A 55,109-nucleotide genomic window follows, 5' to 3' on the forward strand; every position below is an offset into this window, starting at 1 on the left:
ACCAGCACCTCGGTCTCATGAACCACGCCGGTGGCACGTGCGGGTTCGCTGATCGTTCGCATGAGTCTTCGCTTGCAGGAGGCTTCGGTCAAGATCGACCACTAGGCGCCGACCATGGCCTTTGCGAGTGCTTCAGGCCATAAACCTCGCAAAAGCAATGAAGACTCCGCTATTGCGACAACGAGAAGCGCGTTGCCGGCCGGCAAGAGGCGGCTCGCGGTGCGATGACGGCGAGGCGGTTCAAGAGTACCGCACCGAGGGCATCGCGGCAGTCGCATGCCCGCGAGGCCGGTTCGAACCGGTCATCGCCGCAGCACCTCGATCAGATCCACTGGTCCGCCAGCCCGATCATCGTCGAAGACGCCAACCACAAGTCGGCCCGTCTTCCAGGCGAGAGTGTCCAGATTGATGGAATTGCCATCCCGGACCGGACCTTGCGGGTGCGGCGTGTGGCCATGAACCACGAACCGGTCGCCGTGCCCCAGGGCATTTCCGGTGCGGGACCACATCAACGCGTGTTCGTCCTGTGCATCGAGGGGACGCGTCGGATCGACGGCCGCATGGACGAAGACGCGATGCTGGTCGGCATGCAGCAACGGAAGGCTCTCGACCCAAGCGAGATGGCTATCAGGAACCTGCCCGGGCAGCCAATCGTCCGAATAGGACATCAAGGTCGCCTCGCCGCCGTTCTCGATCCACAGTTCCTCGTCGAGCGGATCCCTCAAGGCCTCGATCATCATCGCCTCATGGTTTCCCTTGAGGCACACCCACCGCCAGCCGTCCCTCGGGCCTGCCATCAGTCTTTCGATGATCTCCCGGCTCCGTGAGCCGCGATCGATGTAGTCGCCGAGGAATATGAGTGTGCGGCTCCCGGCCGAGGCGGCCTCCGCGTGGCGCTCGATCTGCGCCATCGCGAGTTCGATCAGGTCGAAGGCACCGTGCAGGTCTGCGATGGCATAGGTGACGTTCGTCATGGATGGCTCCTCATTTACGGGGCCTCTCAACCGGAGCCTTCGTGCCAAACGCTATCGACCTCCGCCAAGTCGTTTCGTTCTACAAGCCGCCGGCGCTGATGCTGCCCTGGGAATGGATCGTAGCGAGGATCTCGGACCAACCATAGAATTCGAAACGCACCACTTCAGATCGCCGCGCTTCGACAAATCGAGATGAGACCGTGCCTCGCCGCTTCAAGCCTGTGTGGTTGCGGCTCCGAGCGCGGCATGGATCTGGGCCACCACCCCCGCCCCATCGCCGACGGCGGCCGCCACGCGCTTGGTCGAGCCCGTACGGACGTCACCGATGGCAAAGACGCGACGGCGGCTGGTCTCTAAACTGGGGACGGGATGACCCCCACGAGGCGCGCCGGTTCGGACGAAGCCTTTCTCATCAAGGTCGACGCACCCATCGAGCCAGCCGGTGTTCGGTTCGGCGCCGATGAACAGGAAGACATGGCGGAGGGGACACGTGTGCGTGCTGCCCGTATCGCGATGACGGAACTGAGCGCCGGACAAACCCTGTGCGATGTCCCCATCGAGGCCCACGATCTCGGTTCGTGTATGCAGTTCGACGTTCGGCAGTGCTTCGATACGGTCGACGAGGTAGCGCGACATCGAACTCCGCAGGTCCGTGCCGCGGATCACGAGGTGCAAGGTCTTGACAAAGGGCGCGAGAAAGACCGCTGCCTGGCCGGCCGAATTGCCGGCGCCGACCAGACCGATCTCCTCGCCCTTGCACAGGCGCGCCTCGATCGGCGACGCCCAATACGAGATGCCGTTGCCCTCGAACCCATCGAGATTGGCAATATCCGGCCTTCGGTAGCGCGCGCCCGAAGCGATCACCAGCGTCCGGCTGTGCAAGACACTGCCGGAGCCGAGGTGCAGGCGCAGCGGCTCGTCGCCATCCGGACAGTCCAGGCGGACCACATCGAGCGGCAACGCGATCTCGGCGCCAAACTTCATGGCCTGGGTAAAGGCGCGACCGGCCAGTGCCTGACCTGAGATTCCGGTTGGAAAGCCGAGATAATTCTCGATCCGGGCCGAAGCGCCGGCCTGTCCGCCCACCGCGCGACTGTCGATCACCATCACGGACAGACCTTCGGAGGCCGCATAGACGGCGGCGGCGAGGCCGGCCGGTCCCGCACCGACGATCGCCACATCGTAAAGTTTGTCGGGATCGAGCTCGGGGGTGAGGCCGAGGCACAACCCGATCTCGGCATCGGTCGGGTTCTTGAGCACCTGGCCGCCCGGACAGATCACGAGCGGAAGATCCTGGTGGCCAAGCCCGATCCGATGCAGCAACTCCTGCCCCTCCGGTCCATCGACATCGACGAGATGGTTCGGAAACCCGTTGCGGGTCAGCAGGCCCTGAAGACGCACGATGGTCGGGGCGCCAGCGACGCCAAGGAGAAGCGGGCCGGCGCCTGCCTCGATCAGGCCGACACGGCGCAGGATCAGCGCCCGCATGACGATCTCGCCGACCTCGGCGCTGCCGATCAGGAGCGCTCGCAGATGAGCGGAATCGAAGCAGACGGCGGTGCAGCCTTCCGGGCCGGCACGGCCGAACGCCAAGGCGGCGGCGCCAGTGAGTTGGCCGACCTCGCCGCTGAACTGGCCCCGCGTGAGTATGGCGATCATGACCTCCTCGCCAAGCGGCTCGCGGCGCATGATCGCGAGGGTACCCTCAAGGACCAGCCAGGCCGCGACGTGCCGGGAGCCGAGATCGAACACCCCTTCGCCCGGTGCGAATACCCGCGGCTCGCCCACAGCGAAGCGGCGCGCCTGGTCGATTTGGAAATCCGAGAGCGTGGGAAACATCTGGGCGCGACGTGTGTCGAGGAGGCTCATCCGCATCTCACTTTCTGTTCGACGGCCCCAGGCACAACGGGTTGCGCGTGCCATGCGCCGGTGTCGGATGCGATTGAAAGCGCATCCCAGGGATGCGGGTATCGAGCTAGAAGACGGGCGTCGGGAACGAAATACTGCGTGGCAAAAGGGTTCTCGTGGCGTGCTACCGAGGTGTGAGCCATACGGTCATGCCGGGTTCGAGCCCTTTGACATCCTCGACGGGGTCGAACCGGACACGAAAGCTGTTCAGATCGTGATCCCCAACGGCCCGGGCGGCGCGCCAGGTCGCGAACTCGCCGAGCGGTCTGAGTTCGACCACGCGCGCCTCCAGGCGTCGACCATCATCGGCCGTCAGCGGCGCCGTCGTTCCGATTGTCAGCCCGCGCAGCCTGTCCTCACGCATCGTGAAGGAAAACCAGCGTTTGTCGTCTACATCGAGCGTCAGGACCGCCTTGCCGGGCGCCATGATCTCGCCCAGCTCGGCAACGCGGACGCCCACTGTCCCGTCGGCCGGCGCCAGCAGCGTCGTCTTGGCGACTTGCGCCTCGAGGCTCGCGGTCGCGGCTTCCGCCAGCGCCACCCTTGCATCGGCCAATCGGCGCTCTTCGGCGGTCGGACCGGCCTGTTCGGCCGCATATTGCGCGCGTTTGCCGTCGAGATCGGCCTGCGCCTTGGCCAAGGAAGCCTTGCTTTCGTCGAGTTGCTGCTGGCTCAAAAAACTTTTGGAATTCAGGGTCACGGCCCGATCGTTCTGCTGTTGGGCGAGCAGCAGATTGGCCTGGGCCGTCCGCACGGCCTCGGCCGCGATCGACACCTGCTCGGGCCGGGTGCCGGAATAGGTTCGGGCACGATCCGCGGCGGCGCTGGCCGTCGCCGCCTTCGTTTCGGCGAGGGCGGCGGTCAGGTCGGGATTGTCGATCACGGCCAGCACATCGCCGCGCTTGACGTGTTGACCCGCCGCGACCGCGACTGAAGCCAATCGTCCGCCGATCTCGGGGGCGACGCGAATTTCGGTTTGCCGCACCATGCCCAGGATGGGCAGTGTCTCCTGGCCACCCCGGCGACCGTAGATGAACGCCCCACTCACTCCCGCAACGGCCAGCAGCGCCAGCACCACCGTTCTAGCCGACATGGGCGGCCTCCTCCCGACTTGCGAGGCGACCCACGGCGATCGCCAGCACGGCATAGATGCCCACCAACACCCACAGCCGGGCCCAATCTCGAAACACGTCCCCGAAGGAGGCGCCCATCTGGTTGACTCGGACCAATCCGTCGATACCGAGGGTGCTTGGAAAGATCATGCTGAGAACGCGCAGAACGCGCGGGATGGCCTCGGGCGGCCAGGCGACACCAACCAGGAAGAAGATCGGCAAGCTCACCGCGATCAGAAGCAGGACCGCAGTCTCGCGGCGCTTGAACAACGAGCCGACGAGTTGGCCCATGAAGCTGATCGCAAGAATGTAGGGGATCACCAGCACGAGGATGTCGAGCACCCGTTCACTATAGGAGAAGCCGTAGATGCGGGGCAGCACGATCAGATAGAGCGCGCATCCAGGCAGCGCGAGGAGAAGGTGAGCCAACGCCTGCCCAATGACGGCAGCGGCACTGCTGCGGCGGCGCCTCGCAGTCGCACCGCCCTGTTCGAAGGAGACGCCGCCGAGGGTCGCGACGCCCATCAGCAGCGTCTGCTGCAAGATCAGCAGGAAGGCGGCAGGAACGATGTAACTGGCATAGCCACCGGTCGGGTTGAACAGCGGCTGGTTGAGGATCTCGACTTGCGAACTCCTGGCCAGTGCCGCCCGGTACAGGCTGCCATCGCTTCGCGCGCCGCCGCCCGCGATGTCGGCCGAGACCGTGCCGGTGGCTTCCATCATCCCCTGGAGCGTGCGGCTGTAAAGCAGGAAGTAGGCCGAATCGACGAAGGCCGGCAAGCGCGCCCTGTCGCCTTTCAGCACCTCCCGTTCGGTGCCGGCCGGAATGCTGAGGATGCCGAACACCTCGCGGCGCGCCAAGGCGGCCTGGGCCTCCGCCAGTGTCGTGGGGCGCGCCGCCACGGCGATGGCCTCGTCGGCATTAAGGGTCTCGACCAGGGTTCGGCTCAAATCCGTGCCGTCGTCGTCGACCACCGCGATCGGAACGCCGCGGATCAGCTGTCCGAGGTAGGGCTGCGGATAGAAGACCCCGTAGATGAGGGGTCCGATCACGATCAGCCCGAAGGCGCCGCGATCCCGCAGCACGCGGCCATATTCTGCGGCGAAGAAACCGACGATGCCGCGACGCGGGACATCGGGCTCCCGCGCCGTTTGTACGGCCGGAAGCGGATGCCGCGCGATCGAACGTAACCGCAGCCAGGCGACGCCGAAGAACCCGACGGCAAGCAGGCCCAGCATGGCGAAAGGCGCAGCCGAGTCCCGCACCGGCACCCCACGCGCCGCCTGATCGAAGAGGATCTGTATGTACCACCGCAATGGCAGCAGCGCCCCCCATCCCCGCGCGAAGGCGCCCATCGCAAGAACCGGAAAGCCGACCCCCGCGAAGCCGAAGGCCGGGGAGCAAACGATGCCGGTGAGTGTCAGGCCAGTGGCGAGGTTCTTGACGAGGAGCTGGAACAGCGCACCGAGCGACAGATAGGCCACGATCAGCAGACAGGCCGCGACGCCGATCATCACCTCATCGCCGCGGAACGGAATCTGGTAGAGGCCGTGAATGATGACGAGACCGACGGTCATCATGATGGCGAAGATGCCGAAATAGGGCGCAAGCTTACCGACAAGAGCGGTGAGTGGGGCGCCCCCCGCCGTCTCGAGCCAGTCGGGGACCGACCGCCCCGTGAACTCCGACCCCACCGCGAAGCCCCCCGCGATGGCGACCATGACATGCAGCACGGTCGGCAGGATCGCGCGCAGCAGGAACTGCGCATAGTTCAGGGCCGGGTTGGTCAGAACATATTGTTCGACAACCAGCGGCCCAGGCGTGAAGCCGGCCGCCTTCGGGCCTTTCGGAAGGTCTGCGACAGCGGCCGAGATGGCCGCCTGAAGCGCGCCGGATGCGACGTTGCCCGGCGTGAAGAACTGCTTGTTGTAGAAGATGACGACCTGGGGACGGCGCCCTGCCAACAGATCGTGCTCGAAATCCTGCGGGATGTAGGTGGCCGCGATCACGCCCCCCGACCGGACGGCGTGCATGGCGCCGTTGAGATCCGCCGAGCGAAGCGCGATGGTCACCCCGGGTGCGGCGTCGATCGCCCGCACGAGCGCCTGGGATGCCTGCGAGCGATCCTGATCGACGACATCGACCTTCAGCTGACGAATGACGGCATTGCTGAACGTCATGGCGAGGAGCGCGAAGGCGACCAGCGGCACCACCAGCACCATCAGTCGCGCGACCCGGTCCCGCCGGATCCAGGCCACCTCACGGAGCGCGACGGCAAGCAGACCGGGGCGGAGCGGCTCGCTCATGTGCGCCCAACGGACCAGGTTGCGTAGGCGCTCATGCCCGGCCGGAGTTCCGGGATCTTCTCGACCGGATAGGCCCGGACCTCGAAGGTACGCAGATCGAAGTCGCCGGTCGCACGGGTCGCACGCCAGCCGGCATATTCGCCACGTGTCGCAATCGTCCGGACCGCGACCTCGATGGAACGGTCGCCCAAGGCCGGCACCTTCACGGTAAACCGGTCGCCGACCTTGAGACCCTTCACGAGATCCTCCCGCAGATCGAACCGCAGCCAGACGTCGCCGAGATCGACGAGCGACAGGAGCGGCACGCCCGGTGACACGTATTCACCGATCTCGCTGCCGATCTGATAGACCTGCGAGGCGACGGGGACCTTGACGGTCAATTCATCGACCTGCGCCTGCAAGGTCGCGATCGAGGCCTCGGCCTTGGCGACACTTGCTTTCGCCACTCCACGCTCCTCCGGCGTGTAGCCCGCAACGGCCTCGTCGTAAGCGAATTTCGCCTGCTCGACACCTCTCCGGGCGACGTCGAGCGCGCGCGTGGTCTCATCGAGTTTCTGCACCGGCGCAAAGTCGCGGGCGGTCAATTGCTTCGTGCGGTCGAAGGTCTGCTGCGCAAGTGTGGCATCGGCCTCGCTGGCCGCCAAAGCTGCCTTCCGGGCTGCAACGACTTCCGCCCGCGTCCCGACTTCGATCCGGGTGAGGTCGGCCTGTGCCACGGCCTCGGCGGCCTGCGCCTCACGCAATTTCGTCAGCAATTGGGGGTTGTCGATCGTGACCAGGATCGCACCCGCCGCGACATTGTCCCCACGCTCGACCGGCCGTCCAGCCACCCGTCCGTCCACCCGGGCCGCGATGTCGATGCGCGTGGCATCCGCCTCTCCCTGTACAAGCAGAGGCTGCGGTTGCAGCAGATACCAAAGCGACAAGCCGATGATCACCACAACCGTGACGATGACGATGGCGGCCGCCATTCGCGGCGCCTTTGCGGCGGGCTGAACGTCAGCGCCGGGATCCGTCATGGGGTCAGCTCCAGAGTGTCTGCGAAGACCGTCGGGTCGAACTTACGTGCAAGTCTGCCGCATCCGCCCCGAGACGGCTAGAGCTTGAGTGTTTGGATCGACCGACGGGGTCCCCCGAGCTGGCGTCCGTTCCGAGTGTCGTCGAAACGTTGGGGTGGGGCAACATCGATGTGCTACCTCTGAACGGCTCACATCTAGCGTCCTGGCGAGTAACTTTGATGACGATCTGGATCACGACAGCATGGACGACGATCGTCTTGATGATCGTCGTCTCGTTGTCGGCCCGTCGGCGGCCGATCTGGCTGCGGATCGGTCTCAGCCTCTTCGCCATCATCCTCTTGTCCCTGGCGATGGCGCCGCTCGTCGGCTCCCCGCTTCAGCCGCAGTTTCCGGCCGATGTCGGGGCTTTCGTGGCCTTCTCGGAACGTGCCTTCGTGGCGAGCTGGTGGCTCCTTGTCGCGCGCATCGTCATCGCTACGGGACAGCTCGCTCTCGGCATCAATCATCAGCGACATGCGGCGCGGCTGCTCTCAGATCTGGCCGCTGGGGCGATCTATCTCGGCGCCTTGCTGGCCGTGATCGACCTTGGCTTCGGCGTGTCCATCGCGGGTCTGCTGGCCACCTCGGGGATCATCGCCATCGTGCTGGGCCTCGCGCTTCAAAGCACCCTGAGCGACCTCTTTTCGGGCGTGGCGATCGGGATCGATCGCCCCTTCGGGGTCGGCGACCTTGTCCTCATCGAAGGTGCCGCCGAAGGGCGGGTGATCGAGACGAACTGGCGCTCGACCCGCATCGCGACCACGACGAACGATGTCGCCACCGTGCCCAACAGCGTCGTGGCGAAAGCCCGTATCACCAACCGCAGCATTCCGTCGGAGGCCCACCTCGCGACGATCAAGATCGTCATCGATGCGAGCGTGCCGCCGAAGGACGCCATGGCGATGCTCCGGGCCAGCGCCCTCAATGCGGCGCTGGTGCCGCCATCGCCACCTCCGTCGATCGTCTGCGTGGATCTGCGTGGCGAGGGCGCCACCTATGAAATGCAGTTTTCGATCCCGATCACCGAATTCGGCGCGGCCCGCTCGGACCTCCTCGCGCAGATCGCGCGACACGCCCGTTACAACGGCATTCCATTGGCCCGCCAGGATGGGGCCAGATTGCCGTCCGCCACCGTGCCCGACCTTCTCCACTTGTTGGACGACGTGCCAATCCTGAAGGCGCTTGGCGAGGACGAGCGTGGCCAGCTCGCCTCCCGGCTGGTCCGCCATGCGGGCGACGCCGGCTATACCCTCTTCACACAGGGCGGTTCGGTGGCATCCATGTTCGTGATCGCCCAGGGGGCCTTCGACGTGTCGCGTGACATCGACGGCCATCGCCGCCGCCTTGGGACGATCGGCCCCGGCGATTATTTCGGCGAACTGGCCCTGCTGACCGGAAGCCCGAATGCGGCGACCGTCACGGCGCTCACGCCCTTCGTGGCCTACGAGGTCGGCAAGGCCATGATCGCGCCCGCGCTCCAATCGAACCCCGAGGTGCTGCACGCGCTGGAGCGCGCCGCCTCGAACGCCCGTGCGCTACTCGACCGCACGGTCGCGGCACAGGCCTGTCCCGAACCGGCCGCCACGGTCCATCTGATCGACCGCATTCGAAGTTTCTTCAGCGTGTCCGGCCTTCGCGACATTCACTTGAAGCCGACCGATCCCGTTTAAGAACGGCCCGGTCATCTTAAAGAAATCCCGGCGTCGGCGGCGTGGCGTCATCGAACTGGGTGTCCTCGCACTTTTGATCGCCGTCCTGGTCGGTTCGACCCGACTGGCGCGCCAGCAGGAACGTGGTCAGCAATGATCGCTTCCGCAGGGGAAAAGGCCGATCATCATGAAGGGACGTACGAGCAGGCCACCTCCCGTTGCGATCGACACTCTTGCGCCTTCAATGCGGCCTTATGCAGGAATGGCACCAGAGCGTGACCGGATGTGATGCTGGTTGCCTCGAAAAGGCTGATGTTTGAGGCAATCCTACCTAAGCCCCTCACGTTGAAAGGTTCGAGAGGTGATTTGTTGTGCTATGAGGCGGCATGAAGCTGCGCTCTGGTTTCTTTGGGATCGTCGGAAGCGGGGTGACGGTTGTCGTCCTCAAAGTCCTCTACGAGGGCGCCCTCGCCATCTATGGCGCATATGCCAGCAAGTTCTTCGACGACAAGCTGACCCCGTATGTGACCGATCATGTGTGGCCGCGAGCACGGCCCATGGTCGAGTGGCTGAACAACTTTTGGGGCGGAGCCGCTATCGCTCTGATCGTAGCGCTGATTCTGGAGCGGCTTTGGGCATGGCGTTATCCGCTTGCCAAAGACGAGAAACCTGTTCCCGGCCGTGCGGAGCTTATTGAGCTTGGCCGCGAGTGCGTTGTGATGGCGGACGAGACGTTACGGACGCAGCAACAGATCGAAGACGCCGCGCCGCGCCCGCCTCGTCCCGAAGGCGGCTACAAGGATCAGGACCATTGGTCGCGCGTGCAATTCAATCACTCGCTTGAGGCGCACGAATACCATCGGCGCGCCATTATGCAGCGCGACCGCGCTCATGGTGCAGACCTTATGGACGCGATCTTCCGTCTTCGCGACTTAGGACTGACAATCCCAGTTTTTGCCGACGACGTTCCCGGCGCAACAGATGAGGTGCGAGGAATGTTGTTGCCCCACTATCTGTCAGGTTACGCACGTTTTGTTGGAACTATGGGACGGATACTCAAGCGCGGTGATCTTGAGGCTGCAAGACGATCTTCACGCGACTGGAGGCCTGTGACGGAGCAGGGTGCAACAGCGCGTCCTTAAACATCACGGCGCCTGTAATCTGGTTTCCTTCAGTTTGGCCAGGAACGAACCACGATCCTTTACAGGGTGGTAGAGCTTTCCTCTTTCCTGATGAAAGTCAGCCTGTTTTGGAGGGCACACGAACGTTCCAGGTCCTAGCCCTTCAAGAGTCGGTGTGTTGGTGTACCATTGCCTCGATGAGCTTGGTCCAACAAATTCCCCAATTCCCCCAAGGTCTTCTATCATCAAGCCCTCATGATGCAGGATTGTGGGAACAGAGACCTCGTCGTGACCCGCCCAACCGCTGCGATAGGCATGACTCAGAACCTCGCAAGCTTCACCAGACAACCGCGCAAGCGGCATGAACGAGCGGATTGGCTCAACGGAGCGCCGCAGCGTCTCAGGACTTTTGAGCGTCTCCCACCAAACCCAACCGGGTCGAGTTTCGGGCCGCACAAGCGTCGTTGTAAGCAGGCCCGATTTGTTGCCCTTGAATGCAGCGATCAGATCGCACCACTGCGCATCTAGGAAAACGTCAAATTCAACCCGCCAATAGAACTGGTAACCTGGATTGTCCTTCCAGAAGTTGAGTATGACAAATATGATATTTCCCTGGTCCAGAGGTCGAGCCGCATCCCATGCCTTGAATGGCCAATGTTGCGCGAGATGTGAAAAGGAGAATAAATAGATTTCAGAATCTTTTATATTTGGGTGATCAGAAAAATCCGAACGCGTGTTGTCGTATAGGAAAAATGGTTTTGTATCTGTAGCGATGCAATCTTCCTTTAATTGATTCCAACCCGCCAAAGCATCTTTATCTAGCCGATGTGAAAGATATAAGATCGCATTACGTCTACTGCGTCGCAAAATGTTGAACATCTAGGCCTCAGATTGATGACCATTTTTGCTCAAGGAGCAGAAAATCCTGTGGCTAAAGAGATTTTTTTCATATCCTGATCTGAGTCGCTCCAATCGCCGCCATGCACTGAACGAAGAAGACAGCAGTAAAACTCCCGCGACCAATCTTGTTGCGGATGTTCCGCTCGTTCTCTGTGACACCTACCGTCGCGAGCTTCTCCGCAAGCTGGGCATAAGTGACGCCACGCCGCTTCAACTCGGATTTCAGGATGCCTTTGACGCGGGCGTCCCATTTCTCTTCGACGGCTTCGGCCGGTTCTGACATCGCGCATTTACCCTCGCTGACGAATGACATTATATTTGATGCTATTGTCATTGAAAATAAGCCCACAATGAGATCAGATACGATGAATAGGCACCGGATACGATGTCATAGCCTCCCACTTCCTTCTCTCTGCCGAGGCACGCACCCTCAGCCTTAAGGCCATCTACAAGGCCGGTGAAGAGAAGGCCTATGCCCCATCTATGGCGCCTCTGCGGAAGAGGTCATGTGAGGCCTGGAGATCGACCAGATCGCGACGAACCACTTCTGTACGGGCTTCCACGTCGCGGATGTAGACCTTACCCTTTTTCATCTTGCGGAGAGGACTACAAGGATTGTGGTATCTGTCATTTTGGCTTCATGTGAGATGAAAGACGCCACCGTAAATGATGCTTCTTGCTGCATTTTCTACATAAGGCCGCCTTCAATGCCGGGCCTTTCCGTCCGCAGGCTCCTGGCTCGGAAAGTCGGGTGGAAACTCGGAATGCAGCACTGCTTTGTCAGGGCTGTCGTCCTGGATGGTGACGACAGAGCCAAGTTCAGGATGATGCCCCATGGTGACCCAGACTGACCCTTCGTGAATCGTGCCTGTGTATTGAAGCTCCTCAAAGACTTCGGACATCTGCGGAGCGGTGATCACCCGCTGGTACATGGTGCTTCTCCAAGGCTAGACCTGGAGGCAAAGAGCCGCTCCGACCTTCTGGTTTCAGGCCATCGTCGGAGATCTTTAATAATGGGTTCCCGCTTTGAAGCGCTTTCGACACGAGCGGGATCAACTGGTCGTGCAAAGGCTTGACTCTAGGTCAGCCGCCCGAAGGGGTGGCTGCGGCACTCCCACCTGAGACAGCGAACCCGCAGGGCGTCGCCAAGGCGCTCAGGGATCGCTTCGGCGAGACTTCGCCATTCCGGAGCCAGTCTGGATCGGTGCATCCAAGACATTCATCGGGTAGACGTTGTACGTCTTCCGCGTGCGTGACCGGCGTTGCAAGGGGAGATCGGAAAGGTTTGTCCATGGCTATGTTGCGTCACTCCCCGTATCACCACCGGTTCGTGCAACTGGGCGCCCAGTTCGTCGAGCGCATCGGGTTCGCCGCGCCTTCGGTCTTTTCCACGACCGAAGACGAGCATCGCGCGACCCGAGAGCGAGTGGGACTGTTCGACGTCTACTATCAGGTTCCGATCGAGGTGGCCGGCGCGGATGCAGAGGCGGTCCTCAATCAGGTTCTGGTGGCCGACATCAGCCGACAGCCCGTGGGTCGCGTCGTCTATGCGGCGCCGTGCAATGCGGAAGGCGGGATGATCGATGATCTCACCTGCTACCGACTTGAACCCGACCGGTTCTGGCTCGTGCCGACACCCAGCCGTGTCGATGCCGTGCTGGCGACGCTGCGACGGGCGGCGGAGGGCCGTCATGCGGTCGTGACGGCCTTGGGCTACAAGAACGCTTACCTGTCCGTTCAGGGACCCAACTCGCGCGAACTTCTACAGGGCTTGACCGAAAGCGACCTGTCGACGACCGCCTTGGCCTACTTTTCCCTGAAGCTCATGACGCTTGCCGACGTCCCCATGCTGGTCTCCCGGACCGGCTATTCCGGAGAACTCGGCTACGAATTGTTTTACCCCAGCGAATATGCCGAGCATGTCCTCGACACGCTGCTTGCAGCGGGACGACCGCTGGGCGTCCTGCCTTGCGGCCTCGGTGCGTTGCGCAGCCTGCGGATCGAGAAGCGCTATCCGCTGTACGGACTTGATCTCGATGAATCCACGACGCCGATCGAGGCCGGGCTCGGCTGGACCGTGAAGCTGACAAAGCCGGCCTTCCAAGGACGCGAGGTTTTGGCCCGGCAGAAAGCGAAGGGGACGGAGCGACAACTTGTGCTGCTACTGATGGCGCCGGACGCCCCGTTGCCGCCGGTCGGTACGGCTGTCGGCCATTCCGGTGAAGCCGTCGGACGGGTGACCTCCGCAGATCGCGGCCATACTGTCGGTCGCACACTTGCGATGGCCTACGTCCCACCCGCTCTTGCGGTCGACGGGCAAGAGGTCTCGATTGCGGGCGGCGCAACCGAATGGGCAGCGGTCGTCTCGACCCGACCGGCCTACGATCCTGAGGGACTCCGGCTCCGTGGTTAGACGGGGTCCGTTCAGACCCGGTGAAGATTGAGTTGGCGTCGCAGGCTCTCGCCTCAAGCTTCGGCTTTCCTGCCGACGCCGCTCACGCGGCGGCGACAAAGCTCGCCGCATTCGCAGGTCGTTTGAAACGGCGCACTGTGATCACGGAGCCGCTCGCCTTCATATCGAGGGATCGGTCAACACCGTGAGCCGCGGAAAGCATAGCGGGCGCGCGCAGGTCGCGTGAGGATCTCGACGGCCAGTCGGATCCTGATAGCCGGCGGCGCTCAACGAGCTACTTCAACTTGTGCTGCGACCAGCATCTTGTGCTGCGACCAGCGTGGGAAGAGGAGGTCTCGATCGTGACGGTAAATGCCATCAAGGAACACAAGGCGCCGATGACTCCGGCGACGACGCAGATCCTGTTCGTCGATATTCAGCCGGAGATCATCGGCAGCAGCCGGACGAACCCGCCGGACAAGCTCATCCCATCGGCCGTCGCCATCGCCCAAATCGGCAAGCTGTTCGAACTGCCGATGACCGTCAGCGTGGTGCCGGCCGGTGACGCCGAATCGAGACTCATTCCCGAACTGGCGGCGCTACCGTCCGACGCCAAACCCCTCGTCCGGACCATGGCTCCCGTGTTCGACGACAAGCCGACCGCTTCCGCCATCGCCGCCACGAAACGGCACGATCTCGTTATCTGCGGCGTGGTGACGGAGGTCGCCATTTGGCGCACCAGGCGCCGAGATGCGCGGGAGCCGTCGCAAGGGATGTGGTCAGCGCCGCATAGCCGTCCGGCCTGACCAGGGTCGCGCTGCCGCGGCCGAGTATTCCGTCAAGCGCGTCCCGCGCGCCATCGGTCGAAGCGGTGATGAGCCACGAGACGATGCTGTCAGGCGGGAACGCGCTCCTATCGACGCGATGGTTACCATCATCGAGAGCATGGACCAGCAGCGTGAAACGCGACGGATCGAGCGCCTCGTGCAACGTCGCCTCGCGCCAACCATCGCCCTGCCCCAGGCGGACCGGCACGTCCGGCACGCGGTCGCCGGCCCGCAGCGAGCCGCCGGTGTGGTGGCTGTCCGACAGAGGGCTGTCGCGATAATCGAGCGCGATCTGGCTCATGCCCGCCGTCGCGCTGGCCTGCACGATGCCGGTGCCCACCACCCAGGGTCCGAGATGGTTGAACAGCGTGCGCACGACAGGGTTCTCGGTGCCGATGGTCGTGGTCAGGCTGTCGGTCTGCGACAGGACGTTGCGCATCGCCGGCAGCCGGTCCTCGCCATAGGTGTCAAGCAAAGCCGGCGGGGCCTGCCCCTTCAGCACGAGGGCCAGCTTCCAGCAAAGGTTGATCATGTCCTGGATGCCGGTGTTCATGCCTTGCGCGCCCGCTGGCGAGTGGATGTGTGCGGCGTCGCCACCCAGGAAGATACGGCCCGCCTTCACCCGCGAAACCATGCGGCTGTTGATGCGGAACCATGAACTCCAGACGCAGTCGTGGAAGCGCGCCGGGATGTGCGAGCGCATGTCGTAGATCCTCTGGATCTCTTCCAGCGACGGCGCCGGGTCCTTTTCGGGCGTGCTCAAGGGATTGCTGGCGATCAGGCGGAAGTGGTCGCCGCCCATCGGAAACAGGCCCATGAAGCCGTGCTCCGACGAGAAGATGTGGAAATCGGTGTCGGCCAGGTCGCCGTCGATGCGGATGTCGCCGAGAGCGTATTGCTCCTCGCGTGTATGGCCTTCAAACGGGAGGTCGAGCGTCGTGCGCGCGATGCTGCGCGTGCCCTCGGCGCTGATCATCCAGGGTGCGGCGACCTCTCCAAGTCGGCCGTCGCGATGCCGCAGCACGGCATGGAAAGGCGATGGGTCGTGCGACAGGGCGTCTTGCCGGAAGGCGACGAGTTCGACGCTCCACTCGGGCTTGATGCCCTCGCGGGCACAGGCGTCCCTGAGGATACGCTCCGTTTCCGCCTGCGAGATGAACAAGAGGTAGGGAAACGGGCTCTCGACATGGGCGAAGTCGAGGTGAAACACCCGCTTGCCACCGCCATAGACGCTGCCGAAGCGGCCCTTGTTGCCGAGCCGGACCATCTCGTCGGCGAGCCCGCGCTGCCGAAAGAGTTCGAGCGTGCGGGCTTGGACGCCGATCGCGCGCGAGGTCGTGGCGGGCGCCGCTCGTTTGTCGATCAACCGGACCGGCACGCCCATTCGGGACAATTCGAGCGCCGCCGTCAGGCCGGTAGGCCCGGCGCCGGTGATCAAAATGGGATCGGTCATCTGGGTCTCCTCGATGAGATAGCGGATCAACCCTGGAGCCAGGGATCGTCCTCGTCGGGCATCAGGTCACGGCCGTGGATCTCGCGCGTGTAAAGGCGGAAGCGGTGCCCCTCCGGGTCCTCGACCACCATGACCCAGGCCTGGATCGCGGTGAGGATCGGCGAATGCGGCACGGCAAGTCCATCAAGGAAGGTCGCCCAGCGCTCCAGGGTGCCGCGGTCGGGGACCGCGATGGTGAAAGGGTCGAAGCCTCGCTGACCCTGCGCCTGTTCGGGGTTCAGGCGCAGTTCCAGGAGCGCACCGAACCCCGGAACTTTCAAAATCAGCGCATAGAGCGAGCCGTCGTCCTCGCGGTGGTGATCGGCCTCGGACAGACGCTCGGCGCCGAGCACCAGCTCATAGAAGCCCAGCGCGCGTTCAAGGTCGGCAACGGGCAGTTTGAGGTGGTGCAGGCCATCGATGGCGGGCCTCGCGGCCGTAATGGTGCCGACCCTCCGTCGTCGTGCAAACTGACGTCAAGACCGCCGATCCGCGGGAGCCAGCAGCGAATGCGGACATCATGCCATGGACTGCCTTGGTGACCGATCCCCATCGAATGCCCCAATCGACGCCGAAACATACGGGAGCGCGCGAGCGCTCGAGGGTAAGGATAGTTCGCGTGTCGCTTCGGCCTTCCACGATCCGTCGCTTTATCGGATTCCGCTCGGAAATTGTTTGCGCCATTCGCCTGGAGAGGCCCCGGTTCTGCGCCGAAAGGCTTCGCTGAAGTGGCTTTGACTGCAGAAGCCGACGCTTAGGGCGACATCCGGGTCTTCGAGCAGCGCTTTGGCGCGGTCGACGCGCCGGTTCAGGAACCAGGTGTAGGGCGCCACGTGCATGGTTTGCTGGAAGCGGCGGACGAACTCGCTCAGTGACAAGCCGAGCGCCGCCGCCCAGGAGGCGAGATCGAGCTTGTCGCAGAGGTTCGCCTCGGCGAAGTCGATGCAGCGGGTGAGATCCGCCTTGCTCAGGCCCGGGCGGCGCCGCGTGCCCCCACGCTCGTGACATGGCGCGAAGGCGAGGGCTAACAGGGCCAGGGTTATGCCTTCGAGGAACATTGGCTGCAGGTTCGCGTCGACCTCCTTGAGACCGAGGAGCGACGACGTCAGACGTTCGACGTGAGGGTTCGGGTCGACGATGGGGGCCACGAAGGTGAGCCCGGAAGGCGCGGCCAGATAACCTCGCTCCTCCGCGATGCGCCGGAAAAGCGGTCCCGGCACGGAGACGACGACGGCCTCGGCGCGAGAGCGACGCTCCACCCTCAGCCGTTCCCCCGGAGACATGATCCGCAACATTCCTGGCCGTACGTCGCCGTCATAGATCGTGCCGCCCTCGCATTCGAGCTTGACGCTGCCCCCGACAGGTCGGAAGCGACACGATGAAGCGGTCGTCACTCCGCTCGATCGTTTCGACGCGCGGAAAGACGGGCTGCGAGAACCTGCGTAGCGTAATCGGGGACTTGGAGTGAGCGGAGTTCGTCAATCGATGCTCCTCTTCTAAACAACACTGCGGAGAGTGTTGAGGACCTTTTGGCGGAGTGTAGCGCTCAACAGCCGCGCAACCCGCCGTGGCCCCCGATTGAGATAGGGCTGATGACGGCGGAGGCGATCACGACTTGCAGGAGATCAGGTGCCTCTTCGAGGCTCGGCTGCGAGCCGATGGCAATGGCGCTCCCGCCGATACAGCGGCGCCTCCCGAAGCAGGCCTAGGGAATCATGCCGTTGGCCCGGTAGGTCGCGACGATGTCTTCATAAACCGAGACGTCGCCGCGGCTGTGAGCGATCAACTGCGCACCCTGCACGGCCGCGTAGATGGCACGCGCACGCCGCCGGATCTCGTCGGGCTCAGCGGTTTCATGCATGGCGAGCACCCGTTCGAGCCAACGTTCGTTCATCTCGCCATACTTGACGACCTCGGCTCGTACCTCTTCAGGAAGTTCGTTCCGCTCGGCCGACAGGATCCCGGCGAGGCACATGCGGTTGCCGTGGCGCAAGGTGTCGCCAAAGATGTCGACATAACGTGTCATGCAGGTTTTGACGTCGAGCCCCTCGGCCAGCAGACCGTCCAGAACCTCGGCGTAATGTGCGGTGTAACGGGCGGCCAGCGCCGCCCCCAAGGCACCCTTGGTCTCGAAGTAGTAATGGATGCTGGCGCTCTTGATGCCGACATCCTTGGCCAGTTCGCGGAAGCTAAGGCCGCTGTAGCCGAGGTCCTGCACAGTGAGCCGCGCCGCCTCCATGATCCGCTCCTTCGTGTCGGCCGCCATCATCCCCTCCGTTTTACCTGACGATAGATAGACGTTGACATCCCGGAATGGAAGGGCTAACCACCTCGTAGCAAGTACCTACCTGACGTCCGGTAGCTCCGTTTAGTACACGTTGAAAGGATCACCGCATGACCGCGAAGCTCCGCCTCTTCACCTCACCTTCGGCCTTCCCGAACCCGCAGCGCCTGCGCCTCTTCATGCATGAGAAGGGAATTGCCGATCGGCTCGACGAGCAGATCTACGATATGAGCCCCGTTGGCGAGCAGCGGCAGTGGCGGCATCTCAAGATGAACCCGTGGGGTGAGACGCCGACACTTCAGTTGGCGGACGGCAGCTCTCTCGCGGAGACCGACGCCATCGCCAGGTATCTCGACCAGTCCATGCCGGGGCGGAAGATCATGGGTGAGGACGCGCTGCAGCAGGGCCTCGACACCATGTGGAACAACCGCATCTGGGTGCACATCCTCTACCGGATCGTCACGGCGTTCCATGTCCTGCACCAAGGGCTCGGACCGAAACTCGAACTGACCACCAACCACGCCTGGGGCGAACATTGCCGCAAGGAAGCGCTGGCCCACGCGGGCCTCATCAATCAGCACCTGTCGGACGGACGCGACTGGATCCTTGGCGGGGATGCGCCGACCTTCGCGGACATGACGATGGCGGTCGCCATCGCGTTCTCGAAGTTTCCGCTCAACGCGACCCCGCTCGACGAACGTTTCGAGCACGTGGATGCGTTCTGGCGCCGGTGGCAGCTTCGTCCGAGCTTCGGGGTCGCCTACGCCGATCGCAGCAGCGGCGTGCCGGAGATCGATGATCGCTGACAAAGCGGCCCCGTCGTCGCCCTCTGCCTTTTTGCCGAAGCGACCCCATAGCCTGGATCGAGCGCAACCCGAACAAGCGATGGAGAACCCCATGCCCTTCGCCCGTATCGATCTGATCCAGGGAAAGACCCGGAGTACCGCGCCGCCGTGGCCGACATCGTCTACCGGGGCATCGTTGACGTCCTGAAGGCGCCCTCCTAAGCCAGCAATGCTGTACGTGGCCCGCCGTCTCGAAAACGGCTGAGAGCTTGATCCAAAAGGCTGTTGCGCCCGCCTGAGTTGAGTGATTCAGAGCGCCTGGACGCTTTCGGCAGGAGCGCGATGACATGGACGGTGGAGCACAGGGCGACCTACAGGCGTGAAGGCCCGGGCTCCCTTAGCAATGGGCGGTGCCGATGCGGCTGATCCCGCAGGCGACGCCCGGCGGCCATCCTCACAAGACCGACATGTGCGCAGCCATGACTGCGATCTTTTATTTGCAGAGGACCGGCGGTCCCTGGCGGTCTCTGCCGCGCGACAACTTTCCGCCGCACGCGCACTCACGGCGGTGCGCAACGGGGATCACCCTTCGGGAAAGGTAGGTTGCCGCTTCGATGGGTCCATGCAGCACCTTTAAGACAGGAAGAATTGGACTGTCCGGTCGACGAATACAGCCTCAGCTCGTCTGCCGATCCACGATCGCTGCAATGTCAAGGCTCGTGGGCAGAACACCGAACGACCGTGCACCCTCGGCGCCGAGACGGGTCGCGCAGAAGGCGTCGGCGACGGCGGCGGGCGCGTTCCTCACGAGCAGGGCACCTTGCAGTGTGAGCGCCATTCGTTCGGCGATGAGGCGGCCGCGTGTTTCGGCCGGTACGCCGCGCCCGAGTTCATCGAACAGCGCGTCAGCGGCGGCGTCGAGCGTGGTGTTACCCCCGCGCGACGTCGCGACCTCGGCGCGGTACGCTTCGAGTGCGCGTGGCTCGCACGCGAGCGTACGCAAGACGTCGAGCGCGATGACGTTGCCCGACCCTTCCCAGATCGCGTTGAGCGGCGATTCGCGGAACAGCCTCGGCATCGGCGTCTCCTCGACGTATCCCACCCCACCGTGGCATTCCATGCACTCGTAAATGAAATTGGGATTGCGTTTCGTCAGCCAGTATTTCGCCAAAGCGACGCTCAACCGTGCGAAGGCGCGCTCATGCTCCTCGCGCTTGTCGAAGGCGCGCGCGACCCGCGCCGCCAGCACCACCGCCGCCTCATATTCCACCGCCAGGTCAGCGATCACCGCCCGCATCAACGGCTGGTCGATCAGTTTGCGCTGGAACGCGCGCCGTTCCGAGACGTGGTGGACCGCCTGCGCCAACGCCATCCGCATCGTGCCGATGGTCCCGGCCACCGTGCCGAGCCGGGTGTGATGCACCATCTCCAGGATGACGTTGACACCGCGCCCTTCTTCACCAAGCAGCATCGCGTGAGCGCCGTGATACTCGATCTCGCTGGAAGCGTTGGACCTGTTGCCGAGCTTGTCCTTCAGCCGCATCACGTGGATCGCATTGCGTTCTCCCTCGGGGGTGATGCGTGGCGCCAGGAAGCAGCTCAGACCACCCTTCGCCTGCGCCAGCGTCAGAAAGCCGTCGCTCGTCGGCGCCGAACAGAACCATTTGTGTCCGACGAGGCGATAGCTGCCGTCGTCGGTCCGCTCCGCCCGCGTGGTGTTGGCGCGCACATCGCTGCCGCCCTGCTTTTCGGTCATCGCCATGCCGATGGTGATCCCGGTCTTGTCGGCGATCGGGCGCAGCGGGGCATCGTACCGGCCGCCGATCAGCCTATCGAGCCAGGGCTGTGCGACGCTGCGATGCGCTTGCAGCGCCGGGACCGCCGCGTATGTCATGTTGATCGGGCACATCGTGCCCGCCTCGATCTGCGTGAACAGGGCGAGAAGCGCCGCATGGGCGACACGCGCGCCAGGCCGACCGATTGTCCAGGCCACGTCGTGAATCTCGTGCCGTGTCGCCATCGCCATGAGCTCGTGATAGGCGGGATGGAACCGGACTTCGTCGATGCGGCGGCCGTAACGGTCGAAGGCCACCAGTTCCGGCGCAAACCGGTTGGCCAGGTCACCGAGCTCCATCACGCGGTCGGCGCCCAGTTCAGCGCCAAGGGCCCCCATGCGCGCGTCGAGCCACTCGCCGGCTTCACGAAGCACCGCCTCGCGCAGCGGCCGGTCCGTGGAGTAGAGGTTGCGGCCGGCGAACTCGGAGGGCTGGTTCGTCACCTCGTGCGTTTCGAGGATGGTGGTGGGGGCGAAACGGGACATAGCTGGACCTTTCAAAGTCAGGCGTCGTTGGCCCTGCCGGCCACAAGGGCGCGCGGTTCGCCCTTCAAGACCTTGCCGGTCTGGTTGCGGGGCAAAGCGTGTAGGCGCATGAACCGGCGCGGTACCTGGAAGGATGCGATGTGCCCGCGGAACGCCGTCCGCAACTCGTCCGGGTCAAAATTCGCGTCAGGCCCGAGCAGGATCCCCGCGACGACTATCTCGCCCCATTCCGGGTGCGGTAAGCCTATCATGGCGCAATCGGTGACTAGGCCGGTCGCTTGAAGCGCATCCTTCACTCCTTCGAGGAGACGTTCTCGCCGCCGGTCAGGATCATGTCCTTAGCCGGTCGACGATGGTGAGAAAGCCGTCGACGTGACGCCAGGCGACGTCGCCCGCCGGATGGCGATCATCGACCGCCCGCGTCGCGGCCAGATCGTCGAGATAGGCCTGCATCATCGATGGCGAACGCAGCCAAATCTCGGCGACCTCATCGGCCCGCCTCCTGACCATCCGATTTGACGACGTGAATGTCCACGCCCGACTGCGCTGCCTCGGTCCCGATTTTGGTCGTGCCGTATTCGTGGTAGAAACGGTCGGTCCGGTAGAGCGGCGCGATTGAGGTCGCTGTGCGGGCAGCTTTCGCGGCGTCATGCATGCCGCGGTCTTGGTGGAGCTTCGTGCGCTCAGAACGACGAAAGCCCCCGAGCTTTCTGGCTCAGGGGCTTCTTTGTCGTTGGTTGCGGGCGAGTGCATCTTAAGCGTGAGACACGCGCGGTGCTGAACCCATCGGGCGCTCCTAGGACGGGTCAGGTTGCACCAAGAGCTTCCGTTGACGGGCCGCCACCTTACGGACGTTAGTCCTCGATGGTGCGACGGCCGCCTACGCATTTGACCCGGAACATTCTTGAACCAAGCAAAAGCTTCGCTGACAAGGCTGGTGGTCTCGCGGCCGGCTGGTCTACGGTGGCTGCGGGTTTGACATGTTGGGGGGGGAAATTGACAACACTGGCTGGAGCGCCGTCGCGCCGATCGTTTGTGGCTGCCACCAGCCTTTCGGCGCTTGCCACCGCCATGGCGTCGCCAGCCTCGGCGCAATCGGCACCGGGCAAGACCTTCGTGTTCGCGCACGGATCTTGGCACGGCGGTTGGTCGTGGCAGCGCGTGGCAGACCGTTTGCGCGCGCTAGGCCACAGGGCCTTCACGCCAAGTTTCACCGGCATGGGAGATCGCGAACACCTGCTCACGAAGGCGATCACGATCGACACCTTCATTGAGGACCTGAGCGAGGTCATCAAGACGGAGGAACTGTCCGACGTAATCCTGGTGGCTCACAGCTTCGGCGGTGTACCGATCACCGGGGTCGCCGATCGCTTGCCCGAGAAACTGCGCCACCTCGTCTACCTCGACTCGATCGTGCTCGAAAATGGGCAAACGGGCTTCTCGGTCTACCCACCCAAGGAAGCTGAAGATCGGATCGCAGCCGCCACTAAGGCGAATGGCGGGGTGGCGGTTCCGATACCCAAGGCGTTGCCGGCTGCGTGGGGCTTCACAGAGGGCACGCCGGACTACGCCTGGGTCCTGCGGCGGATCACGCCCACGCCGCTCAACGCATATCTCACGCCGCTCACCCTGCACGCTCCATTCGGCAACGGCGTCCCGAAGACCTACATCCATTGCGTCAAGCCCGAGAACCCGGTCATCGAGGGGTCTCGGGCTTTGGTTCGATCCCAGCCCGGCTGGAATTGGATCGATTTTCCCGGCCCGCACGACTCGATGATCACCGATCCTGACGGAATCGTGAACCTGCTTCTGAAGATCTGAACCGCGAAGACTTTGGGGAAGCCCGGCATGCCGCGAATGTCGCCTTTAATATGCTGCGGGGTCCTGGCGCTCATGGCTCTCCACGGTCAAAACGGTCGCGCGGAGGCAAAATCTCAGGAGGCGGTGGCAATCTCCGCCACTGTCACCGGCAATGACCAAGGCGTCGGCTTCCGGGCGATGGTGATGAAACAGGCAATCGCGTACAATCTCGCCGGTACCGCGAAGAACGATGCCAACAATATCGTCGAGTTCACGCTTCAGGGGCACCAAAAACGGATCGACAAGGCGGTGGAGACGATCCGCAGCGGTACCCGTAAATCTTCCGGCATCGAAATTGAGACCACTCCTATCGCAGCCGACCCTAAGCTCAACACGTTTACGGTCATTGACTGGACTTCAACCTCCCGGCAGATCACGACGCCTTATACGCTGATCTTTAGGCTCAGAGGCACGGACGAAACCATCTCACAGCCCGAGGCCAAGCACATTTGGCACGAGATCTTAAAGCTGACCGTCAAAGGAGATGATCTGAAAAAACTCGGCGATGAATGATTCGTATGATGCATCCGGCCGGGATGCGCCCAAGAGTTGCCGTTGGCCGATCGCCACCTCCCGGTCGTTCAACGAGGTGAAAGCTCAGGTCCATGCCCTCGCGAGGGCTGCACATCTGCAACGTCCGACGCTGTTCAATTCGGCGGTTGGGATCTGTTCATATGTCGCAGTCGCGCCGCCAGCTCGTCGGCTCGCGCGAGGAACTTGGCGAGTATCGGCGACTTGTTGCCGGCGCGAAACCCAAGCATGAGGTCGATGGTAGGCTGCTCACCGGACAGAGGGCGGCTGACCATCGCAGGCGGCAAATAGACCTCGATCGAAGCCGGCAACAGGGCAACACCATCGTTGGCTTGAACAAGCGACATCGCCATAGCGAAGTTGTCGATCTCAAAACTCGGTACGACGGACACCCCGACGCGCTCCAGATAGCCGTAGACCACCTCGCGCAAAATTCGCGGTACGGGTGAAATCCCGATGAAGGTTTCCGCCGCCAAGTCCCGTGGATCGACCGATGCTCGTGCCGCGAGGGGGTGGCCGGCATTCAGGACGGCGACCAGTGGCTCGCTGAGCACATGCCGGAACTCGAGATCGCTCGTTGGCTCGCGCCGCAGGAACGCCACGTCGAGCCGACCGCGCAGAAGATCCTCGGCGAGATCGACGGAGAAGCCGCTGAACACCCGGACCTCCAGCCCTGGAAGATCATTGCGAAGGAGGCTCGTTGTCGGGGGAATGCAGTCACCCTCGTGCCCAACGAGGAAGCCGATTGCGAAGACGGGCTTGGCGGGCTGCGCGATCCGCCGGGCAGCCTCGACCGCGGCGTGAGCCTGCGCGATCGCCAGGCGGGCATGGTCGAGAAAGACGCGACCGGCATCGGTCATTTCGACGCCGCGTGCGCTACGCCGCAAGAGCTGTGTTCCGACCTCGTGTTCAAGATTCCGGATTTGGCGGCTCAAGGAAGGCTGCGCCGTGTGCAGCCGCCTTTCGGCCGCGAGCTTGACGCTGCCTTCCTCAGCGACGGCCACGAAGTAGCGTAGATGCCGAAGCTCCATGACGAAGACCTATCTCTCCGAGGCATAGCCGCAACTTACAAAGTCTTATCTTACGAACGTGGCAGCGCCTAGATGTGCGCCGCTGCCCCGCGACGGGCTGCGTCGCCATGGAGGGATGAATGACTGCGAAGCTCGAAGGCAAGACCGCTCTGGTCACTGGTGCGTCGCGTGGCATTGGGGCTGCGATTGCGAAGCGGTTGGCCGCAGACGGGGCTCGGGTGGCGATCACCTACACGCGCGGCGCGGACGCGGCCGCCGAGGTCGTCAGAGCGATCGAGGGCGCGGGCGGACGAGCCATCGCGGTCCGGGCCGACGCAGCCGACGCCGCTGCCGTCCGGGCAGCGATCGATCGAACCGTCACGACATTCGGCGGCCTTGATATCCTGGTCAACAATGCCGGTACCGCCATCCCCAAGCCGTTCGAGGAGACGACGCTCGAGGAGATAGACCGGGTGGTCGACATTAACCTGCGGGGGGTGTTCATCGCGACGCATGCCGCGCTCAGGCACATACCACAGGGAGGCCGCATCATCACGATCGGTTCCTGCGTCGGCGAGCGTATGGGCACGCCCGGTCTTGTTGCCTATTCAGCAACCAAGGGCGCCGTAAAGATGTTCACGCAAGGGTTAGCACGCGAGGTGGGTCCGCGTGGCATCACGGTCAACAACGTCCAGCCTGGCCCGATCGATACCGACCTCAACCCGGCTGCGGGAAGCTGGGCCGATCCGCAGATCGCCAATACCGCGCTCAAGCGTTATGGCCATGTCGACGACATCGCTGCCATGGTTGCCTTCGTGGCCGGGCCGGAAGCGGGCTACATCACCGGCGCAAGCCTGACGGTCGACGGCGGCACCAACGCGTAACGAAGACCTGCCGAACGCTTCAGCTCCGGTGAGTTCGGGCCCGCGTCAAAAAGTTGGTCCGACCGAGGCCGGCGCCGATGACGGACAAGCCGATGGAAATTCCTTCAACAACGCTGAATCGAGCAATGCATCAGCTTAACCCTGTGCGCTCCTATGAAAAGCCCGCTCACACGCTTTTGGGCTCATCAACCGGCCGTTTGGTGGCGCCGCGCCCATGTTCGCCATTCAGCTGAAGACCCGCACCCGACGGCGCGGCTTTCTCACGTTGCGCGGCAACTGCGCTCAGCGGGAATCTCGCGCCACACCGCCGCGTCAAAGCATAAGATTCTGAACAACACCAGTATGGTACAAGCGAGCACGATAATCCACTCGGGATCCCCTACCCGAGCGCCGCCACGACGCCAACGCCGCCGACCAATGCGACAAGCGCCGTTCGGACCCAGGCGGCATAGGTGAGCTCCGTAGCGAAAACGGTGCGGTTCTCCGATAGGATCGTGCGCCGATCGACACTGCTCTCAACGCGCCCAGCCTTCGCGTCGGTCCACTCTTCGCTATCCATGGAGATTCCCGGCCGTTCGAACCTCAGACGGCGGTCACCCGGATGCGATGCCAGGCAGCACTCAGGTAGCCTTTGAAGTTCCAGACTTCGTCCGGCTGGGCTGGCTGAGTCTGCCCGGCCGCGTCCCAGGCGCGCACGACAAGTTCATGCTGGCCGGCGGGAATGTCGATTGTCGTGTGCCAGAACGTCCAGCTCCAGCGCGCGTTGCCGTGGTCCTCGATCGTCGCCTGCCGCCACTCCCGGCCGCCGTTCATCGAAACATCGACGCGAGTGATCGCGCGATCGGTCGCGATGGCGTAACCCTTGATCTTCGTCTTGCCGGCGCTCAACTCGGCCCCGGCGACCGGTTCGCAGATAGCGGCGTTCAGCGGCATTTCGTAAATGGTCGTTCCGCGCGCGGGATCCTGGGTCTCCTTGTGCATGTCGGGTGGAAACAGAAGATAGTCCTTCGCCTGCTGGAAGGCGTCGGACGGTTCGTCCTGTACCCGGATCTCGCCAACCCACTTGGCGCTGCGCACCCCGGCGTAGCCCGGCACGACGATCCGCAGAGGCGCTCCATGCTCCACGTTGAGCGGCTCTCCATTCATCGCCCAGGCCAGCAGGACCTCGCCCGACCTTGCTTTGGTCATGGGGATCGAGACGCCATAAGGCGCATCCTCGGCTCCCTCATTTTCGGCGATGTCGACCGCGTCGAAGGCGACATGCAGGTCATCCCCTTCGGCCGCGTCCGCGGCCCGCAGGATGTCGGCCAAGGGCACGCCCGTCCATTCGGCGTTGCCGATCGCCCCGGGAGCCCAGGGATCGCCGGTGGTCTTCTCCACCTGCTGCAGGTCGGCCCGGCGGTTGCCGGCACATTGCATGACGGCCGTAACCGTCTTCGGCGTGAAGCGGCGTCGCAGGTCGTCGACCGTGAGATCGAGCCGCTGACCTACTTTGCCCCTCACCCGCACCTTGTGGGTCTCAACATCGAGGTCAGGCAAGTTGCCGTGCGAGCGAATGTAAAAATCAGCCGTCTTCGTGACGAAGCCACTCCGCAGCCGATCAAGCGGCGGCTCGGCGTTCAGCGGCTCCTCGCTATGCACGATAAGGTCGGGCTTGGCGCGAGACAGGCCGAACATGAGGCAACTCCGAATGATCTGCCTCAACGCGCCAGAGGCGTTTGCGTCGTCGGCATCAACGCGTAAGCGGCCAGAAATATGCAATGAGAGGCGTCCCAGCGACGACCACCAGGATGGAGAGCGGGAAGCCAAGGCGGGCGTAATCGCCGAAGCGATAGCCGCCGGGGCCCATGACCAGCGTGTTGCACTGATGGCCGATGGGAGTCAGGAAGTCGCAGCCTGCGCCAAGCGCCACCGCCATCAGAAACGGGTCCGGGTTGAGCCCGAGCTTGGTCGCGAGGGTCCCGGCGATGGGACCCATCACCAGCACGGTCGGGGCGTTGTGAAAGAACGGTGTGACCGCCATTGCGATCACCATGATGACGCCGATCGTCAGGTTTGGACTCATGCCATGGATGACGGTCTCGAGCGATCGGGCCAGAAGGTCTGTGCCACCCGTCTCGCGCACCGCGTGGCTCAGCGGGATCAACGCGCCGAGCAAGAACAAGATGTGCCACTCCACCGTCCGGTAGGCCTCGTGCATGGTCATCGTGCGCAACAGCAGGAGTACCACCGCGGCACCGAAGAACGCCACCGCCACCCCGACCAGATGGAAGGCCACAAGTGCCATCGCGACCGCGAGCACGCCGATCGGCAGCCAGGACCGTCGCGACAGACCCAGCGAGAGGGCACGCTCTGCAAGCGGCAGGATTCGCAATTCGCCAAGGCTCTCGGGTAGTGTCGCGGATAACGATCGCATCACCACCACGTCGCCGACGCGGAAGCGCACCGTCGACAAGCGTTGCACAATGGCCTGTCCACGCCGGCTCAGAGCCACGATGCCGAGGCCATACCGCGCCTGCAGCTGCACCTGGTCGGGCGTTCTCCCGAGCAGCAGGGAATGGTCGGTCACCACCCCTTCGACGATGGTAGCCTCCCCCTGCTTCGCGTCGTGGGTGGCAAGACGAAGACCCGCATGCGCGATCAACCCATCGAGACTTTCCGGTTCACCCTTGAGGAGAAGCACGTCATCGGCTTTGAGAATGGACTGCGGGGTGGGGGCGTAGCGCCGAAATCGCTCGCGTACGATCCCGACCACCGCGACATCGCCTTCCTGCATGGCTTCGAGAAAAGCCACCGGGCGCCCGACGGCCGGCGATCCCGACGGCAGGATCACTTCCGCTGTGTAGCGCTCGATGGTGAAAGCCGCGTCCATGGAGGTGGCCGCCTGACGCTTCGGGAGCAGCCTCCAACCGACGGCTAGAAACGCGATGCTGCACAGCGCGATGGTCAAGCCCACGGGCGTATAGTCGAACATGCCGAATGGCTGGCCGAACATGTCGGCCCGGACCTTCGCGATAATGATGTTGGGCGACGTGCCGACAAGCGTCACGACGCCGCCGACGAGCGAGGCGGCCGCCATCGGCATCAGCAGCGACGACGGTGATACCTTGTGTCGACGGGCGAGTTGGAGCGCGATCGGCATGAAGATCGCGAGAGCCCCGACGTTCTTGGTCACCATCGAGAGGAGCAGGACACAGCCCGACAGCACCGGGACCTGGATCGCCGCGGTGCGAAGCCGCGGCAGCACAGGCCGCATGATCGCCTCGACCACGCCCGACCGGGCAATACAGGCGCTGACCACGAGCGCCGCCGCGATGATGACCACGATCTCATCGGAGAAGCCCTCGAAGGCATGTTTCTCGGGAACGACTCCGATGACGACACCGACGAGCAGTGCCAGCATGGCGACGAGATCGTATGGCAGCCGGCCCCAGATGAAGAGGCCGATCGTTGTCGCCAGAAGGCCGAATGCCAAACACTGGTCGAGTGTCATCACGTTTTCACTGCTCGTTTGGCTGACTGTTCGGCCCGATCGATGCTAGAAACGATGCGAGATGCGGTTGCTTCAGGCCGTGGCCTTATGGTCCGGCCTAGCGGTCGAGCGGCGCGCCTCATCAGAGCCACGATGCCGCGAACCACGAAGGCAAAGGCCATGAACGGCGGTGTACTCGAGGCGTTCAACCGCTTGCTCGGCCATCATGCGGACCGAGACGGCCAGGCATCGGCGCTGGAGGAGCTGTCCGTCGAACCGGAGGATGCAATATCGAGTGGCGGCCCAGCCCGGCGTGACCGAGGACTGGGGCTGCCGCAGGAGATCCTGCAACGGGCGTTGGCACAGAAGATCCTCGACGGGTGGTTGCAGAACCGCAATCAGGTGCTCGTACCTCTCACGCTGCGTCTTGGCCAGCTCCGGGCGGACGACGTCGAACTGTTGATGCGCTTCGCCGCAGCGTCTCTGCATTTGGCTTCGTCGGCAGACCAGGAGGCGCAGGCCGCCGTTACCCGATGGCTGCGCTCCATCGGCGCCGTTGAAAATGCAATCGTCGTGTTCGAGCGGGCACTGCAAGCACCAAGCGCTTTGAACACACTGCTCGACCGTGTCCTGGCGCGGCACCTCGACGCTTATGCTTATGCGATCGCCGCAATGGCGGCAGACCTCCGGGTCGTGTCCGGCCGGCTCTATGCTGATTTCGTTGCGGCGCGGCTTGCGCTGCCGGCTGACGCTGTTCGATCGATCAACCGACGCTTTCGCCGATGATCAGGATTGGTCTTCAGATTCCGTGAGGCCGCTCAGGGCGCTTTGCAGGAGCTCGCTGTCGACCAGCAGTTTCCGCGCGAGATCAGCCAGGGTAACGACCCCGGTGACGCGACCGTGATCGTTGCGGATCGGCAGGCGCCGGATGTGATTTGCCATCATCAAGTCCATTGCGGTCTGAAGGGTGTCGACATCCCGGCCCGTGATCGCCGGCCGGGACGTGACCGCGCCGACCCGAACGGACGCTGGATCGAGGCCAGCTGCGACGACACGAAACAGGATGTCGCGATCCGTCAACATGCCCTCGATGTTCTCCGGCGTACCCACAGGAAGGCCGCCGACGTCGAGTTCTCCCATGAGCTCGGCTGCATCTTTGACGCTCGCTTCGGCCGCGACGAACTCGACTGTATCGCTCATGACATCAATGATCTTCATCAGGGCGGATCCGATCTGCACGCGCAGTTCTGCATTTTCCGCATATCGCACGAGGCACGAACAATCGCGAGAGTGCGGGTACCACCTGGCCACGAGGCCAAGCGGCTGAGTTCTAAAGGCCCAACCATCGCGGCACACGCGCTTTGTAGTCCACCCATTGTGCGCCAATCGCACGCGCAGGTGGGCCGGATCGGCAATGCGGCGCAGCGAAAGACGCGGAGATTTCAGCGAGAACTGAGACAGGCACCTGGAGACGTTCAGCCGCTCAGCAAAAGAGACGACCTGATCGACCTGGTCGCTGTCGTTATAGAAGTGCAACGAGAGCCGAACGCGTCCATGGCGGACGGACGTCACGACGCCCGCTCCGGTCAACCGCGCTGCGGCGTCGGACCGCGGTGGCTGAATAGAGAAGATCGTCGAGCCGTGCGCGGCGCCGTAGTCGAGGAAGTCGTCGCTGTCTCCTGGAGAGGTTGGCGCAAACAGCCGGCAAGATCCGCGTTATAGCTGCCGATCTTGTCGACGCCGATCTCGTGATGGGGCTATCGACACTCATCCAAAACCCGTTTAGCTGGGATTGTGGCTCACATGCTAGCATTGGCACTACCGTGATGTTCCCGCTCATGGCTCGCCCTCCACGCGCAACCAATCGATAAAAGCGCCTAACAACGGAGTCTTGCTGGCATCGAACGGGACGAGGGCGACGTAGCCGGTGCGCGGGACGGTGATCGTGGGGAACGGCGTGACGAGGCGCCCCGCCAGCACGTCCGCTTGCAGGACAGGCAGCGGCCCCACCCCGATACCGAACCCGTCGACGACGGCCTGGAGCGTGACGAAAAAGTGGTCGAAGACACGCCGCCGCTGGTTGGATCGATGGGCAAGCCCAGCGCGATCCAGCCAATCGGACCAATCCCCTGGACGCGTCTCGCTTCCTAGGAGCACGTGGCCGACGATGTCGGAAGGGTGTCGCAGAGGGTCGCGTTCCAACAGCGCCGGGCTGGCGATCAGAGTATCGACCTCCTTCAGGAAGGGTGTCGCCTGGTACTGCGGCCAGGCGCTTCGCTCGGCCGACCCTCGCCGGATGGCGACGTCGAAGCCGCCGCGCAGTTCGTCATGAAGCGTCGTCACCGTCGTGACCGCCACCTCGACCTGCGGCCGCCCGGCGTGGAACCGCTCAAGGCGCGGGATCAGCCAGCGCAGGGCGAAGGTGGTCGGAGCGCTGACGCGCAGGATCTGCCTCGCCGACGGGCGTCCGCACGCCTCGGCCGCGGCGGTCATCCGATCGAAGGACAGGCTCACCTCGGCCGCGAAGGCGCGGGCGGCGGGCGTGGCGGTCATGCGTCGACCGGTCCGGACGAACAGCCGCTGGCCGAGCCAGGTTTCGAGCAGCGCGATCTGCCGGCTGACGGCACCATGGGTCAGGCCGAGTTCGGCGCCGGCTTCGGCGTAGCTGCTCGTCCGGGCAGCGATCTCGAAGACGCGCAAGGCGTTCAGCGGAAGAGGACGGCGCATTCTGACCCGTGAGAAAATTCGGCAATACCCGTGAGCATGCCCAGCCTAGTCGAGGAAATCTCACGAGCATAGGGTTCGGCCTCCAAGGGCACCTCATATGACGCAGAGCTCGACCACGATCGATTGGGCAAGGGAAGACCGGGCAAGCGAGGGAGCGCCGCAGCGGCGCAGCCTCGTCGGCGCCTGCCTCGCCCATGTCCTGCACGACGGCTACACCGACCAGCTCTACGCGCTCCTGCCGATCTGGCAGTCGCAATTCGGTCTCTCGTACGCCGGCCTGGCCATTCTCCGCGCGTTCTATAGCGGGACCATGGGCGGGCTCCAGGTCCCCGCCGACAAGATCACCGCCAAGCTCAGCCCTCGGGTCGCCCTGGCGGCCGCCACCTTTATCGCGGCCGCCGGTTACCTGACGATGGCCCTCCCGCTCGGCCTTCCGGGCCTCTGCATCGGTCTGGTCATCGCCGGGATCGGATCGAGCGTGCAGCATCCGCGCGCCTCGATGTTGGTCACGAACAGCTACGGAACGGCCGCGCGGGGGCCGCTCGGCATCTACAATTTCGCCGGCGACTTGGGGAAAGCGACCTTCCCTGCTGCCGTCGCGTTGCTGTTACCATTCGTGGCGTGGCGACCGGTTGTGGGTATCAGTGGACTCGTTGGCGTGCTGGTCGGCTTCGCCCTTCTCGCGCTGGTTCCTCGAAAGCCGTTCGTGTTCAAGGTGGATGAGAAGGCGGACGCGGGGGGAAGTGACGGTCGTGGCTTCACCCTGCTCCTCACCATCGGCGCCTTCGATACTGCGACCCGCATGGGCTACCTGCTGTTCCTGCCTTTCCTGGTCCACGCCAAGGGCGGGCACGAAGCGACGGTCGGCATTGCGCTGGCGCTGCTGTTCGCGGGCGGCGCCCTGGGCAAGGTATGCTGCGGCTGGCTTGGCGAGCGGCTTGGCGTCGTTTGGAGCGTGATCATCACGGAAGCCGCGACAGCACTGCTGATGATCGCAACGTTGACGGTGCCGATCGCAGCGATGCTCATCCTGCTGCCGCTGCTCGGCATCGTGCTCAACGGCACATCCTCGGTCCTCTACGGGACCGTCCCGGAACTGGCGCGCAAAGGCGAGGTCGGCCGCGCCTTCGCGCTGTTCTACACCGGCGTCATCGGCGCGGGCGGACTGGCTCCCATCGCCTACGGCGCCATCGCCGACCAGACCAGCCGGACCACCGGCATCGTCGCGGCGGCCCTGACGGCGGCCGCGATCATCCCCATGGTCCTGGCGCTGGGACCGTTCCTCCGCACGACGAGACCGGACGTGGAATCTGAATAGAGGGCGCGGGCAATATGGCGGGTGACACGATCGTTCGGGCTGGGCAGTGCCATTGCGGCGCGGTGCGCTTCGAGGCTACGCTCAGCGACGGCTTCAACTCGATCCGTCGCTGCACCTGTTCCTACTGCCGAATGCGGGGCGCCGTCGTCGCCATGGTGGCGATGGGTGGGATCAAGATCCTGCGGGGCGAGGAGGCACTGACGAGCTACCGCTTCCATACCGGAGTGGTGCAGCATTTCTTCTGCTCTCGTTGCGGGATCTACACGCATCACCAACGGCGATCGAACCAGAACCTGCACGCCGTGAACGTGGCCTGCCTGGACAGGATCAGCCCGTTCGACTTCCTCGAAGTGCCCGTGATGGACGGCGTCAACCACACCAATGACACCGGCAAGCCGACGCGGCGGGCAGGCACCCTCCGCTTCACCCCGGCCGACTGAACCATCGCGGTGAGCCCTGGCTGTTTCTCGATCACCCTCGTTTCGCAGCACCTTTTCCGGGATGGTGCCGCATTCCGGCGGTGGCTTCGGGGGCGCGGCCAACTGCTTCCGGGGCTTGACCTTCGCTTTCGTCGTGACTCCCCCGCTTGCGGCAGGACAAATCGGCGACCACCACTCTTAGGTAAAATCTTCTTCGTAGCCATCCACAGATGGATCGGGTGACTACCTGCCTGTGGTCATCGCCGCTGCCCTCCCGGCGGCGGCGTAGAGGTTCAGGCGGGAATAGAGGCCGAACGGGGAGCCGTCGTCCAGGAAACCGCCTCCGGGTCCCTCTGTCTCGGTCAGGATCCGGTCGGCCTGCTCAAGCGACAGCGACGGGAACGCAGCCGTCAGCAGGTAACCGGCTTCCGGAGCCAACTGGCCAACATCCTCGCTCTTACCGGCCACCTCCGGATAGACGACGGGCAGGCCGTAGGTCTGCGTGGCGGCATAGAAGGCCTCGTTCATCGCGGGGGCGCCGAAGCGGCCGATATCCTGAACGGCGCAGGCCTGGACCGTGTCGCCGCAGCTCGCGGCCAGAGCCTTGGTCAGGTCGGCCCTGGCCGCGTTCAGCGCAGCTCGGAAGTCGGTGATGGCAGCAGGCACCTGCGGTTCGCTCATGCCGGTGGTGGCGGCCACGTCCTTCAGGGGCCGCGCCATGTAGGTCGGATCGTTCGCGAGGAGGTGCGCCAGGTCGTAGGTGGCCAGCGTTCGACCACCCAGGACGTCCATGGCGTAGTGCGCGCCCATGATGATGCGGTCGTTGCCGTATTCGGATGCCCGCACGATCATCTGCTGATAACGCTCCGGCAACAGCACGGCGAGCAGGATCGAGCCCATGTAGCCGTAGGTCGTGTGGCCACTCGGGTAGGAGGGGCTATCGATCAAGTTCATGACCGGCCCACGGTTGTAGACGACATTGTCGGCCGGCACGTTGAAGTAATCCGGGCCGACGATGGGCAGGATGCTCGGTTCGGTCTGAAAGGGGCGGGAGTCGCCGTAGGCGTCGGCGCCCGGGCTGCCGGCCGGTCGTCCATAGGCTCGCCCGAACGCGTCGAGCGAGCCACCGTTGGCCTTGAGGATGGCCATGGCCTCGTCCGCCACGGCTTTCTTGCCGTCCGTGGTCGCGTTTGCGAAGAAATACTTCCCGGCGTTCGAGTCCGCCCCGGTGGTGGAGTTCGCGTAGGCGATGAGGTCAGCGACGGACTTGGCGATGCTGGTGAAGCGCTCGCGATCGAGATAATGCGCCCGCGCCTGGTAGGCGGCACCAAGCGTGGTGCCGAGCCCGTCCGCGAGTTCGGCAAGGTTGCCGTCCGTGATGAAGGCGTCGCGCAACGCCTGCTGCTGCTGCTCGGCGAAGGGTAGCAGCGTCGACTGGCGGATGGCACCCGTCTGGATACCGCCCGTGACGCTGTAGTTCGCGGCCAGGGCCGCCCGGCCCGCGTTGGTCTTGGACAGGACGGTCACCGGCGCGAGGCCCTTGAGGACGGGCAGGTTCGTGGCGGTTTGCGCCCTTGCCTCGATCGGGGCGAGCGCACACGCGACGACGATCCCCAGTACCCGTTTGCGCACCATTTTCGCTCCCCGATTGCAGCCGGCCATGATTCACCGCCGGCATCCGGAACTTCCGATCTTTCAGGCCTTGCGTCCACGACCAATTGCGGGCGGCCGCCGAGCGCTGTGCAAGGGGGGAACGCGGTTGGTAGAGGCCGCATGCCCCGCATTTTCGCCGAATGAGTCAGGATGTGTTCGGCCGCGTCGTTTGCATGAGGTCGCCGCTCGCCGGCGGCAGCAGGTGGTTGGCGGAGGTGTGTTCGTGACCATCGATGATGATGATGATGGCTCCGTGACGGCCGTCCGTGCCGCCGGAAGGGCCACCATCGAGGACGAAGTCATCGTCGTGGGTCAGTTTGAGCCCGACGCTGTCCGCAAGTTGGAATTGCCTCTGGTCAAGCTGTGGCCTACCCGCGATCGCCCGCAATGCCAGGCCGGATTCTCATAAGTCCGACTCGGCTGGATCGCGAAGGATGCCGCCCGATCGTCAGAGGTGATGAGGGCCAGGAACTCGGTGGCGCCGTGCTTCAGGACCACCCCGTCGAGCGGCATGCGCAGTTGGCAAGGGCAACGAGGACTTCGGAACGATGGCAACCGATCGCTTCTCGCCCGCGACCCTGTTCTCGCCTCGCTTTCAGCAACACTGGTGTGTCCGCGATCTGTTACTTGGGCTTCGGATCGCCGCGAACAAGTGAACGTGACCTGCCAGGCAGATCCTTGACCTGGGACGACAAGACCGGAAGGGGTACGGGTTCCATGCTGTCTGATTGGGAAATGATCTTGCGGCTGCTCGTCGCCTCCGCCTTCGGGAGCGCCATCGGCTTCGAGCGCGAGCGCCTGCTATGGGCGGCCGGCCTGCGGACCCACATGCTGGTCTGCGTGGGCTCCTGCCTGATCATCATCGTGTCGGCCTACGGGTTCAACGACGTGATCGGCAAGAACATCGTGCTGGACCCGTCCCGCATCGCCGCCCAGGTCGTCTCAGGCGTGGGCTTCCTCGGGGCGGGAACCATCCTGTTCAGGGGCGAGGCGGTGAAGGGGCTTACCACCGCCGCGAGCCTGTGGGCCGTGGCCGCCATCGGCTTGGCGGTCGGCAGCGGGCTGTTCGTGGCCGCGCTTGCCGGGACCGTGATCGTGCTGATCGTCCTGGCGGGCATCAAGCCGCTTGAGGAACGCTATCGCCGCCGCAACCAGACGAGGTCGTTGTCCCTGCTGACGCGGCGCGGCGTGTTCTCGCTCGACGTGCTGAAGCAGGTCGCCGGTCCCTTCTCGCACCGCGTCCAGCAGTTCGTCATGCAGCAGAGTGGGACCGAAGACATCGACGAGGTCGAGATCACCTTCGCTCGCGTGCCCGAGGCCGGGCTCCAGGATATCATCCGGAAGCTGAAGGCTCTGCCAAGCGTCACAAGCGCGGACACGCCGGAGCTGTCCTGAACGGCGGTTCCAATCCTTCTTCGGAGGATCAGGCCGCGACGGGACAGCATACCTCCTACGCCGACAGCTATCTCCGGCTAGAGAGCGCTATCTCAGGGGAACCAAGCTTGCGCCGTCCAGCAGGGTGGCCTCGGCGAGGGCCGCACACCGGTTGAAAAAGGATGCCGATTCGCGTTCGAAATGACTCACGGGCGTGGCCATCGCGGATGTGCGGGATGAACGGTCGCGGCAGGACGTTCGCTTTATGTAGGAGACGGGACCACACCGAGGAATGATCACGATTTACGCGTCGCGAGAGGCCGCGGGCGTCGGTGTCTCGGCGAAGAGGCGGCTGGCGAGAATATCCTCCGCGGCGATCCGGGTGACGTCGTCCCGCGTCAGATCGCGGTCGAGGTTGCCGACGAGGCGGTTCGCCTGGCGCAGGCGGACGCGATCGAGCGCATTGCGGATCGAGCGGGCGTTGGAGAACAAGGGTCTCGAGCGGCGCAATTGAATATAGTGGATGAAGGCGGCGCGGGCGGCGGCGTCGAAGGCGTAGTTCTGCTCTTGCAGCATCAGTTCGGCGATCGTGAGCAATTCGGCATCGTCGTAATCGGGGAAGTCGACGTGGTGGGCGATGCGGGAGCGGAAGCCCGGATTGCTTTGGAAGAACTTTTCCATCCGGTCCTCGTAGCCCGCGAGGATCACCACGAGGTCGTCGCGCTGCGTCTCCATGATCTGGAGTAAAATTTCGATCGATTCCTGGCCGTAATCGCGCTCGTTCTCGGGCCTGTAGAGGTAATAGGCCTCGTCGATGAAGAGCACGCCGCCCATCGCCTTCTTCAGGATTTCCTTGGTCTTGGGTGCGGTGTGACCGATGTACTGGCCGACGAGATCATCGCGCGTGACCGAGACGAGGTGGCCGCGGCGCACGAAGCCGAGCTTGTGCAGGATGCCGGCCATGCGCAACGCCACCGTGGTCTTGCCGGTGCCGGGGCTGCCCGTGAAGGACATGTGTAGGGTCGGCGGCTCGGTCGCGAGCTCGAGTTTCTTGCGCACCCGCTCGATCAGCAGCAGCGAGGCGATTTCGCGGATGCGGGTCTTCACTGGCTTGAGGCCGACGAGGTCGCGGTCGAGTTCCTTGAACACCTCCGCGATGCCGACGGCGTCAAATTCCTCGCGCAGGTTGATGGAGGTTGGGCCAGGGGTGTCGAGCATGGTGAACCTTCCAAGCGGACGATCCCTTCTCCCGCCCTCGCGGGAGAAGGGATGGATCATTGGTAGCGCTGCTCTTCGGGGAGATCGGCCGCATAGGCATGGGTGGAATAGGTCACCCGCCGGCCGACGCCTTCCTGGCGGTTCAGCCGGAAGCCGGGCTCCTCCTTCGGGCGATTGACCAGGAAGGAGATCCGCACCGATTCCCAGCCGTGGCTGGAATCGAAGCCCGACAGCCGAATGTAGCGATTGCCGTAGACGCGCCGGCATTCGGCCAATTCCATCATGATCCCGGCCGCGTCGCGGATGTCGAACATCGGCAGACCCCACATGTCCCAATAGGTATTCCGGGGATGCGGATCATCCGTGAACTCCAGGTTCACGGCCCAGCCCTTGTCGAGGCAATATTGCACCTGCGCTGTGATCTGCTCGTCGGTCAGGTCGGGCAGGAAGGAAAAGCACCCTTGGGTAATGCGCATGATCGTGCCCTCACATCGAGACGGAAGCGGATGGAACGAAGTCCGGCGTGTCGGTCGATTCGTAGTTGAAGGTGACGTCCTTCCAGATCTCCAACGCGTGCTTCAGGGGCGTGCAGGTCTGTGCCGCCTTGGCGAGGATCTCGGGTCCCTCGTGAAGGTAATCGCGGCCCTCGTTGCGGGCCATGATCATGGCCTCCAAGGCCACCCGGTTGGCGGTCGCGCCCGCCTGGATGCCGAGCGGATGGCCGATGGTGCCGCCGCCGAACTGCAGCACGACATCCTCGCCGAGCAGGCTCAAGAGTTGATGCATCTGTCCCGCGTGGATGCCGCCGGAAGCCACCGGCATGAGCTTGTTCAGGCTCGCCCAGTGCTGTTCGAAGAACACGCCGTGTTCGAGATCGATCGGGTTATGGTCCTCGCGGCAGATGTCGTAATAACCCCTGGTCGTATTGGGGTCGCCTTCGAGCTTGCCCACCACCGTCCCGGCATGAATGTGGTCGACGCCGGCGAGCCGCATCCATTTGGCGATGACCCGGAACGACACACCATGCGCCTTCTGCCGCGTGTAGGTGCCGTGGCCGGCGCGGTGCAGATGCAAGATCATGTCGTTGCGGCGCGCCCATTTGGCCATGGACTGGATCGCCGTATAGCCGATCACGAGATCGATCATCACGATGTTCGAGCCGAGCTCCTTGGCGAATTCGGCCCGTTCGTACATGTCCTCCATCGTGCCGGCCGTGACATTGAGATAAGTGCCCTTGATCTCGCCGGAGGCGGCCTGCGCCTTGTTGACCGCCTCCATGCAGTAGAGGAAGCGGTCGCGCCAATGCATGAAGGGTTGCGAGTTGATGTTCTCGTCGTCCTTGGTGAAGTCGAGCCCGCCCTTCAGCGCCTCGTAGACGACGCGGCCGTAGTTGCGGCCCGAGAGGCCGAGCTTGGGCTTGACGGTCGCGCCGAGCAGCGGCCGTCCGAACTTGTCGAGGCGCTCGCGCTCGACCACGATGCCGGTCGCCGGACCCTGGAAGGTTTTGACGTAGGCAACAGGGAGCCGCATGTCTTCGAGTCGGAGCGCCTTCAGGGGTTTGAAGCCGAAGACGTTGCCGATGATCGAAGCCGTGAGGTTGGCGATCGAGCCCGGCTCGAACAGATCGAGATCATAGGCGATGTAGGCGAAATAAACGCCGGGCGCGTTCGGTACTTCGTCGAGCCGGTAGCATTTGGCGCGGTATTTCTCCGCCGCCGTCAGCCGGTCGGTCCAGACCACGGTCCAGGTCGCGGTCGAAGATTCGCCGGCGACGGCCGCGGCGGCCTCAGTCGGGTCGACGCCGTCCTGCGGCGTCACCCGGAACAGCGCGATCACGTCCGTGTCCTTCGGCACGTAGTCGGGCTCCCAATAGCCCATGCGCTTGTATTCCATCACGCCTGAGCGATAGCGGTCTTTGCCCGTTACGGTCCCGGTCGGTGCGTTCATGGCCTGTCTCCTTGACTGATGTCGCCGGCTCGACCCGGCTTTGTGAGCGACACTTGACTGTGAGCCTGGAACCTCATCTCAGCCGGCGGCCGTGCGTCTCGCCCGATCGACAAGCTGCAGGATCAGGGGGGTGAGGATGAGCTGCATCGCGAGGTCGAGTTTCGAGCCTTGGATGACGATCGAATTCGCACGCGACATGAAACTCATCGGAATCATCGACAGCAGGTAGGGGAAGTCGATGCCGCGCGGGGACCGGAAACGGATCACCACGATCGATTCGTCGGGTGTGGGAATCCAGCGCGCGATGAAGGGGTTGGAGGTGTCGACCGTCGGTACGCGCTGGAAGTTGATGTCCGTACCCGTGAACTGGGGGCAGATGTAATTCACGTAATCGGGCATTCGGCGCAGGATCGTCTCGGTGACGGCTTCAGCCGAATAGCCCCGGTCTTTGCGGTCCCGGTGCAGCTTCTGGATCCATTCGAGGTTGATCACCGGCACGACCCCGATCTTCAGGTCGGCGTGGCGTGCGATATCGACCGTGTCGGTGACGACCGCACCATGGAGGCCCTCGTAGAAGAGGACATCGGTTCTCTCCTCGAGTGGGCGCCAGGGCGTAAAGGTGCCGGGTGGTCCGCCGTAGAGACGCGCTTCTTCGTCGTCGTGAATATAGTGGCGCGAGATGCCGGAGCCCGTCGCCGCATAGTCCCGGAACAAGGCTTCGAGCATTTCGAACAGATTGGTCTCGGGGCTGAAATGGCTGAAGTGCTTGTTGCCTTTCGCAGCCTCCTCGGCCATCCGCTCGCGCATCTCGGCGCGGTCGTAGCGATGAAAGGAATCGCCTTCCACATAGGCGGCCGCGACGTTCTCACGCCGAAAGATCTGCTCGAAGGTGCGCTTGACCGACGTCGTGCCCGCGCCGGAGGACCCGGTGATTGAGATGATAGGGTGTCGCGTGGACATGGTGACCCCTCAAATTCTGAAAAGGCCGCGGCTCGCGAAGAGCGGCGCGGTCGTTTGGGGCCAGATGCCGCTCCTGTTGTGAAGCGCCGTCAGATGCTCGACCCTCGGCTTCGAGCCGAAGATGAGCGGCACGTGCTGATGCAAGGCCGTGGGGTTCATGTCGAGGATGCGCCGCCGGCCGTTGGTGGCCGCGCCCCCAGCCCGCTCCACCAGAAAGGCGAGCGGAAAACCCTCGTAGACGAGCCGGAGCCGGCCTTCCGCATAACCCTCTCGGGCGTCGGCCGGGTAGAGGTAGAGGCCGCCCCGGATCAGGATGCGATAGGCTTCCGCCACCACGGCACCGTGCCAGCGCATGTTGAAGTCGCGCCCATAGGGGCCGCTTGGGCCGGCCGTGCATTCGTCGATGAAGCTACGGACGGGCTCTTCCCAATGCCGATAGTTCGACGCGTTGATGGCATATTCGTCGGGCGGGACGGCCGGCATGGTAAGGCCCGCGACCGTCAGCCGGAACGTGCGCCTGCTGCGGTCGAGCGTGAAGATGTCGACGCCACCGCAGGTGGTCAGGACAAGACTCGTCTGCGGGCCGTAGAGCACGAAGCCTGCTGCCAACTGGCTGGTTCCCGCCGGCCAGGAGAAGACCTCGGCGTCGCGCGTTACGGACCGGGGCGCCGGTGCGGGCAGGATCGAGAAGATCGTCCCGACCGGCATGTTGACATCGATGTTGCCGGACCCGTCGATCGGGTCGATCGCGACGCAAAGGCCGCCGGCGGCGTCGAGGATTTCGACCTTCTCGGCTTCCTCCGATGCCAAAGCGGCGATCGGACAGTCCCTGAGCGCTTCTCTGAAGAGCCCGTCGGCCTCGACATCGAGCGCTTTCTGCAGATCGCCGCTGGAGCTCATCCCGCAGGTGTGGCCGAGCGGACCCGTGAGGGCGCCGCGCCCGATGAGATCGGCCAAGGTGATCGCCGTCGCCGCGATGGTCTCGATCGTGATCGCCGTGGCGTGCTGTAGCGTGTCACCTGCTGACGCTAGCCCAGTCAGGTGATCATGCAGCGACAGCCCAGACCTCATGGCGTTCTCCTCGGTGGCGGGAGATCCGACGCCTTCTAGCGTGTCGCCTCGTCCTTATGGAGAGGAGCTTGACCGAAGGCTGGCCATAAACGAAATTTTAAAACCTTTGATGAGCGCAAAGTTTTTCTTATGGCCGTCAGTCTCGCGAACATCACGCTGCGCCAACTCCGCGCGCTCGCCGCCCTGGCCGAGTCCGGCAGCGTGACAGGCGCGGCGCGCAAGCTGCACCTGACGCAACCGGCCATCACGCTGCAACTGCGCGCCATGCAGGATCTTGCCACTTTGCCGTTGATCCAACGGGTGGGCAGCGGCGTGCAATTGACCGAAGCCGGGTTGGAATTGCTCCATCTCTCCCAGCGGATCGAGGCCGCGATCGCCGATTCCCAGCAGGCACTGGCCCTGATTTCGGGACAAAGCCGCGGGCGCGTCCGGATCGGCGCCGTCAGCACGGCGAAGTATTTCATGCCCTTCGCCATCGCGGCCTTCACGCGCGCCAACCCCGGCATCGAAGTCATGCTGTCGATCGGAAACCGGGAGACGATCATCGGCGCCCTCAGGGGCTACAGTCTCGATTTCGCCATTATGGGCCGCCCTCCGCCGGACGTGGCGGTGCAACGCCACCTAATCGGCGACCACCCCCATGTGATCATTGCGCCGGCCGGGCATTGGCTAGCGCATGACGAAGGTCTCGCGGTGAACGATCTCACGCACGAGGTTTTCCTGACGCGGGAACTCGGATCCGGCACCCGAAGTCTCATGGAGCGCCTCTTCGCAACGGCCAATCTGACGCCCACGATCGGCATGGAATTCGACAGCAACGAGAGCATCAAGCAAGGCATCATGGCGGGGCTTGGCATCGCCTTCATCTCGGCCCACACGGTCGCGACCGAACTGGAAGACGGGCGCCTGATCACGCTCGACATCGCGGGCCTGCCGCTCGTTCAGCAATGGTTCGCCATTCGCCGATCCGACAAGATCCTGCTGCCGCCCGCGCAAAAGGCCTTCGACTTCATGGCTCAGGAGGCGGCCCGGTTCCTGCCGAAGCCGCCGATGGGTAGGCCGCTCTCAAAGGCCTGACATGATGCCGGTGACACCCTGATCACCATCGCGGCCGACCCGAGGCATCTTGGAGCCCGCATCGGCCTCACCGCCGTGCCGCACACTTGGGGCGGAGCCTGCCAGAGGCCCCACTCAGCGAAGTTGAGATGGAGTGGCAGTTGGAGGGTCGGCGCTTACCCATCACCCGCACAATCATATGATCGTGCCGGGCGGCGGCTTGTCATCGGCTAGGGGATGGCCGAGCGTGGAAAGCTCCCAATCGAGGATGCCGACGACGTGGGGCTCCGTCGGGTGGAAGATTAGGTTGCCGATGCGGAAATCGCCATGGGCGATGGCGACGTGGCCGTCGTCGGGCGGCAGGTGGGCGGGCAGCCAGGCCACGAGGTCGTCGAGGGCGGCGATGTCGCCCGTCGGGGAGTCCGCTCATTGGCGCGACCACCGGGCGATCTGCCGCTCGAAGTAGTTGCCGGGCCGGCCGCAATCGCCGAGCCCGATGGCAACCGGATCGACCGCGTGGAGGCCGGCGAGCGCCTCGGCCATGCTCAGGTACAAGGCGCGGCGGTGGGCCGGGGGGATGCCGGGCAGCGCGGCATCGTCAAAAACCCGGCCCGCAAGCCGGTCCATAACGTAGAAGGGCGTGCCCACGATGCCGGCGACGTCGATGAGCTCGCCCATGCCGCGCGTGCGGCCGGGACAGGGTGGCGGCCTCAGCCATGGGTAGTCTCCAGTTCGGCGATCAGGGTGTCCCACTCGTCGTTGGCGACGCGGACGAAATGGGCGCGCTCTCGGGCCATCAGGGTCGGCACAAGCCCTCCTGCAGTTCGCCATCGGACAGCTCGTTGAAGACGCGGGCGTCGGAGCCGTCGAGCCGCAGCCCGATCGCCATGCCGACGGCCTGGCCGAGCCGGTGGCCGAGCGAGCCGCCGACGATCTCGACCCCGGGAATGTCGTCGAAGGTCGATATCGGCAGCCGGGAGCCGGGAGCCGTTCAGGCCATAGGTCGGCAGCTCCTCATGGGTGAGGTAGCCGGCCTCGGCCAGCGCCGCATACATGGCGATCGAGTAGTGTCCGGTGGACAACAGGAAGCGATCGCGGCCGTGCCAATCCGGCGTAGGCGTATCGTAGCGCAATTCGTGGAAATACAGGGCCGCGAGGCAGTCGGCGATGCCGAGCCCCTGGGCGATGTAGCCCTCGCCCTTGCCGTATGATGTCGGGCTGGCTGGCCGGGTGGTTGGTGGCAGGCATGTGGCCAGAATTCTCCAGGTGTGGTGTCAGACGAGGGTGAGGCCGGGCCGCGCCCAGGGTCAGGACACGAGCCGTCCGGTGCTCGACAGGGTGAGGAACGCTGTGCGCCGGCCGGGGCCGCCGAAGCAGATGTTGGTGGTGTAGGAATCGTCGATGGCGATCCGCTCGACGAGTGCACCGGCCGGGGACACGGCCACGATCCCGCCCAGCCGCAGGGTGGCGATCGCGATGGCGAAGCCCTCCTCGACCGCGAGGCAGTCGAACCGCCAGAAGCCCGGCAGGGCGGCCACGAGGTCGCTGCCCGTGGGCGAGGGCCAGGCGACCGCCCCCAGGGCGCCCGGCGCGACCACCGGGTAGGCCCACAGGCGGCCCGACGAGGTTTCAGCCACGTAAAGACGCGCGCCATCCGGGGAAAGCCCGATCCCGTTGGGACCGATCGGAAAGGCGACTTGGCGGATCAGGCTGCCGTCCGCCCTGGCGTAGAACACCGCGCCGAAGTCGACGCGGCGCCCATCCCGATGGCCGTGATCGGTGAAGTAGAACCCCCCGTGCCGGTCGAACACGATGTCGTTCGGAGCGCAGAGCGGTTCCCCGCCGCCGCGATCGTAGAGCACCTCGACCTTGCCGGTCCCGATGTCCACGCGCTCGATCCGACCGCCCCGGTTGTCCGGGGCCTTGCCGATCGGCCGCCAGCCGTCGTCCCGCTGCCATGAGAAGCCACCGTTGTTGCAGATGTAGAGCGCGCCGTCCGGCCCGAGGGCCGCGCCGTTGGGGCCGCCGCCCGGCTCGGCCAGGACATGCGTGCGGCCGTCGGAGCCGGCACGGGTCACCGTTCCCCGGCTGATCTCCACCAGGGCGAGGTCGCCGTCCGGCAACACGACGGGTCCCTCGGGAAAGGCGAGACCTTCGGCCAACAGGTTGAAGCGGCTCATGCCGAACAACGAAAGCTGTTGGAACAGGATGTAGACTCCGATCACCGGCACGATGGGCGGCGTCATGCGCAACGACAGGATGGTGAAGCTGAGCTGCCCATGCGGCGGAAACCGGCGGGCGAGCGCGTAGGCTGCGGGGAAGCCGAGCACGAGGCACAGGACCGTCGACAAGGTCGAGACGATGATGCTGTCCTGGATGCCCTTGCCGCCGCCGATGGCCCAGCCTTCGGAGAAGTTCACGAGCGTGCCGTTCTTCGGCAACACCTCGGGAGGCCGCAGGAACAGCTCCGGATAGGGCTTGAACGCCGTCATCAGCAGCCAGACCAGGGGGGCCAGCAGCAACACGACAAGGAGGATGAGCACGGCGTGGCGGATGACCTGCGGCAGCAGGTCGGCGAAACGGATCTCGGGCGGCGGACCGTTCTGTTCGAGCGCGACGTTGCGGGCGGTCATGCGCGCGCTCCAGTGCTGCCCGTGGCGGCACTCGCCTTGGGGATCGACGCCTTGGCCGGACGATCGCGCCACGACGAAAGCTTGAGGATCGCGGTGGTGCCCAGGCTGAGAAACAACAATTGCACGAGGCTGAGCGCGCCGGCCCGCCCGAATTCAAAGCGACCGAAACCCAGATCGTAGGTGTAGTAGGCGAGGTTCTGGGTCATCGAGCCCGGGCCGCCGCGCGTCAGTGTATAGATGATGTCGAAGACCTTGAAGCTGTCGATGAAGCGCAGCACGAAGGCGACAGTGATATAGGGGGCGAGCATCGGCAGGACGACGTACGCGAAGGTCTGCCAGGAGCTCGAGCCGTCGACGCGCGCCGCCTCGTAGACTCGATGTGGGATCGATCGAAGGCTGGCGAGCAGCACCACCATCACGAGCGGCGTCCATTGCCAGGTGTCGACCACGACCAGGGTCGGAAGCGCCCAGGTGGGCGATTGCGCCCAGGCCGGAGGCGAGAAGCCCAGTCCCGCCAGAAGGGCGTTCACCGGCCCGTAGACAGGATTGAGGAACAGGTTCCACGAGAAGCCGACGACGACGGACGCCAGCATCATCGGGATCAACAGGATGGAAGCGTAGAACTCGCGGCCGCGGACCAAGCCGTTCAGCAGCATCGCGAGCGCCAGCCCGCATATGAGCTGTAGGGGAACACGCTGATCAGGGCGAAAGCGGCCGTCACCTCGAGGCTGTGCCAGAAGCGCGCGTTCTTCAGCACCGCGACGAAGTTGCCCCACCCCACGAAGGTCATCGGGATCGGAATGGCCAGCTGATAGGACGTTAACGACGCATAAAGAAGGTAGACGAACGGCCAGATCGAAAGCGGCAACAGGAACAGGAGGGCGGGCGCGAGCAGGATGAACGCGGAACGCCGCTCGGCACGCGACGCGCGGTCGCCGATCGCATCTGGAGGGGAGGTGGCAAGGGCTACCGCAGTCATGCGTCTACCTGGTCAGCGAAGGAAAGCGGACGAAGAGGCCGACGGAGCTTCCCCCCGAAGCGGTCTGGCTTCGCGGGTGGCGTGATTCAGCCTGGAAGCGGAGCGCATGCGCCGATGGCGGATGCGCTCTCTCGGCTCAGGCCCAGTAGCCGGCCTTGACCATGCGGGCGCGGTATTCGGCGTAGCGCTTGATCTGCGATCGCGATCGTAGGTCTCGGTCGCGTCCTCGAACTCCGCAGTCATCGCGTCGAGCGCTTCCTTCGGGGTCTGCTGGCCGGTGATCGCCTGCTGCACGTGCTGGACCATCGAGGCGAGGTAGCGGTTTGTGGCCGGGATCGAGACGTCGAGATAGACCTTCTTGCTGGTGAGTTGCCCCTTGCAGACGCTGGCGAAGTTGCCGGCGAAGCCGGACTGGGCCTGCAGCGGGAACGTCGCCTTCGGGTCGTTGAACATGCTCATGCGCCAGGGGTCCATGAGCGACTGGGCGAAGGTCTCGGCCACCCACGCATTGGCCTGCTTGGCCTGCTGTAACCAGGCGATCGCCTTGAAGGCGCCCGCCTAGTTGGTCGAGTTCTTGGCGATGCCGATCGCCCGATCGTAGGGCAGCATGGTCACGCCACCCCAGTTGGGCGCGCATTTGATCTTGCCGGCGACCTTGGAGGTGGCGGGATCGGAGGCGCCTTTCGGCATGTCGGTCCACCCGTTGGCTTGCGCGACCCGCCCCTCGACGAACTCCTGCCGTCCCACGTCCCACGTCCCACGTCCCACGTCCCACGTCCCACGTCCCAAGGCATGGCCTTGGCGAGGTCGGCGGGCATGAACTTGGTGATGTCGATGTAGCGCTGCAGCGCCTCGACGCCGGTGTCGTATGACAACACCGGCTTCATGTCCGCGTCGAACAACTCGCCGTAGTTGCCGCCCTTCTCGGCGCCGATCTGCACGAAATGGTTCATGAAGAAGGCCGCGCAGTAGGTTCGTCCACGGGTCCTGGCGCGTCATCGCCCGCCAGGCGGTGTCGGCCCGCAGGCGGAGCGGTCGCGGCTCGAGCCCGCAAGCCGCCTCGACGCACGCCCACAGGCGGCGCAGGGTGCGCAGCTTGGCGATGGTCAGGAACAGCTCGGTGTCGGCGACGGCCACGAAGGAGACGGCGTCGCCCATCTCCGCGGCCGTCGCGCCCGCGGCCTCGAGCTCGCGCAATCCCGCGGCGCCGCTCGCCAGCAGCAAAGCGAGCTCCTACGCCTCGGTGGCGCCGCCCTCGTGGACCCGCCGGCCGTCGGCCCGAAGGGCGGGGCCGGCAAAGCCGCTCCGCCGCAGAGCGAGGGCCATGCCGGCTTCTGCGGCCCCGAGCCCGAAATCGACGGTCAGAGCCGCCGGGTCGTGCCCGTGCCGCTGCAGCGCCGCCGCAAGGGCCTCGGCCATTGCGACCGCCGTGGTGGGCGGAGCATCCAATGCGAGCGCGACGAGGGTCGGGTCGATCCCGGCCAGCACCTCGTCGAGGGCCATGGCGTCGCTAGTTCGGACCCCGAATCCGTTGGGGCCCGCAGACCCCTCCAGCACGATCGCCAGCCCGTTCGCCCCCCTCGATATCCGCGAGCGCGAGTGCGTTGGCGGCGGCCGAGTCGGGATGGTCGACCCGCTGCACCACGCCGACGCGTCCCGCCCGGCGCCACGGCTGCGGCACCATCGCGCCGACCTTCGGATACAGCGGCTCGATCAAGATGCCGTCGCTCGTGACGGCGGTCATCACCGTGTCGAACGCGACGCCCTTCAGCACGCGGTCCACGGCGTTGCGCCAAACAGCCTCGCCGAAAGCATCGGGAAAGGTGCCGGTCCTGCCTGCCATCACCGGCGGCGCCCGTCGGTCATGCGAAATCCAGGATAGCGGCATCGGCGCGGCGGCACCATGCCATCGGGTTTGGTTGCGACATCAGCCACGCCGCCGACCTCGTTTATTCCGACGGGATCGATCTTCGCGACGGCTCCAACATCGCACGCATCGGCGTGAGCTGCCGCATCTGCGAACGGCTCGAATGTCACCAACGGGCGTTTCCGCCCTATGACGCGTCGATCACGGTCGATCCCCATCGACGCGCGATCCTGCCGTACCGGATCGACGGCATATCCCAGCGTTCATGAGTGATGCCAGCGCTAGCGAAACGTAGATTGACGGATTGAACTCAGCGGCCCGACGCTCGCCGACCAAGTCGAATTCGCCGCGGCTCAGCTATAGCCGTGGCAGAGGCGGACAAAGTTGGAAATGCGTCAGCGTAGCCGGTCTCAGACGCCCGCTTCGTCACGCCACCAGATCCTAAGCGGACCGTCGTCTCACGGCCAACTTCCGGCGAAGAGCAGCCAGCGTGCGGTGCGCCCACCCCGGACGACCCGAGGGTTAAAAGCGGTCTCCAAAGTAGCAGTTACCGTTCTGCTTAAATACGAACTCCCGCCCCCTCTCGGTCATTCGAACACCTTTCCCACTCGACCGAGCGTATCAAAGGTGACCACAAACGCGAAAGATCATCATACCGTCGGACATATCGGATGCCGGGCCACCCTCGAGCCCGGGAAAGATAGGTCTAGCGCAGCCGCAACGCCCGCCGGTCACCCGTCGGTCTTCTGCGGGGCCGCTGCCGAGCTCCGGGTATCAAGCGCAGCAGCCTTTCCCGATGATCACCCCCACGATCTGCTGGTCCGGTCCGAAGATCAGCCCGAACCAAGGGAATCGGCGCGACCATTGGCGGTTTGGGTAAAACGATGCGAGGATGGCGCTTGGATCGGATTGAGGCGCCCGAGTGTCTGTGCGTGGATGGTGGCACTCCCGCGCCAAGACATCATGCATCGCGACCGGAGCCGCTGGTCCGAAGATCATCGGCCGGACAGGGCCTGGGCGGCCTTGAACTGCGCTTCCGCGATCGGGATCATTTTGATCGCCAAAGCCTTGAGTGTCCCGTTGCTTCCCAGCAGCATGTAGTCGGCATAGAGGGTCAAGGCGTTGGAGTGGACCTCGACCTGATCGGCGACATAGGCTTTGTCGAAGTCAGGACCGGATTTGCCCTGCAGGCTCGTCAAGCGTGCGAGGTGGTCGGGATCGAGTGCAGTCGGGACCGCCGCGCCGGAGCCGTCGGCGGCAGCCTGAAGCGCCGTCTCCGCGATCCCGTGGTCCTTGACCAGATGCTGTGCGAAAGCCTTGATCCCGGCATCCGTGGAGCGATCGAGCGCGAGCCGCGACTCCGCGATGGTGACGAGATTGCCAATCGAGGCTCTCGTCACGAAATCGACCTCGTCCTTTGTATCCCCTGCCTGGGCAGCGCTGACCGCAAGGGCAAAGCCGATGAGGCCGATGACAACGATCCGAGCCACGCTTCGTCTCCCCTCATCATTGAGGCGGCGCACGTCACGGCGCCCTTGCCCTCGTTCATATCAAGTGATGCAGAACCACTCCCTGACGATCATTCCATAGTCCGAAGTAATGGGCAGGGCGACGCATTGCCCCGACCAATCGGTGCGCCGGGCTCAAAGCGGCGCTTCGCAAGGTGGATGCCGGGACCCAAGGACGCCGCAGGCATGCTATTCGGCCGCTGCAGCCCAGCGAACGTTGAAACCGCCGACCAACTCAGGCTGTTTCATGCGCGTGACCGCGAATGATCCAATCGCCAAGAATGCCCGAGACGTTTCGTTCTGCGCAATCGCGAATCCCTCCTTGGGCTTTGAAACAGTTTGATAAACAATCGACCACAAGACGCAGGCCGCGTTGGCTGCGTTTCACAGAGGCGCCTTCGAATGAGGACAGCGTTAAACCTGGCTTCCGCGGTAGTATATTACCTCAGCATCACCCCGACTCCTCTTTCCGCGCGAACCATGCAGCAGAAGTTCGAGCAGGCTTGCGGCGCAGAGATCGAAAAGCTCTGTGCCGCCGTGAAAACCGATGCGGACCAATTAAAAGGTTGCATGATGGCTAAGCGCACACAAGTGAGTCCCGCGTGCATGAAGCTCTTCGATGCGTCGGAATGAGGGGTGATCGGGCGCTCTTCAGGGCGTGAGACCTGACTCCTGAAGGCTGAGTCCCTCGATGTGCTCGAAGATAATGCAGGCGTCGAAGCGATGAGCTGGTGGATGGACAACCACCTTCGGTTCGCGTCCGCGAAATAAACCCATAGATGATGCGCTGTGTCTGGCGTCGATTCCCTATCAGCCCCGCGCTACCTCACGCTTTTTCGACCGGTGCCGTGGGCGCCGCCGTTGCATCGTTTGATGGCCGGTCGATCGGCCGCCGCCGACAATTCAGGGGCTGTCGACATCGACGGGTGTTGAATACCGTTGCCTTTATCTCGATTCCGACCACGCCCAACCGCCCCAAACCGCACTGGCCTCCACCACAAGAGCTGCTATGGTTGCGCTGTCAGAGCGCAGAAGACGCCTGGAATCGGAGGAGACGATGAGGGACACATTCAAAATGGCTGTCGCGGCTGGAGCTTTGCTCGCTGCCACGCAGCTCGCTCACGCGCAGAATGCAGATCCTGCGACCGCGCCTGGCGCTGCGGGACCGGGTGCGATGGACAAGCTCGAAGACTTCAAGTCGACGGGCGCCAAGTCCATCCCGACGATCCCGCAGGACCCGGCAAAGGCGGCCGATATCGAGAAGACCCTGGCCCATATCAAACTGCCGCCGGGCTTCAAGATCAGCCTCTACGCCCAGGTCCCCGATGCCCGTATGATCGCGGTCGGGCCCCAGGGCGTGGTCACCTTCGTCAGTACCCGCAAGGACAAGATCTACGCGCTGACCGACCGCACGCGGTCCGGCCATGCCACCGAGGTCAAGGAGTTCGCACCGACCGTTGAGTTCAAGAACCCGAACGGGATCTGCCTGTCGAAGGACGGGTTCCTCTATACCGTCGAGCAGAACCGCGTTTTGCAGTTCGCAGCGGCTGAATTCTTCTACGAAAGCCCGGACGTCGCGGTGAACCCGATCGTCAAGCAGGGCGACCTGATCCCGGCCTCGGAAGAGAGCTTCAATCACTCGGCCCGCGTTTGCGTGGTCGGTCCCGACAACAAGCTCTACATCGCGGTCGGACAGCCCTACAATGTCTACGCGCCAAGCAAGCAGGACATGTATTACAAGGCAGGCATGGGCGCCATTATCCGCATGAACCAGGATGGATCCGAGCGTGAGATCTATGCGCACGGCCTTCGCAATTCGGTCGGGCTCGATTTCGCCAAGGACAAGACGCTCTGGTTCACGGACAACCAGGTGGACGGCATGGGCGACGACATCCCGCCCGGCGAGCTCAATCACGTGACCAAGATGGGCCAGAACTTCGGCTTCCCCTGGTACGGTGGGGGTCATACCCGGACGGTCGAGTACAAAGATCAGACGCCACCCGCCGACCTCGTGTTTCCAGTCGTCGAGGAGGCTGCCCACGCGGCGGACCTTGGCATGATGGTCTATACGGGCAAGATGTTCCCGAAAGAATATCAAGGCGCGATCTTCTCGGCGCAGCACGGGTCCTGGAACCGGACCGTGCCGGTTGGTGCCCGCGTGATGGTGACCAAGATCAAGGACGACGGCACGGCGCCGGAAGGATCCAAACCGTTCGCCGAGGGTTGGCTGAACGGCGATGGCGAATATGACGGGCGTCCCGTCGCCGTCGCGCAGCTGCGTGATGGCTCGTTGCTGGTGTCCGACGATTTCGCTGGCGCGGTCTACCGCATTACTTACAGCGCCAACTAGCGAAACCGACGATAACACCGCCTTGGGCTTTTCGAAGCCCAGGGCGCCCACGCATGGTGCCTCGATGATCCGCCTCGTTTGTATCGCTTCAATCTTGACGCTCTCCGCCCATGCGGCCTGGGCCGACGGCAACGCAAAATCCGGCGCTCAGAAAATCAAGACGCTGCAATGCCAGAGCTGCCACGGCAAGGATGGCTTGTCCAAACTGCCGGGTGCTCCCAACCTTGCGGGACAGGCGCAAGATTATTTGATCGCAGCTCTGGGCGCCTATCGTAGCGAAGATCGCAAGAACGAGATCATGAACACGGTCGCCAAGCCACTGACGGACGCGGATATCGCTGACTTGACCGCCTACTACGCCTCGCTTCAGATCACGGTGAAGCCGCCGGCGCCTTGAGGCGCCCGGTTCAATCTGACGCGGAGCTCGCCCCTGAGCGTGCGGGCATGCGCCTGTAGACGTAGTCGATCGGACCCTCGGCGACGGGCTGCACCCCCTCGGCCTCGGCAATCGCGGCCACCACCGCGTGGTTCGGCGACAGCATGCAGACCGGATCGGTCGCGGCGGCGTCGCCGGCGAGCGCCAGCGCCTGACAACGGCACCCGCCCCAATCGATCTCTTTCCGCGCGCAGGATCGGCAGGGCTCCTGCATCCAATCGGTGCCTCGATAGGCCTGAAAGGCTGGGGAATCAGCCCAGATCGTACTCAAGGCATGGGTCGCGACGCTCCAGAACTCCAAGCCGGGGATGGTTTCGGCCGCGTGGCAGGGCAAGACCCGCCCGCTCGGCGTGACGTTCAAGGATCGTCGCGCCCAGCCGCCCATGCAGGCCTTCGGATAGCGGGCATGATAGTCCGGTGCGACGTGGTCAATGACGATAGTGCCGGCATGCAGCACCTTCAGCCGTTCGATCTCCGCGATGGCTCGCTTGGCCTCGTCGCGGGATGGCATGAGCGCGCTTCGGTTGCGCAGGCCCCAGCCGTAATATTGCGTGTGGGCGATTTCGACGCGGCGCGCGCCGAGCGTAATGGCGAGCGCGACCATCGCGCCCGCGCGGGCCACGTTGGCGCGGTGGATGACGGCATTGACGGTCAAGGGCAGGCCTGCCTCCTGCACCAGCGCCGCCGCCTCCCTCTTACGTGCGAACGCACCCTGATAGCCGGCAATATGGTCTGCCGACGTCGCCTCGGAGTCCTGGATGGACAATTGGACGTGGTCGAGGCCAGCCTCCGCGAGCCGCGTCATGACCGGACGCGTCAACCCGACCCCCGACGTGATCAAATTGGTGTAGAGGCCGACATGCGCGCAATGGGCCACGAGATCCGCAAGATCCCGTCGCGTGAGCGGCTCGCCGCCGGACAGGTGAACGTGGAGGATGCCAAGCGCCGCGGCCTCGCCGAACACGCGTTGCCACGTCGCCGTATCGAGTTCACCGGCGCGCGCATCGAGCTCGATCGGGTTCGAGCAATAGGGGCAGCCAAGGGGACAGCGGTGGGTCAGTTCGGCCAAAAGGCCGATGGGGGCCGGCAGGTCACGCGGGGTGATCGCTGTCACAGGTCGATCATCCGCTTGGCTGCGAGATCGGCCAGGAAGGTCTGGACGTCGCTCTCGATGCGGGTGCGGTCCGCCTTGAAGGCGCTGGCGAGGTCGTCGACGATAGCGGTGATGGTCGCATCGCCGGTGCAGCGCTTCAGGATTTCCACGGCGACCAGATCGGCTTTCAGAACGCGCTCGGGTGCGAGCAGCGTCCACTCGTTGCGGACCGCATCGTGTTTGAGGCGGACGCCGCGCGGCAGGCGCGGTTTGCTGTCAAGCGCCAGAGAGATCATGCGGCCCGGACCGTCGACGCCTCGGTGGGCTGCCACGTGCCCGGTGGCGCGGCGCCCTCGACATAGGCCGTCCACAGCCCGTCCAACTGCAGCCACAGCACGTTGCACTTGAATTCGAGCGCCGCCATCACGGCGTGCTGTTCCTGCGGCGTGCGCGCCTCGCGCATGACGTAAGCGAGCGCGAAATCGCTATCCCGCTGCGCCTGTTCGGGCCGGGCGGTGAAATAGGCGAGCGTGTCGCGGCTGACGAACGGATAGTGGGCCAGCATGCCCGACAAGCGTTCGCTGATGATCTGGGGCGAGAATAGTTCCGTGAGGGACGAAGCGATGGCCTCGAGCAGGCTGCGGCTGCGGCAGAACTCGACATAGGCTTCGACGGCAAAGCGTGTCGCGGGCAGCACGTGGCGAGCGGAGATGACGTCGTCGCGTGAGAGGCCGAGGCTGTCGGTCAGCCGCAGCCAGCGTTCGATGCCGCCAAGGCCATCTTCCATGCCGTCATGATCCTCGATCCGCTTGCGCCATTCGCGCCGCAGGGCGGAATCGCCCATGCGGGTCAGCACGGTGGCGTCTTTGATGGGGATCATCGACTGATAGAAGTAACGGTTAAGCGCCCAGGCCTGGACTTGGCCGAAACTGCACTGGCCGCCGTGCAGTTTCTTGTGAAAGCGATGGTGATTGTGATAGCGCTCGGCGCCGATCCGCCGCAACGCCGCCTCGAACGCCGCCGGGTCGAGAAGGCGATCATCCGATCGGCCCTGCATCTCCGGCGTCATAAGTCAAACTCCATCCCATCGTGGGCAACCGGCCACTTCCACCCCCATCCGTTCCGCCTATCGTTCGATCAGGACCGGGTTGGTGTTGTCGATGTGAATATAGACTTTGCGGGCACATTGAACAGCAGCAAAACCGCGCAACGAACCGGTCTCACCCCCGATTTGCAGGTGGCCCATGCGGCCAGCCGCCTTCGTTGACAGACCAAGAGCCACCATCTCGTCGTCCGTTGAGGTCGTCTCGTGGAACAGCAACAGGTCGGTGCCTGCGATCCGTGCCGGCAGGTTTGGGGTCAGATGAGCGCAGCCGGGAAATAACCATGCGGCTATCCGTCGTGGCGATCTCGAGGCCAATCGTGAATTGGGTCAACGTGCCAATTTCGACCGCGCCGGCTTCGCGATAGAGTGGGACCTTGCCGGGCACCGCGAAGGGCGTCACCCTGAAGCCGAGCCCGGCTGCACCGGATGGTTCAGGGAGACCGGTGTGCGCCGGACATAGACGGGGTCGAGGACGCCGAACACCGTGTCGAGCGCGACCAGCCCCGGCG

General features: G+C 64.2%; 60 protein-coding genes and 3 pseudogenes (2 of these 63 cut by a window edge). 20 read left to right on the plus strand and 43 right to left on the minus strand.

Features of this window, described 5'->3' with window-relative positions; all coding sequences use genetic code 11:
• The 6 genes from M8523_RS06820 to M8523_RS06845 all read right to left on the minus strand — a co-directional run.
• Positions 1-62, minus strand: the start of a protein-coding gene (locus tag M8523_RS06820; protein ID WP_282584091.1) for an FAD-dependent oxidoreductase. 1,300 nt of this gene lie to the left of the window's left edge; the window shows 62 of its 1,362 coding nt (coding positions 1-62); it begins with the start codon at positions 60-62; the stop codon falls past the left edge of the window.
• 240 nt (positions 63-302) lie between these two features.
• The gene (locus M8523_RS06825; protein WP_282584092.1) at positions 303-974 is read right to left on the minus strand and encodes a metallophosphoesterase family protein; all 672 of its coding nucleotides are present in this window, start codon (positions 972-974) and stop codon (positions 303-305) included.
• Between the two features lie 213 nt (positions 975-1,187).
• Complete coding sequence (locus M8523_RS06830) at positions 1,188-2,843, minus strand: FAD-dependent oxidoreductase (protein ID WP_282584093.1); 1,656 nt, start codon at positions 2,841-2,843, stop codon at positions 1,188-1,190.
• A gap of 163 nt (positions 2,844-3,006) precedes the next feature.
• Complete coding sequence (locus M8523_RS06835; RefSeq protein WP_282584094.1) at positions 3,007-3,975, minus strand: HlyD family secretion protein; 969 nt, start codon at positions 3,973-3,975, stop codon at positions 3,007-3,009.
• Entirely contained in the window at positions 3,965-6,301 is a 2,337-nt protein-coding gene (locus M8523_RS06840) for an ABC transporter permease (RefSeq protein WP_282584095.1), read from the minus strand. The genes M8523_RS06835 and M8523_RS06840 overlap by 11 nt, the downstream gene beginning before the upstream one ends.
• On the minus strand, positions 6,298-7,320 hold the full coding sequence (locus M8523_RS06845; RefSeq protein ID WP_282584096.1) for an HlyD family secretion protein: 1,023 nt from the start codon (positions 7,318-7,320) through the stop codon (positions 6,298-6,300). The genes M8523_RS06840 and M8523_RS06845 overlap by 4 nt, the downstream gene beginning before the upstream one ends.
• Before the next feature lie 218 nt (positions 7,321-7,538).
• Between M8523_RS06845 and M8523_RS06850 the strand changes: the two genes are divergently transcribed.
• Both M8523_RS06850 and M8523_RS06855 read left to right on the plus strand, forming a co-directional pair.
• On the plus strand, positions 7,539-9,029 hold the full coding sequence (locus M8523_RS06850) for a mechanosensitive ion channel family protein (RefSeq protein ID WP_282584097.1): 1,491 nt from the start codon (positions 7,539-7,541) through the stop codon (positions 9,027-9,029).
• A 365-nt stretch (positions 9,030-9,394) separates the two neighbouring features.
• On the plus strand, positions 9,395-10,150 hold the full coding sequence (locus M8523_RS06855; protein ID WP_282584098.1) for a hypothetical protein: 756 nt from the start codon (positions 9,395-9,397) through the stop codon (positions 10,148-10,150).
• A gap of 3 nt (positions 10,151-10,153) precedes the next feature.
• Here the strand turns inward: M8523_RS06855 and M8523_RS06860 are convergent, their stop codons facing one another.
• The 3 genes from M8523_RS06860 to M8523_RS06870 form a co-directional block, all read right to left on the minus strand.
• Positions 10,154-11,008 carry a hypothetical protein gene (locus M8523_RS06860; protein ID WP_282584099.1) on the minus strand — a complete coding sequence of 285 codons (855 nt, stop codon included), beginning with the start codon at positions 11,006-11,008 and terminating at the stop codon, positions 10,154-10,156.
• A 67-nt stretch (positions 11,009-11,075) separates the two neighbouring features.
• Complete coding sequence (locus tag M8523_RS06865; RefSeq protein WP_282584100.1) at positions 11,076-11,312, minus strand: DUF6471 domain-containing protein; 237 nt, start codon at positions 11,310-11,312, stop codon at positions 11,076-11,078.
• Positions 11,313-11,733: 421 nt separating this feature from the next.
• Positions 11,734-11,961, minus strand: a complete 228-nt coding sequence (locus M8523_RS06870; RefSeq protein ID WP_282584101.1) for a hypothetical protein — start codon at positions 11,959-11,961, stop codon at positions 11,734-11,736.
• A 359-nt stretch (positions 11,962-12,320) separates the two neighbouring features.
• Between M8523_RS06870 and M8523_RS06875 the strand changes: the two genes are divergently transcribed.
• Both M8523_RS06875 and M8523_RS06880 read left to right on the plus strand, forming a co-directional pair.
• A complete protein-coding gene (locus M8523_RS06875; protein ID WP_282584102.1) occupies positions 12,321-13,442 on the plus strand; it encodes an aminomethyl transferase family protein in 1,122 nt (373 codons plus the stop codon).
• A 341-nt stretch (positions 13,443-13,783) separates the two neighbouring features.
• The gene (locus tag M8523_RS06880) at positions 13,784-14,227 is read left to right on the plus strand and encodes a cysteine hydrolase family protein (RefSeq protein WP_282584103.1); all 444 of its coding nucleotides are present in this window, start codon (positions 13,784-13,786) and stop codon (positions 14,225-14,227) included.
• Here M8523_RS06880 and M8523_RS06885 read toward each other — a convergent pair.
• The 4 genes from M8523_RS06885 to M8523_RS06900 all read right to left on the minus strand — a co-directional run bounded on the left by M8523_RS06885 (position 14,121) and on the right by M8523_RS06900 (position 17,979).
• Positions 14,121-15,701 (minus strand): FAD-dependent monooxygenase, encoded by a 1,581-nt coding sequence (locus M8523_RS06885; RefSeq protein ID WP_282584104.1) that lies wholly within the window; start codon positions 15,699-15,701, stop codon positions 14,121-14,123. The genes M8523_RS06880 and M8523_RS06885 overlap by 107 nt on opposite strands.
• A 26-nt stretch (positions 15,702-15,727) precedes the next feature.
• Complete coding sequence (locus M8523_RS06890; protein WP_345894229.1) at positions 15,728-16,183, minus strand: VOC family protein; 456 nt, start codon at positions 16,181-16,183, stop codon at positions 15,728-15,730.
• Positions 16,184-16,390: 207 nt separating this feature from the next.
• A complete protein-coding gene (locus M8523_RS06895; RefSeq protein ID WP_282584105.1) occupies positions 16,391-17,134 on the minus strand; it encodes a helix-turn-helix domain-containing protein in 744 nt (247 codons plus the stop codon).
• 311 nt (positions 17,135-17,445) lie between these two features.
• Complete coding sequence (locus M8523_RS06900; protein WP_282584106.1) at positions 17,446-17,979, minus strand: TetR/AcrR family transcriptional regulator; 534 nt, start codon at positions 17,977-17,979, stop codon at positions 17,446-17,448.
• A gap of 155 nt (positions 17,980-18,134) precedes the next feature.
• Between M8523_RS06900 and M8523_RS06905 the strand changes: the two genes are divergently transcribed.
• Entirely contained in the window at positions 18,135-18,830 is a 696-nt protein-coding gene (locus M8523_RS06905; protein WP_282584107.1) for a glutathione S-transferase family protein, read from the plus strand.
• A 389-nt stretch (positions 18,831-19,219) separates the two neighbouring features.
• Positions 19,220-19,411, plus strand: coding sequence for a transposase (locus M8523_RS06910; RefSeq protein ID WP_428349986.1), 192 nt, complete (start codon positions 19,220-19,222; stop codon positions 19,409-19,411).
• A gap of 74 nt (positions 19,412-19,485) precedes the next feature.
• Here the strand turns inward: M8523_RS06910 and M8523_RS06915 are convergent, their stop codons facing one another.
• The 4 genes from M8523_RS06915 to M8523_RS06930 are packed head-to-tail and all read right to left on the minus strand — an operon-like array spanning position 19,486 to position 21,784.
• Positions 19,486-21,129 (minus strand): isovaleryl-CoA dehydrogenase, encoded by a 1,644-nt coding sequence (locus M8523_RS06915; protein ID WP_282584108.1) that lies wholly within the window; start codon positions 21,127-21,129, stop codon positions 19,486-19,488.
• A 17-nt stretch (positions 21,130-21,146) separates the two neighbouring features.
• A complete protein-coding gene (locus tag M8523_RS06920; protein WP_282584109.1) occupies positions 21,147-21,425 on the minus strand; it encodes an AMP-binding enzyme in 279 nt (92 codons plus the stop codon).
• 34 nt (positions 21,426-21,459) lie between these two features.
• Positions 21,460-21,582: a hypothetical protein gene (locus M8523_RS06925; RefSeq protein WP_282584110.1), complete on the minus strand. Its 123-nt coding sequence runs from the start codon at positions 21,580-21,582 to the stop codon at positions 21,460-21,462.
• 34 nt (positions 21,583-21,616) lie between these two features.
• On the minus strand, positions 21,617-21,784 hold the full coding sequence (locus M8523_RS06930; protein ID WP_282584111.1) for a hypothetical protein: 168 nt from the start codon (positions 21,782-21,784) through the stop codon (positions 21,617-21,619).
• 380 nt (positions 21,785-22,164) lie between these two features.
• Here M8523_RS06930 and M8523_RS06935 point away from each other — a divergent pair, with 380 nt between their 5' ends.
• Together M8523_RS06935 and M8523_RS06940 are read left to right on the plus strand one after the other, a co-directional pair.
• Positions 22,165-22,950: an alpha/beta fold hydrolase gene (locus M8523_RS06935; RefSeq protein WP_282584112.1), complete on the plus strand. Its 786-nt coding sequence runs from the start codon at positions 22,165-22,167 to the stop codon at positions 22,948-22,950.
• A gap of 72 nt (positions 22,951-23,022) precedes the next feature.
• Positions 23,023-23,502, plus strand: a complete 480-nt coding sequence (locus tag M8523_RS06940) for an acylphosphatase (RefSeq protein ID WP_282584113.1) — start codon at positions 23,023-23,025, stop codon at positions 23,500-23,502.
• Positions 23,503-23,636: 134 nt separating this feature from the next.
• On the opposite strand, the gene M8523_RS06945 is transcribed toward M8523_RS06940, so the two are convergent.
• On the minus strand, positions 23,637-24,551 hold the full coding sequence (locus M8523_RS06945; RefSeq protein WP_282584114.1) for a LysR substrate-binding domain-containing protein: 915 nt from the start codon (positions 24,549-24,551) through the stop codon (positions 23,637-23,639).
• A 119-nt stretch (positions 24,552-24,670) separates the two neighbouring features.
• On the opposite strand from M8523_RS06945, the gene M8523_RS06950 reads away from it, so the two are divergent.
• Positions 24,671-25,414 (plus strand): 3-oxoacyl-ACP reductase family protein, encoded by a 744-nt coding sequence (locus tag M8523_RS06950; RefSeq protein WP_282584115.1) that lies wholly within the window; start codon positions 24,671-24,673, stop codon positions 25,412-25,414.
• Positions 25,415-25,793: 379 nt separating this feature from the next.
• Here the strand turns inward: M8523_RS06950 and M8523_RS06955 are convergent, their stop codons facing one another.
• From M8523_RS06955 to M8523_RS06965, 3 genes are read right to left on the minus strand one after another with little or no spacing between them, the layout of a single operon-like run.
• Complete coding sequence (locus tag M8523_RS06955) at positions 25,794-25,973, minus strand: hypothetical protein (RefSeq protein WP_282584116.1); 180 nt, start codon at positions 25,971-25,973, stop codon at positions 25,794-25,796.
• A 23-nt stretch (positions 25,974-25,996) separates the two neighbouring features.
• A complete protein-coding gene (locus M8523_RS06960; RefSeq protein WP_282584117.1) occupies positions 25,997-27,091 on the minus strand; it encodes a sulfite oxidase in 1,095 nt (364 codons plus the stop codon).
• A gap of 55 nt (positions 27,092-27,146) precedes the next feature.
• Entirely contained in the window at positions 27,147-28,907 is a 1,761-nt protein-coding gene (locus M8523_RS06965) for an SLC13 family permease (RefSeq protein ID WP_282584216.1), read from the minus strand.
• Positions 28,908-29,066: 159 nt separating this feature from the next.
• Between M8523_RS06965 and M8523_RS06970 the strand changes: the two genes are divergently transcribed.
• Positions 29,067-29,672, plus strand: a complete 606-nt coding sequence (locus M8523_RS06970) for a hypothetical protein (RefSeq protein WP_282584118.1) — start codon at positions 29,067-29,069, stop codon at positions 29,670-29,672.
• Here the strand turns inward: M8523_RS06970 and M8523_RS06975 are convergent, their stop codons facing one another.
• Together M8523_RS06975 and M8523_RS06980 are read right to left on the minus strand one after the other, a co-directional pair.
• Entirely contained in the window at positions 29,673-30,104 is a 432-nt protein-coding gene (locus M8523_RS06975; RefSeq protein ID WP_282584119.1) for a CBS domain-containing protein, read from the minus strand.
• Between the two features lie 618 nt (positions 30,105-30,722).
• The gene (locus M8523_RS06980) at positions 30,723-31,613 is read right to left on the minus strand and encodes a LysR substrate-binding domain-containing protein (protein ID WP_282584120.1); all 891 of its coding nucleotides are present in this window, start codon (positions 31,611-31,613) and stop codon (positions 30,723-30,725) included.
• Positions 31,614-31,710: 97 nt separating this feature from the next.
• Here M8523_RS06980 and M8523_RS06985 point away from each other — a divergent pair, with 97 nt between their 5' ends.
• Both M8523_RS06985 and M8523_RS06990 read left to right on the plus strand, forming a co-directional pair.
• On the plus strand, positions 31,711-32,931 hold the full coding sequence (locus M8523_RS06985) for an MFS transporter (RefSeq protein ID WP_282584121.1): 1,221 nt from the start codon (positions 31,711-31,713) through the stop codon (positions 32,929-32,931).
• Between the two features lie 14 nt (positions 32,932-32,945).
• A complete protein-coding gene (locus M8523_RS06990; RefSeq protein ID WP_282584122.1) occupies positions 32,946-33,371 on the plus strand; it encodes a GFA family protein in 426 nt (141 codons plus the stop codon).
• Positions 33,372-33,593: 222 nt separating this feature from the next.
• Here M8523_RS06990 and M8523_RS06995 read toward each other — a convergent pair whose 3' ends face one another.
• Complete coding sequence (locus tag M8523_RS06995) at positions 33,594-34,985, minus strand: phosphatase PAP2 family protein (protein ID WP_282584123.1); 1,392 nt, start codon at positions 34,983-34,985, stop codon at positions 33,594-33,596.
• A 241-nt stretch (positions 34,986-35,226) separates the two neighbouring features.
• Between M8523_RS06995 and M8523_RS07000 the strand changes: the two genes are divergently transcribed.
• Together M8523_RS07000 and M8523_RS07005 are read left to right on the plus strand one after the other, a co-directional pair.
• Entirely contained in the window at positions 35,227-35,412 is a 186-nt protein-coding gene (locus M8523_RS07000) for a hypothetical protein (protein ID WP_282584124.1), read from the plus strand.
• Positions 35,413-35,720: 308 nt separating this feature from the next.
• Positions 35,721-36,398, plus strand: a complete 678-nt coding sequence (locus M8523_RS07005) for an MgtC/SapB family protein (RefSeq protein WP_282584125.1) — start codon at positions 35,721-35,723, stop codon at positions 36,396-36,398.
• Between the two features lie 282 nt (positions 36,399-36,680).
• Here M8523_RS07005 and cbbX read toward each other — a convergent pair whose 3' ends face one another.
• The 5 genes from cbbX to M8523_RS07030 all read right to left on the minus strand — a co-directional run bounded on the left by cbbX (position 36,681) and on the right by M8523_RS07030 (position 41,573).
• Positions 36,681-37,595: a CbbX protein gene (gene cbbX, locus M8523_RS07010; protein WP_282584126.1), complete on the minus strand. Its 915-nt coding sequence runs from the start codon at positions 37,593-37,595 to the stop codon at positions 36,681-36,683.
• Positions 37,596-37,651: 56 nt separating this feature from the next.
• A complete protein-coding gene (locus M8523_RS07015; RefSeq protein WP_282584127.1) occupies positions 37,652-38,071 on the minus strand; it encodes a ribulose bisphosphate carboxylase small subunit in 420 nt (139 codons plus the stop codon).
• Between the two features lie 10 nt (positions 38,072-38,081).
• Complete coding sequence (locus M8523_RS07020; RefSeq protein WP_282584128.1) at positions 38,082-39,542, minus strand: form I ribulose bisphosphate carboxylase large subunit; 1,461 nt, start codon at positions 39,540-39,542, stop codon at positions 38,082-38,084.
• A 78-nt stretch (positions 39,543-39,620) separates the two neighbouring features.
• Positions 39,621-40,502 (minus strand): phosphoribulokinase, encoded by an 882-nt coding sequence (locus M8523_RS07025; protein WP_282584129.1) that lies wholly within the window; start codon positions 40,500-40,502, stop codon positions 39,621-39,623.
• A 9-nt stretch (positions 40,503-40,511) separates the two neighbouring features.
• The gene (locus M8523_RS07030) at positions 40,512-41,573 is read right to left on the minus strand and encodes a class 1 fructose-bisphosphatase (protein WP_282584130.1); all 1,062 of its coding nucleotides are present in this window, start codon (positions 41,571-41,573) and stop codon (positions 40,512-40,514) included.
• A 129-nt stretch (positions 41,574-41,702) separates the two neighbouring features.
• Here M8523_RS07030 and M8523_RS07035 point away from each other — a divergent pair, with 129 nt between their 5' ends.
• Positions 41,703-42,650, plus strand: coding sequence for a LysR family transcriptional regulator (locus tag M8523_RS07035; protein ID WP_282584131.1), 948 nt, complete (start codon positions 41,703-41,705; stop codon positions 42,648-42,650).
• Positions 42,651-42,656: 6 nt separating this feature from the next.
• Positions 42,657-42,855 (plus strand): annotated as a pseudogene (locus tag M8523_RS07040) (transposase); the annotation flags it as partial.
• On the opposite strand, the pseudogene M8523_RS07045 reads toward M8523_RS07040, so the two are convergent.
• The 9 genes and pseudogenes from M8523_RS07045 to M8523_RS07085 form a co-directional block, all read right to left on the minus strand.
• Positions 42,825-43,307, minus strand: a pseudogene (locus tag M8523_RS07045) (phosphotransferase family protein). The pseudogenes M8523_RS07040 and M8523_RS07045 sit on opposite strands and share 31 nt — an antisense overlap.
• Positions 43,308-43,339: 32 nt before the next feature.
• Positions 43,340-43,762: a thiamine pyrophosphate-binding protein gene (locus M8523_RS07050; protein WP_282584132.1), complete on the minus strand. Its 423-nt coding sequence runs from the start codon at positions 43,760-43,762 to the stop codon at positions 43,340-43,342.
• Positions 43,763-43,936: 174 nt separating this feature from the next.
• Complete coding sequence (locus tag M8523_RS07055) at positions 43,937-45,262, minus strand: SMP-30/gluconolactonase/LRE family protein (RefSeq protein WP_282584133.1); 1,326 nt, start codon at positions 45,260-45,262, stop codon at positions 43,937-43,939.
• Complete coding sequence (locus M8523_RS07060; protein ID WP_282584134.1) at positions 45,259-45,918, minus strand: carbohydrate ABC transporter permease; 660 nt, start codon at positions 45,916-45,918, stop codon at positions 45,259-45,261. The genes M8523_RS07055 and M8523_RS07060 overlap by 4 nt, the downstream gene beginning before the upstream one ends.
• Positions 45,909-46,241 (minus strand): hypothetical protein, encoded by a 333-nt coding sequence (locus tag M8523_RS07065; protein WP_282584135.1) that lies wholly within the window; start codon positions 46,239-46,241, stop codon positions 45,909-45,911. The genes M8523_RS07060 and M8523_RS07065 overlap by 10 nt, the downstream gene beginning before the upstream one ends.
• A 12-nt stretch (positions 46,242-46,253) precedes the next feature.
• Complete coding sequence (locus M8523_RS07070) at positions 46,254-46,700, minus strand: hypothetical protein (RefSeq protein WP_282584136.1); 447 nt, start codon at positions 46,698-46,700, stop codon at positions 46,254-46,256.
• A 99-nt stretch (positions 46,701-46,799) separates the two neighbouring features.
• Positions 46,800-47,465 (minus strand): methylmalonyl-CoA mutase family protein, encoded by a 666-nt coding sequence (locus tag M8523_RS07075; protein WP_282584137.1) that lies wholly within the window; start codon positions 47,463-47,465, stop codon positions 46,800-46,802.
• A gap of 9 nt (positions 47,466-47,474) precedes the next feature.
• Positions 47,475-47,744, minus strand: coding sequence for a hypothetical protein (locus M8523_RS07080; protein WP_282584138.1), 270 nt, complete (start codon positions 47,742-47,744; stop codon positions 47,475-47,477).
• 7 nt (positions 47,745-47,751) lie between these two features.
• The gene (locus M8523_RS07085; RefSeq protein WP_282584139.1) at positions 47,752-48,087 is read right to left on the minus strand and encodes a hypothetical protein; all 336 of its coding nucleotides are present in this window, start codon (positions 48,085-48,087) and stop codon (positions 47,752-47,754) included.
• Between the two features lie 32 nt (positions 48,088-48,119).
• Between M8523_RS07085 and M8523_RS36700 the strand changes: the two genes are divergently transcribed.
• Positions 48,120-48,377, plus strand: coding sequence for a short-chain fatty acyl-CoA regulator family protein (locus M8523_RS36700; RefSeq protein ID WP_428350026.1), 258 nt, complete (start codon positions 48,120-48,122; stop codon positions 48,375-48,377).
• A gap of 726 nt (positions 48,378-49,103) precedes the next feature.
• On the opposite strand, the gene M8523_RS07090 is transcribed toward M8523_RS36700, so the two are convergent.
• On the minus strand, positions 49,104-49,598 hold the full coding sequence (locus M8523_RS07090) for a DUF4142 domain-containing protein (RefSeq protein ID WP_282584140.1): 495 nt from the start codon (positions 49,596-49,598) through the stop codon (positions 49,104-49,106).
• 498 nt (positions 49,599-50,096) lie between these two features.
• Between M8523_RS07090 and M8523_RS07095 the strand changes: the two genes are divergently transcribed.
• From M8523_RS07095 to M8523_RS07105, 3 genes are all read left to right on the plus strand, one after another.
• The gene (locus M8523_RS07095) at positions 50,097-50,249 is read left to right on the plus strand and encodes a hypothetical protein (RefSeq protein WP_282584141.1); all 153 of its coding nucleotides are present in this window, start codon (positions 50,097-50,099) and stop codon (positions 50,247-50,249) included.
• A gap of 424 nt (positions 50,250-50,673) precedes the next feature.
• A complete protein-coding gene (locus M8523_RS07100; RefSeq protein ID WP_282584142.1) occupies positions 50,674-51,966 on the plus strand; it encodes a PQQ-dependent sugar dehydrogenase in 1,293 nt (430 codons plus the stop codon).
• A gap of 64 nt (positions 51,967-52,030) precedes the next feature.
• Positions 52,031-52,363 (plus strand): c-type cytochrome, encoded by a 333-nt coding sequence (locus M8523_RS07105; protein WP_282584143.1) that lies wholly within the window; start codon positions 52,031-52,033, stop codon positions 52,361-52,363.
• A 10-nt stretch (positions 52,364-52,373) separates the two neighbouring features.
• Here the strand turns inward: M8523_RS07105 and pqqE are convergent, their stop codons facing one another.
• The 4 genes and pseudogenes from pqqE to pqqB all read right to left on the minus strand — a co-directional run.
• Positions 52,374-53,516: a pyrroloquinoline quinone biosynthesis protein PqqE gene (gene pqqE, locus M8523_RS07110; protein ID WP_282584144.1), complete on the minus strand. Its 1,143-nt coding sequence runs from the start codon at positions 53,514-53,516 to the stop codon at positions 52,374-52,376.
• The gene (gene pqqD, locus M8523_RS07115) at positions 53,513-53,791 is read right to left on the minus strand and encodes a pyrroloquinoline quinone biosynthesis peptide chaperone PqqD (RefSeq protein WP_282584145.1); all 279 of its coding nucleotides are present in this window, start codon (positions 53,789-53,791) and stop codon (positions 53,513-53,515) included. Before pqqD ends, pqqE begins: the two co-directional genes overlap by 4 nt.
• The gene (pqqC, locus tag M8523_RS07120; RefSeq protein WP_282584146.1) at positions 53,788-54,564 is read right to left on the minus strand and encodes a pyrroloquinoline-quinone synthase PqqC; all 777 of its coding nucleotides are present in this window, start codon (positions 54,562-54,564) and stop codon (positions 53,788-53,790) included. Before pqqC ends, pqqD begins: the two co-directional genes overlap by 4 nt.
• Positions 54,561-55,109: pseudogene (pqqB, locus tag M8523_RS07125) on the minus strand (pyrroloquinoline quinone biosynthesis protein PqqB); it runs 326 nt beyond the window's last position. Before pqqB ends, pqqC begins: the two are co-directional and overlap by 4 nt.

This window comes from Lichenifustis flavocetrariae, assembly GCF_026130545.1.
Classification (GTDB): domain Bacteria; phylum Pseudomonadota; class Alphaproteobacteria; order Rhizobiales; family Beijerinckiaceae; genus Lichenihabitans; species Lichenihabitans flavocetrariae.

Bases quoted from the DNA above. Each gene is read 5' to 3' on its own strand.
- M8523_RS06825 (WP_282584092.1), bottom strand. From the start codon at position 974: ATGACGAACGTCACCTATGCCATCGCAGACCTGCACGGTGCCTTCGAC.
- M8523_RS06830 (WP_282584093.1), bottom strand. From the start codon at position 2,843: ATGAGCCTCCTCGACACACGTCGCGCCCAGATGTTTCCCACGCTCTCG.
- M8523_RS06835 (WP_282584094.1), bottom strand. From the start codon at position 3,975: ATGTCGGCTAGAACGGTGGTGCTGGCGCTGCTGGCCGTTGCGGGAGTG.
- M8523_RS06840 (WP_282584095.1), bottom strand. From the start codon at position 6,301: ATGAGCGAGCCGCTCCGCCCCGGTCTGCTTGCCGTCGCGCTCCGTGAG.
- M8523_RS06845 (WP_282584096.1), bottom strand. From the start codon at position 7,320: ATGACGGATCCCGGCGCTGACGTTCAGCCCGCCGCAAAGGCGCCGCGA.
- M8523_RS06850 (WP_282584097.1), top strand. From the start codon at position 7,539: ATGACGATCTGGATCACGACAGCATGGACGACGATCGTCTTGATGATC.
- M8523_RS06855 (WP_282584098.1), top strand. From the start codon at position 9,395: ATGAAGCTGCGCTCTGGTTTCTTTGGGATCGTCGGAAGCGGGGTGACG.
- M8523_RS06860 (WP_282584099.1), bottom strand. From the start codon at position 11,008: ATGTTCAACATTTTGCGACGCAGTAGACGTAATGCGATCTTATATCTT.
- M8523_RS06865 (WP_282584100.1), bottom strand. From the start codon at position 11,312: ATGTCAGAACCGGCCGAAGCCGTCGAAGAGAAATGGGACGCCCGCGTC.
- M8523_RS06870 (WP_282584101.1), bottom strand. From the start codon at position 11,961: ATGTACCAGCGGGTGATCACCGCTCCGCAGATGTCCGAAGTCTTTGAG.
- M8523_RS06875 (WP_282584102.1), top strand. From the start codon at position 12,321: ATGGCTATGTTGCGTCACTCCCCGTATCACCACCGGTTCGTGCAACTG.
- M8523_RS06885 (WP_282584104.1), bottom strand. From the start codon at position 15,701: ATGACCGATCCCATTTTGATCACCGGCGCCGGGCCTACCGGCCTGACG.
- M8523_RS06900 (WP_282584106.1), bottom strand. From the start codon at position 17,979: ATGGAGGCGGCGCGGCTCACTGTGCAGGACCTCGGCTACAGCGGCCTT.
- M8523_RS06905 (WP_282584107.1), top strand. From the start codon at position 18,135: ATGACCGCGAAGCTCCGCCTCTTCACCTCACCTTCGGCCTTCCCGAAC.
- M8523_RS06915 (WP_282584108.1), bottom strand. From the start codon at position 21,129: ATGTCCCGTTTCGCCCCCACCACCATCCTCGAAACGCACGAGGTGACG.
- M8523_RS06925 (WP_282584110.1), bottom strand. From the start codon at position 21,582: ATGCAGGCCTATCTCGACGATCTGGCCGCGACGCGGGCGGTCGATGAT.
- M8523_RS06930 (WP_282584111.1), bottom strand. From the start codon at position 21,784: ATGCATGACGCCGCGAAAGCTGCCCGCACAGCGACCTCAATCGCGCCG.
- M8523_RS06940 (WP_282584113.1), top strand. From the start codon at position 23,023: ATGGCTCTCCACGGTCAAAACGGTCGCGCGGAGGCAAAATCTCAGGAG.
- M8523_RS06945 (WP_282584114.1), bottom strand. From the start codon at position 24,551: ATGGAGCTTCGGCATCTACGCTACTTCGTGGCCGTCGCTGAGGAAGGC.
- M8523_RS06950 (WP_282584115.1), top strand. From the start codon at position 24,671: ATGACTGCGAAGCTCGAAGGCAAGACCGCTCTGGTCACTGGTGCGTCG.
- M8523_RS06955 (WP_282584116.1), bottom strand. From the start codon at position 25,973: ATGGATAGCGAAGAGTGGACCGACGCGAAGGCTGGGCGCGTTGAGAGC.
- M8523_RS06960 (WP_282584117.1), bottom strand. From the start codon at position 27,091: ATGTTCGGCCTGTCTCGCGCCAAGCCCGACCTTATCGTGCATAGCGAG.
- M8523_RS06965 (WP_282584216.1), bottom strand. From the start codon at position 28,907: ATGACACTCGACCAGTGTTTGGCATTCGGCCTTCTGGCGACAACGATC.
- M8523_RS06970 (WP_282584118.1), top strand. From the start codon at position 29,067: ATGAACGGCGGTGTACTCGAGGCGTTCAACCGCTTGCTCGGCCATCAT.
- M8523_RS06975 (WP_282584119.1), bottom strand. From the start codon at position 30,104: ATGAAGATCATTGATGTCATGAGCGATACAGTCGAGTTCGTCGCGGCC.
- M8523_RS06980 (WP_282584120.1), bottom strand. From the start codon at position 31,613: ATGCGCCGTCCTCTTCCGCTGAACGCCTTGCGCGTCTTCGAGATCGCT.
- M8523_RS06985 (WP_282584121.1), top strand. From the start codon at position 31,711: ATGACGCAGAGCTCGACCACGATCGATTGGGCAAGGGAAGACCGGGCA.
- M8523_RS06990 (WP_282584122.1), top strand. From the start codon at position 32,946: ATGGCGGGTGACACGATCGTTCGGGCTGGGCAGTGCCATTGCGGCGCG.
- M8523_RS06995 (WP_282584123.1), bottom strand. From the start codon at position 34,985: ATGGTGCGCAAACGGGTACTGGGGATCGTCGTCGCGTGTGCGCTCGCC.
- M8523_RS07005 (WP_282584125.1), top strand. From the start codon at position 35,721: ATGCTGTCTGATTGGGAAATGATCTTGCGGCTGCTCGTCGCCTCCGCC.
- cbbX (WP_282584126.1), bottom strand. From the start codon at position 37,595: ATGCTCGACACCCCTGGCCCAACCTCCATCAACCTGCGCGAGGAATTT.
- M8523_RS07015 (WP_282584127.1), bottom strand. From the start codon at position 38,071: ATGCGCATTACCCAAGGGTGCTTTTCCTTCCTGCCCGACCTGACCGAC.
- M8523_RS07020 (WP_282584128.1), bottom strand. From the start codon at position 39,542: ATGAACGCACCGACCGGGACCGTAACGGGCAAAGACCGCTATCGCTCA.
- M8523_RS07025 (WP_282584129.1), bottom strand. From the start codon at position 40,502: ATGTCCACGCGACACCCTATCATCTCAATCACCGGGTCCTCCGGCGCG.
- M8523_RS07030 (WP_282584130.1), bottom strand. From the start codon at position 41,573: ATGAGGTCTGGGCTGTCGCTGCATGATCACCTGACTGGGCTAGCGTCA.
- M8523_RS07035 (WP_282584131.1), top strand. From the start codon at position 41,703: ATGGCCGTCAGTCTCGCGAACATCACGCTGCGCCAACTCCGCGCGCTC.
- M8523_RS07055 (WP_282584133.1), bottom strand. From the start codon at position 45,262: ATGACCGCCCGCAACGTCGCGCTCGAACAGAACGGTCCGCCGCCCGAG.
- M8523_RS07060 (WP_282584134.1), bottom strand. From the start codon at position 45,918: ATGCTGCTGAACGGCTTGGTCCGCGGCCGCGAGTTCTACGCTTCCATC.
- M8523_RS07065 (WP_282584135.1), bottom strand. From the start codon at position 46,241: ATGACTGCGGTAGCCCTTGCCACCTCCCCTCCAGATGCGATCGGCGAC.
- M8523_RS07070 (WP_282584136.1), bottom strand. From the start codon at position 46,700: ATGAGCATGTTCAACGACCCGAAGGCGACGTTCCCGCTGCAGGCCCAG.
- M8523_RS07080 (WP_282584138.1), bottom strand. From the start codon at position 47,744: ATGGCCCTCGACGAGGTGCTGGCCGGGATCGACCCGACCCTCGTCGCG.
- M8523_RS07095 (WP_282584141.1), top strand. From the start codon at position 50,097: ATGCAGCAGAAGTTCGAGCAGGCTTGCGGCGCAGAGATCGAAAAGCTC.
- M8523_RS07100 (WP_282584142.1), top strand. From the start codon at position 50,674: ATGAGGGACACATTCAAAATGGCTGTCGCGGCTGGAGCTTTGCTCGCT.
- M8523_RS07105 (WP_282584143.1), top strand. From the start codon at position 52,031: ATGATCCGCCTCGTTTGTATCGCTTCAATCTTGACGCTCTCCGCCCAT.
- pqqD (WP_282584145.1), bottom strand. From the start codon at position 53,791: ATGATCTCTCTGGCGCTTGACAGCAAACCGCGCCTGCCGCGCGGCGTC.
- pqqC (WP_282584146.1), bottom strand. From the start codon at position 54,564: ATGACGCCGGAGATGCAGGGCCGATCGGATGATCGCCTTCTCGACCCG.